We start from the raw sequence: 50,409 nt of genomic DNA on the forward strand, positions 1-50,409 counted from the left end.
TTCAGACATAGCAATTCATACCAAGCTCATTCCCTGAACTCACACGAATAAGCCCGATCCCCCGCTATCGCCAGATGGGGTCAATGCACCGCTTACGAACTTCAAGCCAGACGCCGTCGGCTAACCGCTTACGATGAAGCCAGGCACGAGGGCGATTACCGGCGAATCGAGGTGATTACCGGTAGGCGCCGGCGTCGGGATTGGAGTGACGAAGAAAAGGCGCTTATTCTGGCGGAGAGTTCGGTCTTTCATCGAACCGTTCGCCATGAATGGGCCTGATCGCTTGATCTTTATATTTATGACAGCATGACGGCTTATTCGGCGATTGCAAAAATTTTCTTTGCTATCGCCCTGCCCTCACGGATCGCGTAATTCGTCCCGCGGTCTTCTGGATAAATCTGAGCCATCGTTGATATCATCGCGTTTTCAAATGGCGTCTCGTTACCAGGCACATAATCGGAGTAGTTCCGCTCGGTGACCGGCTGCGCATATTCAGAACGCCACACTTTATAGTCGACGATCCAAGTTTCTTCCACTCCGGGAAACATTCTCTTCAGATGCTTCAAAGCGAATTGGAAATATTCCTCGTCACTAAAGGCCCAAACAGGATCCTCGACCGCAAGATATCTTGAAAGATAGGCGATGTGTGATCCCTCGTAGTTTTCCGGGCGATCAAAATTGGTGTGTTCGATGACGCCAACGAATGGGAAACCCGGATCATTTACATTCAGCCAATAGGTCTCCGAAAGGCTCTGCCTGAGGCGTAACACCAAGCACATGTTTCCAAGATATTTCACCTTTCGCAGACCAGCCAACCACATCGGATCGGCCGCATCCTCGAATATTTTTGCGATAAGCGGAAACGACGGCGTGAAAATAAATTTGTTACCGACCACATCACCCGCATCTGTTGCAAGGGCCTGGATACTCCTCTCGCTTGTCTTCACCGCTTTCACGGAGGTGCCAAACCTCACCTCGCCGCCATATTCGCGGATAGATTTCACCATGGCTTCAGCGAGCCTGCCGAAGCCACCCTTGAAATATGCAAGCTCCTCTCCACCCTTGCCGTTTCTAGTGCCGCCGCGCAAGACCAGCTTCTTCCACATCCAAACAGCATTGACCGCTTCCGCGAAAATCGAAAACTTAGCTTCGACGAGCGGCTCCCAGACAACCTTGTAAACGCTTCGGCCGCAAAGACTTTCGAGCCATTCGCGGATGCTCAGATGCTCAATGGACCTCCAATCGCGAATTCGACGCACCTGAAACACGAGGAGACCCAGCCGTACGCGATCAATGAATGAAAGTGCGTTGAATCGAAGCAAATCCAATGGAGAGGAAAGTCGCCATATGCGGCCATTGAAATACATTCCAGTCCGGGTAGGCAGAAGGAGGATGTCGCCTTCCATCCCAAGTTCCTTCACAAGATCGGGAACGTAGACGTCGTTGTTGAACCAATGATGATAGAATTTCTCGAGCTTTACGCCATCGTTGAACTCAAAGGTTCCCGCCAGCCCGCCGGGCGTGGAGTCCGACTCGAGAACAAGGACCCTCCTATTCTGTTTTGCCAGGACGTAAGCCGCTGTAAGCCCGGTGAATCCTGCTCCCACTATGACAACATCATACTGACTCATACGGCTTCACTTTTCCTTAAAACGGTTTCTTCGGAACGAGCCGCCCTGAACAAGGCCGGGCTCGTCCACATCGCAACTGCGCCAACAAGTGTAGTCGGTATCCACAGCGCGAGATGTACCAAGACGGCGTAGCTGCCAGCCAAAACTGTGCTCCCACCCGTCAGCGAGATCGCAAAGAAAGCAGCCAAATGAAATGGCCCTATATATCCCGGCGAAGAGGGCACCAGTGTCGACAGGGTTGCCAGCGCCATCACTAGAACAGCGGTTCCAATTCCTGCTTCCGCGCCAAAGCCGAGCAATACAAAATAAAACAGGCCTGCCTCCCCGACCCAGATAAGCATGGATATGAGCATCAGCTCAGCCAAAACGGCGGGACGAGACATTGCTTCAAAACTTCCAAACAGACCACCAAGGCCGGTTGAAATCTTGGAGAGCAGACCGGACCGTGCGCCTACCACTGGGCGCTGTCCGAGACGTTTGAAAAACTGCGCAAGGCTACCGCTGAAGAGAAAACCGAACGAAAGCACAAGTCCACCGGCGACGGCCAGGAGGACTGCCGTCTCGATGAGAGACGGCGGAATTGCTACGGCTGTTGCGGCAGTTAGGCCAAGCGTCAGACACAGGAGCAGTGTCATCAGATCAATGAGCCGCTCCATCACCAAGCTGCTGGCAGCCGTCGTCTTGTTCGCACCGATTGCCCTTGGAAAAACGAGTGCTCGAACAACATCGCCAAGCCGTAGAGGCAATATATTATTCAGGGTGATGGAACCAAGAAAAGGTGCGGCGCAGTTTTTAAACGATGCAGGAACAGCTGCCGCGCGAAGCATGATCGACCAGCGCAATATTCTAAGCGCATAGTCCGCTGTCAGGGAAGCGATGCCGAATATGAGATAGACCCATCGGAAATGCGCTATTGCATCCAGCACGTCCTTGGCGTTTATCTGCCGGACAATAGCAGCAATGCATATCAGCGTAATTCCGGCGCCGACGACATGGCGAACCCATGCCATTTTTTTTCCGTTCGCTGTTTTGTTCATCAATCAGTCCAGATGCGCCAAGGAGCTTTGTGCTGCGCCCAAAGGTTCTCGAGCTCTCTTTTGTCCCTCAGCGTATCGCATGGTTGCCAAAATCCGCCGTGGTGGAAAGCGCAAAGTTCACCGTCCCTCGCAAGCTTGGACAGGGGTTCGCGCTCCCAAGACATTGAGTCTCCGCTGATATAATCGATAGCGGACGGTTCGAGCACAAAGAAGCCACCATTGATCCAGCCGATTTCATCGCTTGGCTTTTCCTCGAAACTCGTAACGCGCTGAGCTTGATCAATATTGAGCACGCCGAACCTGCCGGGCGGCTGTACCGCGGCAACCGTCGCGATCTTACGGTGGTTGCGATGGAACTCAATTTCCGCACGGAGATCGATGTTGGCCACCCCATCTCCATAGGTCATACAGAAGGTCTCATCACCGAGATACGATGCAATGCGCTTCAGGCGTCCGCCCGTCATAGTTTCGGCACCCGTGTCGACCAGGGTGATATTCCAGTTTTCAGATTGGCTATTGAGTATCTTGTGATCGCCGACCCTGAGATCGATTATCATATCCGACATATGCCGGTGATAGTTGAAAAAGAACTCCTTGATCACATAGCCCTTGTAGCCGAGGCAAACAATGAAATCATTTATCCCGTGATGAGAATAAATCTTCATTATATGCCAAAGGAGCGGACGCCCACCGATCTCAACCATAGGCTTCGGCTTTGTATCCGACTCCTCGGCGATCCGAGTACCCAGACCCCCGGCCAGAATTACCGCTTTCATTGAACTTTCGCTCCTACAATTTGATTTCCGATGCCCGGAAATTCAGACTCCGCTCCACGATCGCAATCGGCTCCGCACGCAAGATGAGATATATTCTCAGAAGGTACTCGCCGATAATCCCCAACAGGAAGGCATTCAACCCAATGCCAAAAAGAACGAGGATATGGATACTAGCCAGGCCCTGCGGAAGTTCGGGATCAAGGATACGGAACACCAAATAGTAGATCGCGCCAAGCAAGCTTGCCGCCAGTATAACGCCACCAAGGAAAGAAGCGGCGCGCAAGGGTACCGTGGAATGGTTCAGAACCGCTGTCATGCCCAAGCGGATCAAGCGTGCCACGTTGAATTTGCTCTGGCCTGCGATCCGTGCGTCCCTGTCATAGGCAACACCCGTTTGGGCAAAACCAAGACCGGCGATCATTCCCCGCAGATAAGGGTTTGGCGACCTGATCTTCGCCAGTGAATCAATTACCTTCCTGTCGATCAGTCGAAAATCACCGACATCTCGAGGGATTGGATGCTCGCTCAATTTGTCAATGAACCAATAACCAAAACGCCGGAAGCTGGAGATAAAGACATTCTCCGGACGACTGCGTCGGATACCATAGACCACCTGATGGCCCTGTTGCCACATATCAAAAAAAGCTTCGAGCATCTCAGGAGGGTCCTGCAAGTCCGCGTCAATTTGCATGACTGCGTCGCCTCGAGTATGCAAGTAGTTGGCAAGTATGGAGCGCTGAAATCCGAAATTCTTAGAAAATCGTATCGCCTTGATCCGCCGGTCATCGCGAGCCAACTCGGAGAGTATCGCCCAAGTTTCGTCGCTGGAGTGGTTGTCCGAGAACACGAATTCCAGGTCGCATCTCTCCTGCATTTTAGCGGCAACAACAGCCAAGCGCGCATAGAGTGCCCGAAGATTCCCTTCTTCATTTAGAACGGGAATCGAGATCGAGACTAGCGGCTTCTCTTTTATAACTACATTTTCGGTCATCATACTTCCGGCGGACAACAGACCAGACAACTCTCTATGTATTTGACGATGGCCGGCAAAGCATCTCTAAATTTCGAATCGGCCAAGAAATCCGGTCGGCGGAACGAAGTATCATAGTTTTCCTCCGCCGGCTCCGGTCGAGCTCCGATCTTGAGCAAATTCTTTTCCCCGAAAGTGGAAAACAAGGTTGTGGCGATTTCTCGCAATGTTATCGGGCAACCATGATTTAAGTCCACGACGCCGGCGCGCCAATGTTCGACAAGGCGATATATGGCATCGGCGTCGTCGTCGAAATGATGATATTCGCGCAATTGCTTCCCGAGCGTCATCTCGAAGGGCGAGTGAGTGCGAAGTGAATGAAGTATCTGGCCCAGGAACATAAAGGAAGATGGCTGGCCCAATCCGTATAAGGTATGCAACCGAACGTGGGCAACGCTTTGGCAATTGTCGGCAATCTCCGACACATAGCGGCCCAGGGCAATTTTGCTCTGAACGTATGGATTACCTCGTGACAACAATCTTTCCATTATCGTGCCGAAAGTGACAACTCGGATTCCGAGCACGGCCGCGGCCTGAACAATGTTCTTGGGCAGGTAATAATTGACCTTTAAAATATCCTCCTCGCCTGCGTGAGGATCAAGCAACCCTGAAACCACGAATATGGTCGAATTGCCGCGCTCCCAGGGCTCGAAGTATTCGCGAATAGCGTCGGCGGCATTCGGCATCCACCAATCTTGATAGACCTCACGCCGAGGCGTGATCGTCTCGCCATCACTGTGCCGTGCGGCAATGGCGCGCGCCAGCCTTCCGGTCCCTCCAATGACGAAAATCATGATGCAATCTTTTCGCGCCAAGCGTTGATTTGCTTCAGCGTTATTTCCAAGGCATTGGCAGGATTGTCGTAATATTGCCGATACCAGGAAGCAGTCTCTTTGACGACCTGCTCTGTGCCCCAAGGTGGATTCCAGCCGAGTTGATTTCGAGCAAGCGTGCTATCCACGGCCAAGGCGCCAGCTTCCGGCAATGGATCACCCATGAAGGCGAGGTCAGGCCGCTGCCAGGCATCCGACATCAATGTCAGCACATCCCGAACGGAATACTGCTTGGCATCCTGTGGGCCCAGGTTCCAGGCCTTGGCAAAATTTGCAGGATTCGTCGAGATCAGACCCGCCATGATGAGCATATATCCATATGCTAGCGCCAGGACGTGCTGCCAGGGCCTCGTCGCTTCCGGATACCTGAGCGTGAGTCGATCATTGTTGACGACAGCGCGAACAAAGTCTGGAATAAGCCTGTCCTCAGACCAGTCGCCACCTCCGATTATGTTGCCTCCGCGGGCGGTAGCGATCGCGGGACCTTTGCCAAGACTACTCGGAAAAGATGCCGCGTAACTTTGGATTACCATTTCAGCCGCCGCCTTCGACGCGCTGTAGGGATCCTTCCCGCCAAGAGGGTCATTTTCGCGATATGGCCACGCCCATTCATTGTTTTTGTAGACTTTGTCCGTCGTGATGCAAAGAACACCTTGAACGCTCTTCACCGTCCGTGCGGCCTCGAGCACATTTGCTGTACCTTGCGCATTCACCAGAAACGTCCGAAGCGGCTCGGCATAGGAACGCCTGACCAAGGGTTGAGCAGCAAGATGAAGGATCAAATCTGGCTCAAAGCGCGAAACCGCTTCACGAAATAGACTTTGATCACAAATATCCCCGAAAGTAGTCTCTTCGGTGCTTCCGATCGCATCAAAAAGAGATGGCGACGTTTCTGGTGGCAATGAATAGCCTCTTACATCTACGCCGATTGCCTTCAGCCACAGACAAAGCCAGCCGCCTGTAAAGCCGGTATTGCCGGTGATCAGTATCCGTTTTCCGACCAACGCTTTTTCGAAAGGAGCCAGCTTGTCGGTCAGCATAGGAAATCAACCCCGAAAGTTTACTCCTCCTGGCCCTAACCCAGAACAGTCGGAGAGCAACGCCGTTTATCGCGGGTTTCTAGTGGACGACTAAGAGGATGTCGAGCGCTAAAGGGTGGAAGCCAAGCCAAACCCCACTATTTCACGCAATTCCAGGCGCGCGCCCACCGCAAGCAATGTATCTAAAAGGCGCCTTATGTCCGACGTCGACTTTGAGGTGCAAGCTGCCTGCCTCCGATGAGGTTCACCGCCTTTGATCATCCGATCGCTTCTCATCGGATCGATCCGCCGTCAAATAATCAAAGAATAGCAATATTTTGAAACGAGTCGGCCCCAGATCGGCCGTCGTCACCTCATTTTGTGGCTAACAATTCTCAACAAGCGTGAGGTGCGAATGACAGTCGAAACCTGGGCCGTCAGTATTCTGTTGTTCGCGGTTCTTGCCGGTTCCGTATTTGGGATACTTGCGGCAAGGGCCGATCGAGATCAGCAATAGCGTGCCTCTCACCCCGATCACGGCCAAGATTGTGCCTGTGGTGCGGACTGAGATAACCCAGCGAGTGCAGCCGTCTCCCAATGACGTAGGCTTCCTCATAATTCCGAACCCAACCAGGGATCAGTTGGCGTTGGGTATCGTAGCGCTTTGCTAGAACGTGAAGTGTCTCGCCTCCCAGGTATTCCGGCGCGACTTGGCGTTTGAACTCGATGCTGTAGGTGCGGTACCTCGCCATAATTCTCTTGTCGAAAACCCGATAGCTCTGGTCCATTCCCTGACGCGATCTGTCCAATCACGCGGTTGCACCCCTAGCCAGATCATTGCATCCCACACAGGTTCGAGAGGCGTATCTGCGCCCAGTTGCGCAGGAATTCTTGCGTTTGCGGGCCTGTCAATAATTCCCCCGCCTTGCCGCTGATATTAATATCCGAATCCGTTACCTTGCAGGCGCCGATATCCATTGTGACCGTCGCCACAACCTTGCCGTCCAGTGGCGATAGCTGCAGGAAGGATTCCGTGCTCGATCCGCATGTCAGAGATACGTTTGCGGTGATCGAAACGCCGTGTGGAGTCGTGCAGAAATCGACGGCGGTGACCTCAAGTCTCCTCGTGCGATTTGGTCCTGCAGGCATCTGTTCGCACAGCTTTGCAGTAGAAATTATTGAGGCTATTTGTCGCCATTCAGGGCTTTTCAAAGCTGACCAACAGCCAGCCGAAGCAGATTCAGATAAAAAAAGAAAAAAGCCTGCGGAAATACAGCATACTCCCGCAAACCTGCCAAACCGGTCTCTCATGTGACCGCTCTCTATATTTTTGTGGTGCCAAATTCTACATTGGTTTCTCGTCGCATTCAACCGTCAAAGCTTTGAAAACACTATCCTAGGTTTTCCCGCGCTATGGGGACAGATGCGGCAGCTTCCGTTAACTTTGGTCGGACGAAATCGGCCCTTCAAGCCCAAATGCTGAATCCTCCACCCATTAGATTCTGCAAACAGCCTCCTAACGTCGACTGCTATTCCGACACGGTCTTCGCTCGAGGACGCATCAGTCGAAGCATCGGACGTTCGATGACGGCGTAGCAAACCAGGGAAAGTCCCAGCGAGCCCGCAACGATGAGCAAGGGAAGCGCCAGGTGCGGTACCCCAATGCGTAACAGGATCGCGGTCACCACGACAGCGGTGAGCACATGCCAGATATAGATTGAGTAGGAGGCGTCCCCGAGGAAGCGCATGAACGCCAGCTCTGGCGAACCTCGCTCTCGTTCGGCAAAAACCGCGCCGATCACCAAAAGAGTTGCCGGCACGCCCCAGCGAAGGAGGCGCTCGAGGTCGGGCAGCAAGGCACTGATCACCAGCAAAACGACCCCGCCTATCACCAAAGCCATGGCGATATGAAAAGGAATTCTAAAATTCGATGTCCATAGGCGCCCGATTATGACGCCCGCCGCGAACTCCAGAATCATCGGCGCGGCAAAAACACGCGCATACATGAAGGGCAATTGGGAATGCACCGCAACGATAAGAACTAGAGCCATCAACAAAAAGCAAAACCGGCTGAACTCCGAAAGCAATAACGAAACCGAAAAGATGAGATAAAAGAACATCTCATAGGACAATGTCCAACCCTGCAGCACAACGGGATGCAATGCGTCGTCCTTGATAAGAGGCAGGAAAAACAGCGAGCCGATAAAATTCGTTGCACTCGGATCCGAGTCGAAAAAGAACTGTGGCTTCACCGCAACCAAGACAACCGTCACGATCGTCGCAACCCAGTAAACCGGCACTATTCTCGATATTCTCCGCGACATGAATTGCTGCGGGCTCATCAACTTTCCCTCTGTCGTAACCCACATGATGAAGCCGCTGATCACGAAAAATATGTCGACGCCGGAAGCTCCGATCTTGAATCCAAGGTCGTATGCCTCGCTGACGTGAAAGAAGACGACGGAAATCGCCGCCACAGCCCGCAGATACTGAATGCTCCTGATCTGGCCATAACTTTTCAACATTCCGCCTGAAATCCTCTTCGGTCGTCAGGCGGGACCAGAAACAACGCTCCTGTCTCGCCATAAATGAACAAACGTTCCTAAAGTGCTGACATCGAGTGGACGCCGCCAAATATGGCGGAGATCGAGCAACAGTAAGAGGGTCACTTTGGCATTTCGATGGACGCGGACAAAAATGAATAGACGAGGATACTCGAGCTGACCGACCGTGACGCCTTGAAACCAACGGCCCCAACGTCCGGACGTCGGCAATTCGTAGCGGGTGGCTATCGCCGCCGTAGTCTGCCGATTTTATGTGCGGATGCTGCGCCGCTCGATTCGACCGCGAAGCCAAGCTATGGACTAGGCGGAGCTAACCCTCTAGTCTAATATGATAATGTAATAATTCTCAGTTGCTCGAGTGGCGCCCTATTGCGGCCAGAGAGGGAGTTATAATGTTCGCGGTGAGGCGCAGGAGCGAGCCGACGCGGATTGATCCGGACTGCTGCTCCACAACAAAGGATCTAGCTGATGAGCGTTACCTGCCCCATCTGTGAGGCTGAAGCCGAAGAAAAGCTGCCGCGTGCAGGCGATCATGTCGAGATCATCTGCCCGATGTGCCTTCGTTTTGGCATGACCACGTCTGCGCTCGCCATCGTTTACCATCGGTTGCCAGAGGATCGACATGCGGCTCTTTATCAAGCCAGGGCAGTTGCCGCACAGGACAATAATACACCGCTCATCACTGCCGAAATGTTCTGAATTTTTCCCGCCGGTGGTCGAGACCAGCCCCTGCATCCGCGAGGCATGCCGGGGCCGTTGAACAGCCAGACAGGCTCGCCGACCGCTCGATGGAAGGCGCTACGCGCTTAGCGCCAATAGATCTGCGCTCACGGGCCTGCCCAGATGAAACCCTTGAACTCGGTCGATGCTGAGGCTCTGGAGGACTGACATCTGGGCCTCGGTCTCCACACCCTCTACCAGGATCCTGTTCCCGCGGTTGCGGATCAGGGCGACCATGTCCTGCAGCATGGTCAGCCCGCGCTCGTCCGAACAATCATGCAGGAAGGTCCGGTCAACCTTGACGGTGTCGAACTCGATCGCCCGGAGCCACGACAATCCGGCATAACCGGAGCCGAAATCATCCAGCCAAATTTCAACACCGAGCGCCTGGAGATCTGCGAGACACTGTAGCACCTCGGGTTGCATCTCCATATCCAAGCCTTCGGTGATTTCCAACGCGAGCCGAGACCCGCAGACGCGAGTCTCTTCAAGGATCGCTGCAACGCTCATGGCAAAACCGGGATATCTTAGCTGCATCGGAGAGACATTCACGCTGACCGTGGCCAAGCGGTCGGATGCCAAGATGTCCTGACACGCCGTCTTGATCGCCCAACGGCCCAATTCGATAATGGATCCAGTTCGCTCCGCGACCGGAATAAAGACGCCTGGCGGCACGGAGGTTCCATCGGGCATACGAAGCCGCATCAAAGCCTCGACGGCTTTCATCTGGCCGTCCCTGAGATCGAATATCGGCTGATAGACCAGCGATACCAGTCTCCGATCGATGGCGGCCGCCAGCAGCGGCACCAATTTTCCGGCATCCTCCTTCGGACGCCGCAGCGTCGGATCAAATGTTCGAACGCAGTTGCGGCCGGAGGCTTTTGCGTTATAGAGCGCAAGGTCGGCCTCACGCACGAGCCATTCCACCTTTGCCCCGGATCGTTCGCTGATGAAAGCAACGCCGACACTCACCGTTACGAACTGCGTGTCGTCTGGCCGCTCTTCGTGCCGAATTGCGAGCGCTTCAACTTGGTGCCGGATTTCCCCGGCTATGAAAGTTGCTTCATGCTGCGCTTTTAAAGGCATGACGGCGATGAATTCCTCGCCGCCATATCGGCCGATGATCCCTTGATGACGCTCCACAAGTTTCTGAAGCGTCGTGGCGATGACGGTCAGACATCGGTCACCTTCCTGATGGCCATAGCGGTCGTTGAAGCGCTTGAAGAAGTCGACGTCGATAAGGATGACAGAAAATTCGTGGCCCTCGCTTTTCCAAGCGGTCCAGCACTGATCCAGCCTTCGATCGATCGCACGTCTGTTCTCGATGCCTGTGAGGTAATCGGTGTGGGAAAGACGCAGCAAGGCCTTTCCGCGCTCCGCAGCCTCCCAATGCTGATGGCGAGCCTCCGCTGCATTCAGAAACACATTGTAACGCTCGACATTCAAACGCCAGTTCACGAATGAGGTGAATACAAAACAGGAGACGTAGAACAATCCAAAGGTGAGCTGGTAGACTGGTGTCGATGGAAAGAAACCGTAGAGCGCCACAAAAAACACGCCCAACACCGTGCCGGACGTCAGAACGGATAGGCGAAATGAGAAGCTAAAGAACAGGTTCGCGCCCATCATAAAGATCGCGCCGAAGATCATGTAGTACGACATACTCGCCGCATAGTTGGTTGTGACAGCCGGACAAAGCCAGGCGACGTAACCTAAGATCAGCGCCAAAGCGCAGGTGCCGTCCAGCCAAACGGTCTTCGCCTTCGCCAATCTCAAAATCTCAAAGGCCATCAGTACGACGGCCCCTGTAGCAAAGCGCATGGCGATCGTTAGCGGCGCGACGTCCGGAATGAGCCAAGCGTCAGGGGCGGCAAAGGCGATGTAAACGGCAACCGCCATCCACAAGCCGCGATGCGTGGCTTGCCGGCGGGCGACATCATTTTCCGCTGCATAGGCAGCCCTCATCTCCAAGAGGGAGCCACAGAGGTTTTCTATCGGGACAGCGCAGTCTGCATCCGCAAAAGAGGCCTTTGCGAGACTTCCAGATGCAATCTGTTCTGAAGACATTCCTTCATAGAACATGCGGCGACGCCCTCCGAGCATTGCTGCCGATGAACCCAGTTCACCGCTTCCAAACTTCCGTTCGTCTTATCCGCGAGTTTTTACCCGCGTTACTAGAAATACCCTCTTGACGCGCAAAATCCAATCGCGTTCTGTCATCCACATATTTGTGGTTAACGTTGCGTCAACGGAGTTCATAATGGCACAAGGCTTTAAGTTCGACGGCGAGAGTCTCATTGCACCCGGACAGATTTTTCGCCCAACCGCGCCAGACGACCTTCCATCATCAGATCAGATGGTCATCGCCAAGGCGGAACTTGCTCTGACGCTCGATTTGTCGCTTCAACAGTTCCGGTCTAACGGGGATCCCCATGCGATTGTCAGTCGACTGTCGCAGGCATTGCATCAGATCCGTCGTCGATTTCACTCAGACATTTGGACCGAAATAGCCTTCCTTGCGCAGCACCATCCCGTCACTCAATTCCTGCTTCAGGATCCGTTCACGCGATGGTCATTCGACAAGCCGCGCGGCTATTCGGGCGACGCGCATCTGCTCGACTTCATTTATGGCCATGCCGGCGTTGAGGCAGAAATCGCTGCATCCACCGAGCTTGGCAGAGCGATATACGAATACACCAAAAACGCGTCCTCATCCGTCGCGGTGAGAGAACGCCGCGATATCCTTGCTCGGCGGGTAGACGAGCACGGCAAGGATCGACCAGGCTCGGCCGAAATCCTTGCGGTGGCGTCGGGCCATCTTCGTGAAGCGGCGTTGTCGACTGCGCTCAAGGAAGAAAGGATCAAGCGCTGGATCGCGCTCGATCAAGACCCGTTGAGCGTCGGGACGGTTGCGCGCGACTTTGCGGGAACCTGCGTCGAAGCAGTCGACGGTTCGGTCAAAAGCTTGCTTTCCAACAAGCACGCTCTCGGCCGTTTCGACTACATTTATGCTGCAGGCCTCTATGACTATCTCACCTTTCCAGTTGCCGCCAGATTGACGCGCAAATGCATTGAAATGCTCAAGCCCGGCGGTTCCTTTTTGTTTGCGAACTTCTCGCAGGAAATCGAGGTAGACGCTTATATGGAAGCGTTCATGAGCTGGCCACTCCTCCTGCGCTCGGAAGGCGACATGCGCATGATTGCCGAAGCAGGCACCCGCAGCGCGGAGACAAAAACATCCGTCTGGTTTGGCGACAACCGCAACATCATTTATTGCGAAATTGCGAAGGCAGCCTAAGCATCAGATGTGACGACACGGGGCGCCAGGATTGCCGTTTGCGTCAGCGCGCTTCTCACGATCATGGGATCATTGCGGCCTCTCCCCCTCGTCCTCCGGATGTCGCGTTCATCAGGCGGCCGAGCGACGAGCTCATCTGAAAAGCTAGGTTTCGGTGTGCGGGATCAGTTGCTTGCGAAGACGGAAGACGACGCGCTGGTATGATGGTCGTCGGGAGCAGATGCTGAACCATCCCCCCCACAGCGAGCCGCCTGCGAAGCGCGCTTCTGATCGTACATCAGAATGTCCGCGCGCTTGACGACGCTTTCCATCGCCTCCCCCGGCTCGCTCGTCGCAACGCCGATCGAGACACTCAAAGGCGCGTTCGAATAAAACTGATTGTTGATCTTCAGCACTTCGTGGATGGTGTCCACCATTGCAATTGCCACTTGCCGATCCGCGCCTGGCAGCAAGATGGCAAATTCGTCGCCGCCGATGCGCGCGGCATGGTTCGGCTGCGAGACGACACCGTTCAGAACTTCGCCGAACCGGCGCAAAAGTGCGTCGCCGGCATCGTGGCCGAGTGTGTCATTTGCGTCCTTCAGGCCGTTAAGGTCCATGACGATGACCGAAACAGGCCGAAGCGTCTTTCGTTCCAGGCGATTGAGTTCATCCATGTAGAAGGCGCGATTATGAAGTTTTGTCAGCACATCGTGCTTGCCAAGATATTCAAGATACGCCTCCGCTTTCTTGCGCGCCGTAATATCGGTCAAGGCGACCTGCACACGCAACCAACTGCTCTCGTAGCCCGGGAAAACCGCGAAGTGGAGCAGGATGTGGCGAACCGTTCCATCTAGCGCGTAGTTGACCACCTCCCTGTGATGAAACAGGTTTCCGTTCCAAAGCTCCATCAGCTGCTCACGAAACGGCTTCTCCATGTCATCATGGAAAATGTCTCCGAGACGATGGAGGAGCGTTTGCCGATCAGGAGCGCAAAATAGATCCAGTGTCGCCTGGTTGACGTCAATGACCTTGATCTCGCTCATGCACTGTCGGACGAATTCGGGGTGCACATCCGTGAATGTGCGGAAGTCGGTGATCCCCTGCTCGCGCACGTCGTCGAGGAGCATCTTGACGCCACTAAAATCCTCTATCCAAAGAGAGACGGGCGAATGTTCGAAGATGCCTTCAGCATAACGTCGGTTGATTATTTCTCCACGTCGGGCGTTCTCGCGCGCCGTCACATCTTCGGTCGTCAGCAGCACTTTCCCGAGCGAATTCTCGAAACCAGGGAGCACGGAGCCGCGCAACTGGATGTCCAGCCGCTTGCCGGAAACTGTGTAGTTCACCGTGGCGCTGCTAAATTCGACCTTGCCATCCCATAGATCTGAAAGCTCGTTTACATGCGTTTCGAGCATGTCGTCGCGAAAAACATTCGAGAGGTTAGCGGTGAGATGCTCCAGGTTGTCGGCCTCGAAAAGCTCAAGGGTCTTGCGGTTGACGCTCAAAACCCTGATGCGCCGTGAACATTCGGCTACCCGGCTCAAATCGTCGCGCAAGAATGCGCCGATGTCATCGACGCCTTTAGCACGCCACTCATCGAACAGCACCTTTACATCGCTGAAATCCTCAATCCACATCGCGATGGGCGCGAGCTCAAAGATGTCGGATTCAAACGCGTCGCTCATGGGTATGTCCATCCTGTCCGTATCTGTCTTCGCGGCACGTCCGTTGCCGGTCGCCAAATACCCACGCAAATCCTGCTCGGTTCCAGCATGCCAGTTATCCTCGACCGACGAGCGAAACGCGAGTACGGAAAGGGCTTACTGTTCTTCGACGCGGCGTCAAGCCGAGTTTCCGCATTTTTTGATAGATGCGGATCACTTCCCCTATTTGCAGCACGCACAGCGGACAACGCCGCCGCTTAAGCCTTTCACATTCGTCACCGTGGCGGGCTCATGGGTCTTCGGACGTGCGACCACGATCTACGCTCTTTGACAAAAGTTTGAACATCTGACGGGGCAATGCGGAGCAAAGAATGTCGCCCAGTCGCGCCGTCCTTATGCGAGTCTATCGTTGATATTTCCGACTACGACAAACATCCTCGCCAGTAATATGCAGCCTTAGATGGCGGAACTTTAGGGCGATCCATGCGTAGACTGTCCAAGATCGCTACTATAGCTTTCTTCCGCCGCGCCCGATCAACGGAAGTATTATAGTCGGAATGTACGACCGAGTTTGGACCAAGCCCGTAAGTGTAGACCTACCCGAAATCGGCCGGGTCGCCATTTCCACCGCACGAGAGGCTGCGGACTGCTTGTTGGACCATTGGCCAGAGGATCACAGCCACGCATATGACGAGGCCTTGCGCATCTGCCTGGAGGTCTACGAAGGAAATGAGACGCCCGAGGCGGCGCGGGAGGCGTTTATCCGGGCTGCTAGGACGGTGGCCGTTCCCGTGATATTCATGGAACCGAGCCGAGGCAGCAAATAGACATTGCAGTCCGCCACCGTGCGCTCTGGGGACAGATCGGCCGAATGTGTCGAAAACCAGATTTGCGGGGGGATGACAATGACAACGGAAAGCTCTGATCTCACCATTTCCCGGTTCATCGGCGCGCCGCGCTCTGCAGTGTGGAAGGCATGGAGCGACCGCAGACATTTCGAACGATGGTGGATTCCCGCGCCTTTGCAATGCAAGGTGATCAAACTGGACCTGCACCCGGGCGGCGGCTTGGAGACACTGATGCGCGAAGGTGATAGTGAATTCGAGCCGCACGTAGAAGGCTGCTTCCTTGAGGTCGTGCCCGAGCAGCGCCTGATCTTCACGACGTCACTCACCGAAGGCTGGCGCCCCGCCGAACCGTGGCTTGCGCTTACGGCGATCATGACATTGATGCCCGAAGGCGACGGCACCCGCTACATGGCTCGCGTGCTGCACAAGAGTACGGCCGAAGGTAAGCGGCATGAAGAACTCGGTTTTTACAGCGGATGGGGCGCCACAATCGATCAATTGGCTGAGGTGGCGGAACGGATGGTCTGATTGCGGGCCGCACCCTCTGGGGCGCAGCCACCGAAAGGCCTGAGCGTCAGTACCGCGCGATTTTCCATGGGTTATTTCCTCACCAGCTCGGCATCCGTGAGCACCCATTTCTTGTCGAAGAGCGCCTTCGTTGGTGCGTAAAGACGAAACATCAGTTCGAAGTCGCGCTTGGCGTCGGTCGGTATCCAGTTCGCTTCCCTGCCCTTGGGTGCCTTAGGTCGGATGAAGATGTCGACCGAGCCGTCGGCGTTTTTCTGCAGATCGGCGATTTGTGACGAGCGGCTCGCGCGCGGCATGTTGCGGATTAGCGCATGTGTTTTACGGTCACAGGCGGTCAACGACCAATATTGTTCCACTGGGGCGTTGGGTGGCACTTTCAGGCGATATGTTTTCGAACCGTCAAACGGATGTCCGTCCTTGTCCTTGATGGCGATCAGATAGAACTGGCCCGCGCCAAGGCGTTTGATGCCGATATAGGCATAGCTGTAGGTGAGACCGCGAATGTCGACCGGATAGGCGTCCGGCTCTTCAAACGACGACTGCGCGGCCTTCACGAGCTCTGGGTCGGCGGCGAAGTTCCAGCGTCCATTCTCATAAAAGGGCTTCAGACTGGTGTCGTATTTTGCCTCCAGCCAATCGCGCGCCTCATGGATTCCGGTTTCAAGCTGCTTGCTTGTCGCCGCGTCGGGTTTGAAGGGCTCGCCTTTCTCGATGCCCAGCGACTTGAGTTGGTCGATCATGGCCCGATCGCGCGGCAGCCAGGGTTCGGTCTGGACAATCCGGTCCAGGGAGTCGAAGAAGCTTATGTCATGCTTGATCGTAGAGTCGAACAGGACGTCCTTGGCGTCGGTGAAGACAGTCTCCGGCGGGGAGGCCGCTTGTGACAGCGGATAGACCTTCAATCGCTTGCCGTAGGCGACCGACCTCTCGATGTCAGCATCGCTATGACTGGCAAGATTGGAGCGCAGGCGGCAGGACGAGATATTTTCCGCCCTTCCCCTGGTCGGCGCCCGATGGTCCGGCGTCCTCAAGCGGCATCTGCCAGACATCCACGATGTTGCCGTTGATCGACCCTCCGTCGGCCGGAGGCACCTCGATGACGACCGGCCCGACGTCCTTTGTATCGGTGAAGACCATCAGATAGATGGCATCCGGATTGGGTGCCAGGGTCTGATTATGCCAATCAAGAGGGCGCGACCAATAGACAATCTGGTTCATCTCACCGCTTGTCTTGGTGAGCATCTCCTGGAGCATCAGATCGTAGTTGACCGCCGGAATACTCCAGATGACCGCCTCCACCGCACGACGCTCGACCGTGCGCTGCTGGAGCTCGTCGGGCGAAAAGGCGACGGCAGCCGATGCCATCGCCAGCACTGTCACTATCGCCAAAATCGCTCTTCTCACACTGACCTCCCGCCGATCTCACACGGAGCTGCAGGATCGCCCAACACTGAAGGAGGCATAAGTACGTTACTGTAAATGTGTGTAAACACTTCTCGTTGTGACGCGCCGTACGAACACGTTTCGCGAGCGTCGAAAGCGGTGACACCAAGGCGATATCGGGGCTCCTCACCAACGTAATTTACCGTAAAGTACTTAACCACACGCCCATGCTGCTTATGGTGATTCGGAACGATCGACGGAGCCCCGATGCGGAAGACATTTGTTCTTGCAATTCTGCTGCTGCTATCCGGCTGCGGCCATCCGACTGGCGTGATGACGCCCGTGACGCTGACCGCAACGACGCCCAAAACCGCGCAAGTCGACATGCTCGTGGCAACGACCCGCCAGCCCTCCGGCGATCCCGCAACGCTGTTCAACGGTGAGCGCAGTCCCAAGCCCCACCTAACCGACATCGCGATCTCCATTCCGCCGAAGCGCCCGGCCGGAACGGTGCAGTGGCCGAAGAAGCTTCCTCCCAATCCCGCCACCGACTTCGCCGTCACGCACGTCAAAGAGATCGCCACGGTTCCGGAGGGCCGGGCGTGGTTCCATCAGCATACCGAAGGTGGGCACGCGATCGTCTTCATCCATGGTTACAACAACACCTATGAGGATTCGGTCTTCCGCTTCGCCCAGATCGTTCATGACAGCGACATGCATGCGACGCCGATCCTCTTTACCTGGCCTTCACGCGCCCGGGTCACCGCCTACGTGTACGACAAGGAGAGCACGAATTATTCCCGCACGGCTCTCGAACAGACGCTGCGCGTATTGGCCCAAGATCCCGAGGTGAAGGACATTACGATCCTCGCGCATTCGATGGGCACCTGGCTCGCCATGGAATCACTTAGGCAAATGGGTATTCGCGACGGGCATGTAGATCCGAAGATTCACAATGTTATCCTCGCTTCGCCGGACCTCGATATCGAAGTCTTCGCCAAGCAATTCATCGAGATGGGCGAGCCGAGGCCGAAGTTCACGCTCTTCGTTTCGCAGGACGACCGTGCACTTGCGGCGTCTAGGTTCATCTCGGGCGACGTTGGACGTCTCGGCGGGATCAATCCGACCGAAGAACCCTACCGCTCCCGTTTGGAGAAAGCCGGCATCACCGCGATCGACCTCACCAAGGTCAAGACCGGTGACAGTTCGAACCACGGCAAATTCGCCGAAAGCCCTGAGATCGTCCAGCTCATCGGCCAGCGGATTATAACGGGACAGCCGCTGACCGATTCCAACGTCACGGTCGGTGAAGGTGTAGCCGCCGTTGTCGGCGGCACCGCGAGGACAGTCGGGACCGTCGCAGGCACGGCCGTCGCCGCACCCCTGATGATTACCGAACAGCCGTCACGTCCAAAAGAGCGACCGTCAAGTCGGCAAACGGCTTCAGATGTGGATGAGACGCTGCGCTCAGATCCTCAATCAAAGCCCCTGACCCCGTGAGTACGGATTTACGTCCCCAATACATCTCGCAACCCCGCGTTTACAGCAGCATCCCTCCGCGCAGACACCGAAAATAGAAGTCTCTCCTGGTCGATGACAACGATCCAGTTCCGGCGGCGGCTAGGCCCCGCCCGATCACAAGGAGAGCGAAATGTTGAACGACCAGCGCAGGGAGAGCCGGTGATGGAAACACAGCCCTCCCGACGATTTTTCTGGGTAGCGACTGTCGCCGCCGTGACGCTGATTTCAGCACCGTTCATGTCGAGTGCGTGGGCCCAAGGCACGGCGGCCCCCTGCATCTTCAGCGCCCAGTTCTCCTGCGCCCAGTACGGATAGCGCAAGACCAAACATCCTAGTGATCTTTGGCGACGATATCGGCCAGAGCAATATCAGCGCCTATTCGTTAGGCCTAATGGGCTACAAGACGCCCATTCGACCGTATCGCCCATGAGGGCATGCTCTTCACCGACTATTATGCCGAGAATAGTTGTACGGCGGGTCGCTCGACCTTCATCACCGGTCAGGTATGCCTGCGCACCGGGCTCTGCAAGGTTGGCATTCCCGGTGCGACCGTCGGCCTGCAGCCGCGCGACATCACCATTGCCCAGGCGCTCAAGCCCCTTGGCTATGCAACGGGCCAATTCGGGAAGAACCATCTGGGTGACCGCGACGAATTCCTGCCGACCAAGCACGGCTTCGACGAATTTTTCGGCAATCTTTACCACCTGAATGCCGAGGAAGAGCCGGAGCGGCCCTATTACCCGAAGGACGATCAGGAATTCGTCAGACGAATTCGCCGCGTGGCGTCATCCATTCCTATGCGGACGGTAGGGTCGAGTACACTGGTGCCTTGACGGCGAAGCGGATGGAGACGATCGATGACGAGACGACTGCGGCGGCGATCGATTTCATGAACCGGCAGGTGAAACAGGGCAAGCCGTTTTTCACCTGGATGAACACAACCCGCATGCATCTCTTTACGCACGTCCGCGACTCGATGAAGGGCCAGAGCGGCATGCCGGGCAACGACTATGCCGACGGCATGATCGAGCACGACAATGATGTCGGCAAGCTACTGAAAGCGCTTGACGATCTGAACATCGCCAACAACACGATCGTCGTTTACACAACTGACAACGGTCCCAACCAATTCTCGTAGCCGGACGCAGCCACAACGCCGTTCCGCAGCGAGAAGGACACGAACTGGGAAGGTGCGTTCCGCGTGCCGGCGATGGTCCGCTGGCCGGGCTATGTCAAGGCAGGCGAAGTGTCAAACGAGATGATGTCGGGCCTGGATTGGTTTCCGACGCTGCTTGCCGCCGCCGGCGATACGGACGTCAAGGACCGCCTGCTGAAAGGAACATCGGTCGGTGGCAACCAATTCAAGGTCCATCTCGACGGCTACAACCAGCTCGGCTATCTGACCGGCAGGAGCCGAAGTCCGCGCGACACGACTTCTACTACTTCAATGACGACGGCCAACTCGTCGCCTACAGGTACGACAATTGGAAACTCGTGTTCTGCGAGCAACGCAAGCCCGGTGGCTTCGAAGGTTGGACGAATCCCTTCACATGCCTGCGCGTCCCGAAGGTTTTCAATCTGCGGATGGATCCTTTCGAACGGGCGGACGTCGTTTCCGATCAGTATTACGACTGGACGGCCAAGAACGCCTATCTCGTCCAATATGGCGTGTGGCGCGTCGCCCCCTTCCTGCAAACCTTCCGGGACTATCCACCGAGCCAGCGTTCGGCCAGCTTCAGCATTGACCAAATGATCGAAGCACTGATGTCGTCCCTCGAGCACAACCCCAGCGCTCAATAATTCATTGGAGAACTCGCCCGAGCTCTCGCGTCAGGTCGCCCTCCTTGCCGAAGGGCTGTTTGGAGGAAAGGCCGCTGTCGAAATCGACAGAAAGCGGCTCGCCAGCCTTGTCGGAATACTCGGTTCGTCCGCTACTTCCGCGACAAAGCTTGTCCTGCCGGACCTCAATCCGGTTTGACCCGAACGCACGCCTGCATGTGCCCTCCATTTCGTAGTTGACGCACGAATTTACAGTAACGTACTTCCCCTCGCACCTGTCAGGCGCGAAGCTACAGCCTTCGATAGTCGGAGGCTGTGATGTCATTGGCATTCGAGGACGAACCCGCGAAAGCACCGGAAGGCATGGTCTGGATTCCCGGTCGCACCTTCACGATGGGCTCGAACGACCACTACCCGGAAGAGGCTCCCGCCCATCCCGTGAAGGTCGACGGCTTCTGGATCGAGGAGACGCTCGTCACCAACCGGAAATTCATGGAATTCGTAAAGGCCACCGGATACGTCACGCTGGCCGAGAAAACCCCCGATCCGGAGGACTATCCGGGCGCATTGCCGCAGATGTTGAAGGCTGGATCCCTTCTCTTCACAATGCCAAAGACTGTCTCGGGCTCGGATATCACCCAATGGTGGTCCTTCAAATTCGGCGCTAGCTGGCGCCGGCCGCTCGGAGGTTTGAGCGATCTTCGAGGCAAGCTTGATCATCCCGTCGTCCACATTGCTTATGTCGATGCGAAAACCTACGCAAAATGGGCCGGGTTCGACCTGCCCACAGAGGCCGAATGGGAGCTGGCCGCGCGGGGTGGATTGGATGACGCCGAATTTGCATGGGGCGATGAGCTGATGCCTGGGGGCGTCGCCATGGCCAATACCTGGCAAGGTACCTTCCCGACACACTCCACCAAGCCGAAGGGCCACGAGCGCACTTCGCCCGTCCGGTCTTTCCCGCCGAACGGCTACGGCCTTTACGACATGATCGGCAATGTCTGGGAATGGACGACCGATTACTGGTCGACGCGGCATCCCGAGCCAGCAGCCAAATCTTGCTGCATCCCGACAAACCCGCGCGGCGGCGACATCGAGGCGAGCTACGATCGAACGCAGCCGCAAATACGGATACCGCGCCGTGTGCTCAAAGGTGGATCGCACCTCTGCGCGCCGAATTACTGCCGACGCTACCGACCTGCCGCCCGCCATGCCGAGCCCGAGGATACCTCGACGAGCCATGTTGGCTTCCGGTGCGTGAAGAGAGTTCTCGCTTAGGGGGAGAGTTCCGATGAGACACAGCTTGGAGGCGTCAGACGCGATCTTTGCATCGCTGCTCGTCGCACTGATCATGCTGGTCGCAGGCGCAATATCTCCGGCACTGGCGCAGGAAGCGCTGCCTTCTTGGAACGATACCGCGGCGAAAACCCGGATCATGGACTTCGTCAAAGCAACGACCACTCAGGGCGGTGAAAGTTATGTCGCGCCTGAGGACCGCATCGCCGTCTTCGACAATGACGGGACGCTCTGGGTGGAGCAGCCGTTCTACACTCAGCTCGGCTTTATGCTTGATCGGATCAAGGATTTGGCTCCGCAACACCCGGAGTGGAAAGAACAGGAGCCATTCAAATCCGTCCTAGCCGGAGATCTGAAGGGCGTCGCCAAAAGTGGCGAGAAAGGCATTGTCGAGTTAGGCATGGCGACGCATGCCGGCATGACCACCGAACAATTTTCCAAGATCGTCACCGATTGGTTCGCGGCAGCCAAGCATCCGAAGACTGGAAGACCCTATACGGAGATGACGTATCAGCCTATGCGAGAACTTCTCGACTATCTGCGCGCCAACGGCTTCAAGACCTACATCGTCTCTGGCGGCGGCGTTGAATTCATGCGTCCGATCACGGAAAAGATCTACGGCATTCCACCGGAACAGGTCGTGGGAAGCACGATCACCACGGAATTTGCCCTGGTTGACGACGTGCCCGTTCTCAGGCGGCTGCCGAAGATCAATTTCGTGGACGACGGCCCGGGCAAACCAGTCGGCATCAACCAGTTCATTGGCAGAAAACCGATTTTCGCGGCCGGCAATTCGGACGGCGACTACGAAATGCTACGCTGGGTGACAGCGGGCAAGAAACCTGGCTTCGCCATGCTGATCCACCACACCGACGCTGCGCGCGAATACGCCTACGACCGGCAATCGGCATTCGGCAAGCTGGACAAGGCGCTCGATGAAGCCGTGCGGCGGAACTGGCTGGTCGTCGACATGAAGGCTGATTGGCGCAAGATCTTCGGATGGGAATAAGCGACCGGTCAGCCGTTAAGGTTTCAGAATGCGCTCGCCAGACCTTCTGAGCTCAGGTGAGCGCCAGCCTTGCGCAGCCCCTCCTCCATGGAAGCGACCAATGTCTGCTGGTAGCGCCTGTCCGCGATCAGGTTGCGAAAGTTGGATTCGAAATCAGGATTCCGGCTGCGGAGCTGCACTAGTCGTTCTGCCGCCGCATCCGACCCGAGCTGGCCGAGCGACGCGGCTCGAAGCGCCCTGACAACGAAATCGCTGCAGTTGACCTGCTCGGCAATAAGTGAGGCTTCCGACCAATTCCCTCTTCGATAGGCGTCCAATGCAAGTACAAGCAGGGCATCGTGCGGAACGACGTCCACCGACTTTGCTGAGGCTTCCGCCATCCCGGCCGCCGCCTGCCAGTAACCGGCTGCGAACAGAACCATCGCGAGCTTGGCGGTGGCGTCGGGATTGTTGGGGTTGAGGGCCAAGGCACGGTTTCCGGCGCTTATCGCCGTCTGGATGCGTCCCGCGGCGAACTGCGCCATCATCAGGGCGATCTGCGCACGGTCCGAGGCCGGTGCAAGCGACACGGCGCGATTGGCGAGCATGAGCGAGCGAGTGACGGTCTCTTCCGGGACCACGCCCTCCACTTTCGCCAGGAGCACGCGCGACAGCGTTGCGGCAGCATCGGCATTGGACGGCTCTGCCGCCACCATCTGTTCGAGACAGCCGGACGTTCCAACGACGTCGTAGGGGCCACCGTCGTCGAGTTCGTATTCCGCTCTCAAAATGCAGGCATTTCCAAGCGCCCCGATCGCATTGTGGCGGATCTCGATGCTATTGATCACACCGCGGCTCGTGGCGAACCGTCGCGACAATTCCGCGACCAGCTCGCCGCTGACCGCCTGCGGGCTCTTCCCATCTCCGTCGACCTTTTCAAGCCCGGCTTTCAGGAGGTCGCCGGATCCGGAGTCGACGATTTGCCACCAGACGCTTCGGTCGCCATTATCGCCGTAATACTTCATGTCTATCCGGTAGGACCGCCCAGGCTGAACACGCAACGGGGGAGATGCCGATCCCGTGGCGCGGTCCTGCGATGTCACCGTCAAAGTCTGGAACTGGGTCAGCGCCGTGATCAGCATGTCATGCGTTAGGATCGCCTCCGCTTCCAGCCGGCGATCGGGCGCTGTGATGATGACCGAGACCGCCGGCCTCGTGGTAAACACCGGACGGGTATAGAGCCATCCAGCGATCGCGGCCGACAGAGCCGCGCAAAGCATCGCAGCCGATGACAGCGCAGTGATCCATTTCTTGGGTTGCGTGACCCGGCCCACTTGGGATGTCACCGTATTCACCGGCGTCGCGCAATATGCCTGCTCCGATTCCTGCTCGCCGCTTTCCACAACCTCCCCGCTCTGCGCAGGCTCATCCGCCGCCGTCTTCGAGAACACGACCACGTACTTTCCCTTTGGCAGGTCGATCGAAACGCAATCTGGTTGTCGGAAAGCTTCGTAATAATTGGCAACCGCAGACCGTAGGCGGCTGACTTCGATGCGCACGATAGGGTCGAGGGAAGGTTCAAAGCTGCTTGATCTGCCAAGCACGTCTATTGCGATCGAGTAGGCCTTGACGCCATCGTCATGTCCGCCAAAATGCCGCTCGGCGAGATAGCGCAATATGGCGCGCTGGCGCTCCGTTGCATGGAACCTGATGTCGGAAAGAAGCCGCTCGACTTCAGCGCGCGCCTCGCCCTCCGTGACTTCGCAGTCCCTTGTGCCATGTTCCTCAGCGTGCATTCGAGCCCCCGCTACGCTTGGTCCAAGTCCATGAGAACAGACGAATATATTGCGCAGATGAGGAATGGTTGCAAGGTAATACGCCAACAAAACCGAAACGTGATCTTTTTCGGGCGTTCCTGCCTATACCGTCGGGTCGGGGCTGTGCCCGCGGCAATATTCGATCACTTCGTTTTCGACCTCGCTGCAGATCGTCTCATATTCGCGGATCATTTGAGGGGCGGCGCCGTCCGGCTCCCTGAGCAGGCGCTCGAGGGTCACGCTTGCGTCCTCATAGGCTTCGAAGAGGTCCTGGAGCGCGGAAGACTTGGCGCCAAGAATTTGGAGGCGTCCGCGCATCGCCGGCAGCCTCAACATGAGCCTCCAAAGTCCCCGCCGGGCGACGCCCTCCTGCAGGTTCGTGCTGCCCATAGACCGCTCTGCCTCCCATCCGAGTTCAAGCAACACATCCTATGCAGTTTCGCGATTTCCGTAAGTACGTTACTGTAAACGCCCGTGTCGTGCCGGATCGGCCGAATGTTACGCACGCATTTACCGTTGCGTACTCGCGTCACGGAAGTATTCATGATCTCGTTTCCGCCAGAAACAGCGGAGAGGGGGACGGAACATGAGATGGGTGGCAGCGGTCCTTTTCGTTCTTCTTTGCTCGACAACGGTGCATGCGCAGACCGCACCCGCCGCTCAACCGAAAATCGATGATCTGGTGCGCCTCCTACAGGATCCGGATGTCAGGGCATGGCTGGAAAGCCAAAAGCCAAAGAGCGTAACAACGTCCGCGTCCCCGTCCGCGTCCGCCGCGCCGGCCTCGGATCTGGAGGACTGGGACAACCAGACGCGTAGCCGCATTCATACCGTCATATCGGCGATCCCGCGTATACCCACTGAAATTGCCGCCGCATCCGCCCGAACCAGGGCGGATGCCATATCCCACGGTTACGCGCCGGTGATGGCCATCTTCGCGGTTCTGGTCGCAATCGGTGCCGCGGCGGAGCAGCTATTCCTGCGGATCCGCGCTGTCCGGTTTGCCAAGGCGCCCGGCGCCTTCGCTGCCGCCGGAGCCAAACTCCTTCCGGTGGTTGTCTTTGCTTTTGTCATCGGGGTGATTTTCTTTGCCTTCGATTGGCCCCCGCAGGCACGCATCACGCTGCTCGCCTACCTGATCGCCTTCGTCGCCTATCGCTTTCTAGCCGTACTTGCGGTGTTCTGCGTCGACAGCGATCGACTGCTCCGACGTGTGCGTCTTTTCATGGGCATTCTCATACTCGAGCTCGCCACCAGGAGCCTAGGCGCGCCGCTGGGCGTCGATCCCACCGTTACGATCGCCATCTCCTACTGCGTTTCCATAGTGCTCCTGCTGATAGCGGTGGAAGCCATTTGGCGGACATCCGCCAAATCTCGCGTCGTCAAAGGCGCCCTCAGCCTCTTTGCCGTCGCCATCTGGGTGCTGTGGTGTCTTAACCTCAAAGGTCTGGTTTGGATTGGAATCTATGCACTCACTTTGCCCGGCATCTTGAAAGCCGTCGGGCGATCGATCGAAGGGGCGCTTTCATCTGAAGACGGCTCCCGAAAGAACCGCGTTCGAACCATTTTCCTCGTCCGCGGCAGTCGTGCGGTCGTCATCGCAATGGCAGTGGGATGGCTGGCGGTTGTCTGGCAGTTCAATCCTGACTCTTTTGCGCATCAGAACCCCACAATAACTGCCATCCTCTACGGCCTTCTGAAGAGCGTCGTCGTTCTCCTGGTCGCCGATCTCATTTGGCATATCACCAGGGCCTTCATAGACGATAAGCTCCAGACATTTTCCGCCGACCCCTCGGCTCATGGCGGCGAAGCTGCGAGCCAGCATCGTATTGCCACTCTCCTGCCGATCTTCAAAAATGCGCTTGCGGTTTTCGTGCTAGCGGCAACGGTACTGACGGTCCTTGCCCAATTGGGAGTTCAGATCGGACCGCTGATTGCCGGAGCGGGTATATTCGGCGTGGCCCTGGGTTTTGGATCACAGACGCTGGTCAAGGACGTCATAAGTGGCATCTTCTACATGTTGGACGACGCTTTCCGGGTCGGCGAATACATTCAGAGCGGTAGCTATAAAGGTACTGTCGAATCCTTCAGCCTGCGTTCGGTCAGATTGCGTCATCATCGCGGCCCGATCTTCACTGTCCCCTTCGGCTCTCTCGGCGCTGTCCAGAACATGAGCAGAGACTGGGTCATCGACAAGTTCATGCTCCGTGTCCCCTTCAACACGGATGTCGCCAAAGTAAAGAAGCTGGTGAAGGGGGTCGGCGCCGAATTGCTGGAGGACGAGGAACTCGGACCATTCATCATTGAGACGGTGAAGATGAAGGGGGTCGAACAGATCGGCGATTTCGGGATCGAGCTGAGCTTCGCATTCACCACGGTTCCCGGACAGCAGTCCATGATCCGCCGCCGCGCCTACACGATGATCCGCGACATATTCATGCAAAACGGTATCGAATTCGCGCAGCCGACCGTTCAGGTCGGTGGCGAAGAGAAGGCCGCTGCCGCTGCTGCGGCCTCAGCCACTGTCACCGCGGCCAAGGCCGAGCAGGCGAAGGCCGCCGCCTCGGAGGGCTGACATGGCGACCGGCGACACCGGCCCGGTTCTCGTTCCGGCGCCCCCTCCGACGCGGCTAGCGGTCGCGTCCAGTCCATCCTACTCACAGCTCGAGCCGATCTTTAAGTGGTTGCTGCTTCTCTAGCCTATGGAGGTCGCCATGTGGTTCCCCATTCTCGCCCGCCTGCCCTTTGCAATAGCTGGCGTTATTGCCGGCTGGTTCGTCGCCGAAGGCACGTTGCGCTACGACGTCGTGCAGCTCGGCATCGCGCTTGTGATGCTGGCGAGCTTTATCGCTGCGACGATCTACGGACCGACGGTGTGGCGGTGGTTCGGGAGCCGGCGCGGACCGGACCATCGTCCGTAGGTCTCGGTATGGGTCGCCGTAAGGGTCGAGGTGCCGGTCCGAACGGAAATCAAGGAGGCTGCGGGCGTCCGAATTTGATGGAGTGCCTCGGGCGACACGGTGCGCTCTCAGATTCAGGCGGGAGCCCGCCACTAGAAATATCGCGCTCACGGACAGAGAAATACTCAAATCGGTCCTGAAAAATTAGAGAAACTCCACTAATTACAGTAACCTCTCCCGTACCTAATGAATTAATCAAGCCTAGCCAAATATTTCTCTATTAAAATATTTGCTGAAACGGTAACATAATCATGCGTTAAGAAGCCCCCTAGCAATATAACGCACAATGGAGCCGATGCTCCCTGCCCTCCGTCTCACCCCGGACGGAGGGCAATTTTATGATGGCTGGAGATTGCAGATGCTGCCGAACGGCATGCAAAATCCGCCCGCCAGCGTCCAGCGTGTGCCAATGAGCTCAGTCAGCTTTCCATTAGGGCCGAGTCCACTTCCGTCAGCATATCTCACCCGCCTGTTGGCGATACCCGCTCGTAGCAATTCCAAAGACGGACTGGGCCACGCTATCCAATTAGGATATCCTTATATACACGGGAGATTCCAGCGGGGGCGAATCATGGCTATCTTCATGGATCGGCACGATCTTGCGGGAACCACGGCGGCCGACGTTGCCGAAGCACATCGCAAGGACCTCGACATTCAAGATCGCTACGGAGTGAAATTCCTTACATATTGGTTCGATCAGCGACGCGGAACTGCATTTTGTCTCATGGACGCGCCCGACATGGAAACGGCGCAATGCGTGCACCGCGAGGCGCATGGCTTCGTCGCTGGCGAAGTTGTCGAGGTTTCGTTGTCGGCTGTCGAGGCGTTTCTTGGCCGAATTCACGACCCCGAGACGCTGCCCGGGCAATCCTCGGCCGAAATGGATGCTGGCCACAGGGCGATCCTTTTCACCGACATTGTCGGCTCGACGGAAATGACATCGCGCCTCGGCGACCGCATGGCCATTGAGCTCGTCAGAGCACATGACGCCGTAGTGCGCAGATGCCTCAGCCAAGCTTCGGGCCGCGAGGTGAAGCACACTGGCGACGGCATAATGGCGACGTTTACCTCGATCACCGCTGCCGTCGATTGCGCCATCGCGATCCAGAAGGAGTTCGAGCGTTACAACCAAGGCAATCCCGAGCCCATTCATATACGCATCGGACTGGATTGCGGCGAGCCGGTCGAAGATAGCAACGACCTATTTGGCTCAACCGTTCAACTTGCAGCGCGCCTGTGCGCCGCGGCCTCTACCGATCAGGTCCTTGTATCAGAGAGTATTTTTCGGGAATACGGCGCTGCCGATCTCTTCACACGTGCGACCCGTCGGCGCCTGAAGGGTTTTGCGAAGCCCGTCCTGATCTTCCAATGTGACTGGACCAAAGCGGGAGCACAACAATCGAGTTCGCACACCGCATAATCATATGGTCGTGCCCATGGAGGCACGGATCTCCCGGATGGGGCGTCGCGTCATCGTTTGAGAAAGTTGTGATGGCAGCCGGCCGCTCTGGCATCGAGCCGGTTCGGTGCTGTATAGACCCTCCCGCCGAGGCCAAATTTGCGCCGGCATCCAAGGAGAAGAACGATGGACGACCTTTTTCCCGCGACCTCGATGCCGGACCGGAATTGGTGGGCCGCACTTTGGCCTCGACCGACGGACGTCCTTGAGCAGCTTGGCATCCGGCCTGGCATGACCGTGCTCGATCTCTGCTGTGGCGATGGCTATTTCACCGCGCCGCTCGCCAAGCTCGTCGATGGCCGCATCTATGCCCTCGATCTTGATCTTTCGATGATCGAACGGGCAAAAGTCGAGGTTGCGCGCCTCGCAGCGACTGTCCGCCAATGGATCAACGCCGATGCGCGCGAGATCGCATCGCTGCTTGACGAACCGATCGACTACGTGCTGATGGCCAACACCTTTCATGGAGTTCCCGACCAGCCTGGCCTCGCGCGGGCGGTTTGGCATGTTTTGCGGCCCGGTGGATTGTTCGCGATCGTCAACTGGCATCCCCTGCCCAGGGAAGAGACCGTCGTACTCGGCAAGCCTCGCGGGCCGAGGACGGATATGCGCATGTCGCACGACGCCGTAAGCAAGGTGGTCGAACCTGTAGGATTTCGGACTGTCCGTGTCGAGGAACTACCGCCCTATCATTACGGCGTCATACTGGAGCGCATGGGGTGAAACACGTCTGCCCCAAGATCGCCCTCTCTCAGTTGCTCAGCCGCAGCGACGCAGGCACCAGATCGTATTGCTCGCGCATGGCGTCGGCTGACTGACGAACGATTTCAGAAATCTCGAGGAACTGTTTGGCCAAGGGGCTTGTCCTGCGCCAGATCATGCCAATTGTTCGCGAGGGCTGGGGGGTGTTGAAGCGAGCGACAGACACCGACGCCGAGCGCGTTTCCACCGATACGGCCATTTCTGGAATCAACGTGACGCCAATACCGGCGCTGACCATCTGGACCAAAGTAGACAAAGAGCTGCCGTCCAAGAGCTCGCGCGGCAACATCGAACGCATGTTGCAAAAAGACAAAGCTTGATCGCGAAAACAATGTCCTTCTTCCAAAAGAAGCAGCCTCATCTCGCGGAGTGCTTCGCGATTGGGTACCGGCTTGCCCTCGTCCTCGCTCGGCCGGACCAACACGAAATTTTCTGAAAACAGCGCAACCTCTGTCAGCGAGGGCTCCGACACCGGCAACGCAACAATGGCCGCGTCAAGCCGGCCGTCTGCCAGCTCCTGCACTAGCTTGGAGGTCAGCGTCTCCCGTATGTGGATGTCGAGCCCATCATGCATGCGGGTGAGATCGCCGATGATCTGAGGCAGAAAATAGGGTGCGATCGTCGGGATGACGCCTAATCGCAGCCGCCCCACGAGCCGATCCTGCGAGGCACGCGCCAGATCTCCAAGTTCATCGACGGAGCGCAGGATGTCGCGCACGCGCAGTGCAAAGGCTTCTCCGAAACTGGTTAGCCGCACTTGGCGCGTGCCTCTTTCGAAGAGCTCCGTGCCCAGCGATTCTTCCAATTCCTTGATCTGCATCGACAAAGCGGGTTGAGAGATCGAACAGACATCCGCCGCGCGTCCGAAGTGACCATGCCGTGCTAAAGCCTCGAAATAGCGAAGCTGCTTGAGTGTCAAATTTGCCATAACCCCACCTTATCGCCGCGATCAGTAAATCCAACTTAAATTAATGAAGCAGCTTGGGTATGATACATTGGCTGAAATGAGGTCTTGTCACATTTGGTCCATACAATGGCCGCCGGCAATGTGCCGCTCATTGACGCCCACACTATCCGGAACGCCGGCACCCCAGGCTGCTTCAGGACAGCCAGCATCGACGAAGGCCCGAAACAACGAGGATATTCCATGTATCTGGCATTTCGTCATCGCGCTGGCCATGAAACCGGTCGTTTTCCAGAGGATACGCAATGACGTTCCTGTGGACGGCTCAATTCAAGTAACTACGAGGGAGAGAAATATGGATACGAAAGCCGAAACTGCCGGCAAATGTCCGGTCGCGCACACACATACGGCCCACGGCGGGAGATCGAATCGGGACTGGTGGCCAAACCAGTTGAACCTCAAGATCCTCCATCAGAACTCCTCCCTGTCCAGTCCGATGGGCAAGGCCTTCAATTATGCCGAGGAGTTCAAGAAGCTCGACCTGAACGCCCTCAAGCAGGACCTTCATGCGTTGATGACGGATTCGCAGGATTGGTGGCCGGCCGACTTCGGCCATTACGGTCCGCTTTTCATCCGCATGGCATGGCATAGCGCCGGCACCTACCGCACCGGCGATGGCCGCGGTGGCGCAGGAGCCGGTCAGCAGCGTTTTGCACCACTCAACAGTTGGCCGGATAACGTCAATCTCGACAAGGCGCGCCGGCTGCTCTGGCCGATCAAGCAGAAATACGGCAACAGAATTTCCTGGGCCGACCTGATGATCCTTACCGGTAACGTCGCTCTGGAATCCATGGGCTTCAAGACCTTCGGCTTTGCCGGCGGCCGCCCGGATGTGTGGGAACCGGAAGAAGACGTCTATTGGGGTGCCGAAGATACCTGGCTTGCCGACAAGCGTTATTCTGGTGAACGAGACCTCGAAAATCCCCTCGCCGCCGTGCAGATGGGTCTGATCTACGTCAACCCGGAAGGCCCGAACGGCAATCCTGATCCGCTTGCTGCCGCGATCGACATCCGTGAGACCTTCGCGCGCATGGCGATGAACGACGAAGAGACCGTGGCTCTCATTGCCGGCGGCCATACATTCGGCAAGACCCACGGCGCAGGCGACGCTGCCCATGTCGGTGTTGAACCCGAGGGCGCCGGCATCGAAGAGCAGGGCCTCGGCTGGAAAAGCAGCTTTGGCACCGGCAAAGGCGGCGACACGATCGGCAGCGGCCTGGAAGTCACCTGGACGACGACGCCGACCAAGTGGAGCAATAACTTCTTCTGGAACCTGTTCGGCTACGAATGGGAACTGACGAAGAGCCCGGCGGGCGCCCATCAGTGGACGCCGAAACATGGTGCCGGCGCCGGCACCGTGCCAGATGCACACGACAAGTCGAAGCGTCATGCGCCGTCCATGCTGACCACGGACCTCGCCTTGCGCTTTGACCCCGCCTACGAAAAGATCTCCCGGCGCTTCTTCGAAAATCCGGATCAGTTCGCGGATGCCTTTGCTCGGGCTTGGTTCAAGCTCACTCACCGCGACATGGGCCCGCGCGCGCGTTATCTCGGCCCGGAGGTTCCGGCAGAGGAACTGATCTGGCAGGATCCCCTTCCTGCCGTTGACCACCCGCTGATCGACGCCCATGACATCGCCGATCTCAAGGACAAGATCCTCGCATCGGGACTGCCCGTCTCCTTGCTGGTCTCGACCGCCTGGGCCTCGGCCGCAACCTTCCGCGGTTCCGACAAGCGCGGGGGGGCCAACGGCGCGCGCATCCGTCTTGCTCCGCAAAAGGATTGGGAGGTCAACCAGCCGGCTCAGCTTGCGAGTGTGCTCGAGACGCTTGAGGGCATCCGCAAGGCGTTCAACAACGCCCAGTCCGGCGGCAAGAAGGTGTCGCTGGCAGATCTGATCGTGCTCGCTGGCTCGGCTGCGGTCGAAAAGGCGGCCAAGAACGCCGGCCACGATATCGCGGTTCCGTTCGCGCCCGGCCGCACCGACGCGACGCAGGAACAGACCGATGTGGACTCCTTTGCCGTTCTGGAACCGATCGCCGACGGGTTCCGCAACTACCAGAAGGGCGAATATTCCATTTCGCCCGAAGAGTTGCTGATCGACAAAGCACAGCTTCTGACGCTGACGGCGCCGGAAATGACGGTCCTGGTCGGTGGCATGCGCGCCTTGAACGCCAATGTCGGACAGTCCCAGCACGGCGTTTTCACTAAGCGCCCCGAAACGCTTACCAACGACTTCTTCGTCAAACTGCTCGACATGGGAACGGTGTGGAAAGCCTCTTCGGACTCCAAGTACGTGTTCGAAGGACGCGACCGCAACACGGATGACGCCAAGTGGACAGCCACTCGCGTCGATCTCGTCTTCGGTTCGAACTCGCAGCTGCGGGCACTTGCCGAAGTCTACGGTCAGAGCGACTCGCAAGAGAAGTTCGTGCATGACTTCGTAGCGGCCTGGACCAAGGTGATGAACGCGGATCGCTTCGATCTCGTCTGATCCACATAGACAAAATACTCGGGCGCGGCTGGGCTCCAGCCGCGCCCGATTGTTATGTCAGAAAAGATTGTCAGCCCCTCAGCTGGCCGGCGTTGCCTGGACCGTGCCTGCGGCGAGTGCGTCCTGGAGCCTTTTCTCCTGTTCGGGCGACAGCGACGAGCGCAGGATGCGGGCATGCTCGCCCCTGAACTCCTCGAGCACCTTTTCCGGCTGGACCTTGCGCACCAAGAGGAAAAGCGCGGAGCTGTTGGCCGGGATAGTCTCCGCCAGCCGCTTGATCAGATCGTCGTTGATACCGTAGTCGGTGATCGATCCAGCGAGCGCTCCAGAGCCGGCTCCGAAGGCACCGCCAAGCACCATCCCGGCCAGCGGATTGAGAAATAATAAGCCCACCAGCGCCCCCCACAAGGCACCGGAAAGACCACCACGCGTCGCGCCCGCAGCGGCCAAGTTCACGCTCTGCTTGAGGCGAACCTTGCCTGCGCCGTCGCGTACGGCGACCACCGCATCCTCGAGGTCGATGAGGTATTCTTTTTCGAGCTGTGACAGTCTGTTGAGGATCGTATCGGCCTTGTTTGCGTCATCGAAGCCGAGCACTACAAGTTCTGACATGGAAATTCCTCCGTGTTGAGATCGCGATCTGAACCTTGCGCTGCAAACCGGTTCGTCCCAGGTTCGTCCCAGGTTCGTCGATGAAACGACCTGCAGCTACACCTGCTTCCTGCTGTTACCACAAGCATGTGAGAGGTCGATGAAATTGCCCGACCTGAAGAAATAACACTACACCTGCGGATGCTACACCCCTCGCCGTTACACCTCCAGATGTTTCATCGCATTGTTGGGTTGCCCTAGGAGAGATAGCAGCGCTATTCTTTCGGCAAGTACAGCCGCGGTAACCTTGGTGTCGAAAAATCGTGTCGCCGATGTCTTTTCGCTTCATAAGAGTGGTCGCTAATGCACACCCGCGACTTGGCCGGTTGGGATGGCCGCTGCTCCTTATCCAGACGGCGGCTGGCAGCTTCCCGGCTCAACCCTTGTGCCGCCAACAAAGGCCTTGCTCGTCAGATGCGGGCATGGATGATGACAGACCAACCGTTCGGAGATCGGCATGCCCAAAGGATCGGAACTTCTTGTCGCCGCATTGGAAAATGAAGGCGTCGAACGTATATTTGGCATTCCCGGAGAAGAAAACCTCGACGTCGTCGAGGCGATCCGGACGTCCTCGATCGAGCTTGTGCTGACCAGGCACGAGCAGGCTGCCGCCTTTATGGCCGCGACGTACGGCCGACTGACCGGAAAGCCTGGTGTGTGCATTTCGACCCTCGGCCCGGGCGCGCTCAATCTTTCGACAGGTGCAGCCTACGCTCTCTTGGGAGCAATGCCGATGATCATGATCACCGGGCAAAAGGGCGTTTTATCTTCACGCCAGGCGCGCTTCCAGGTCGTCGACGTTGTCGCCAGCATGAAGCCGCTGACCAAGCTTTCCCGCCAGATCGTTTCACTGTCAATCATACCGACGCTGGTACGCGAAGCGTTCAGGATTGCGCAGGAGGAACGGCCAGGCCCCGTCCATCTCGAGCTGCCAGAGGATATCGCCGCCGAGGAAAGCTCTGCGGTGCCAATGGTGCCGTCTCATCCCGTAGAACTGCCCGTTGCCAACGCTGAGGCGTTGGATAGGGCGGCCGAATTGATCCGGCATGCGAAACGGCCGCTCATCATGCTCGGCGCTGCCGCCTCCCGGCCGCGTTCGACATCGGATCTGGCCAATTTCGTCATCAGGACCGGGATCCCTTATTTCACCACACAAATGGGCAAGGGCACGGTCCCCGGCGGCACCGAACTCTATATTGGCACGGCAGCGCTCTCTGAACGCGACTACGTCCACGAAGCGATCGAGCGGGCGGATCTCATTGTGACGATCGGCCACGACACCATCGAAAAACCACCGTTCATCATGGGAAAAACCGGCCCCCGGGTCGTCCATGTTGGATATCAGCCGGCGACGGTCGAGCAGGTCTATTTCCCGCAGACAGAGGTCATCGGCGATATTGGTCCCTCGCTGAAGCTGCTTGCCGACAGGCTTGAAGGACAGCTTCCAGACGCGAAAGCTCTTCTGCCGCTGCGCGCAGGGATCTTAGCAAGGGTCGCCGCGCGCGCGGAGGAAGACCGTTTCACACCGCAGCGGATCGTCCATGATGTGCGCACCGTCATACCGCCCGACGGCATCGTCGCACTCGACAACGGCATGTATAAAATCTGGTTTGCCCGCAACTACAGGACGCAAGTGGCCAATACGCTGCTGCTCGACAATGCGCTCGCCACCATGGGTGCGGGCCTTCCGTCCGCAATGACCGCCTCACTCCTCTATCCTCATCGCCGGGTGCTGGCGGTCTGTGGGGATGGAGGCTTCATGATGAACAGCCAAGAACTCGAGACGGCCGTTCGCTTGAAGCTCAACCTTGTCATTCTGGTGCTGGAAGACAAGGCATACGGGATGATCCGCTGGAAGCAGGCCGTCGACGAGTTCCCTGATTACGGCATGACTTTCGGCAACCCCGACTTCGTAACCTATGCCGAAGCCTATGGGGCCAAGGGCCATCGCGTGGAACGCATCGACCACTTCGCTCCGACACTGGAGCAGGCATTCCAAGAAGGCGGGGTCCATCTCGTCGTGGTCCCAGTCGATTATTCCGAGAACAAGCGCGTCCTCGTTGACGAGCTTAGCAAGAGACTTCCCGTTTTGCCGGAGCAGACAGCATGAGCACTTTGACAGTATTCCAAGCATTCGACCGTTCGCCCGTGCGCGAGATACCGATGGACGATGGGCCGGCGCTAGCGACCAAGATTGCGGCCGCCGCCGCCGCGTTCAAGGATCGGGATGGCTGGCTCAAGACATATGAGCGTGTCGCCATCCTCCGGAAGGTCGCCGACCTTCTAAACACGCGGGCAGAAACCTTCGCCAAGCAGATCGCGCTCGAAGGAGGCAAACCCTATCCGGATGCAGCCGTCGAGGTTGCCAGAGCTGCCGACGGTCTGCGCAACGCCGCCGACGAGCTCAGGAACTTCGCCGGCAAGGAGATCCCGATGGGCCTGACGCCTGCAAGCGAAGGCAGATGGGCTTTTACGACGAAAGAGCCCATCGGCGTCGTGGCCGCTATTTCCGCATTCAACCATCCCCTGAATTTGATCGTCCATCAACTCGCTCCCGCCATAGCGGTCGGATGCCCTGTCATCATCAAACCGGCGGCTGCAACACCCTTGAGCTGCCTCGCTCTCGTCGCGCTATTTCGCGAGGCCGGACTGGAAGAACGCTGGTGCCAGACCCTCATCACCGACGACAACCTGTTGGCGGAGACACTAGCGACCGATCCGCGTGTGAGGTTCCTCAGTTTTATCGGATCGGCGAAAGTCGGATGGTATCTCCGGAGCAAGCTTCCTCCCGGCACGCGATGTGCATTGGAACACGGAGGGGCAGCTCCGGTGTTGATCCATGGCAGTGCGGATATCGGGACGATCATCGAGCCGATCACGAAGGGTGCGTACTATCACGCCGGCCAGGTGTGCGTTTCCACCCAACGCATTTTTGTCGACCGTGCGCGTTTCGATGACTTTGTCGACCTCCTCTCGGCGCGTGTGGCCACACTTCGGGTTGGCGATCCGCTGCTTGCCCATACCGAAGTCGGACCGCTGATCCATCCGCGTGAAGCCAATAGGGTCACCGAATGGATCGACGAGGCGATTTTTGCCGGGGCGGCCAGGATCGGCGGCGGACATCTCTCGGATACGACGCTGAAGCCGTCCATCCTGCTGAACCCGCCGCCCGAGGCGAAAGTCTCGCAGCTCGAGGTGTTCGGGCCGGTGGTCTGCGTCTATGCCTACGACGACTTCGGTGCCGCCATCGACACGGCGAACGGCGTGAGATGGTCCTTCCAGGCAAGCGTTTTTGCTCAGGATATTGGACCTGCCCTGACGGCCGCGCAAAGATTGGAAGCCTCCGCCGTTATGATCAACGACCATACGGCGTTCAGGACAGACTGGATGCCATTCGCCGGCCGCAAAGAGTCGGGGTATGGCGTGGGAGGTATTCCCTGGACCATGAAGGATATGTCCGAGGAAAAGATGATCGTTCTGAGGCGATAAATGCGCGGGGCGCGCGCGCGCTTGGCAACGATCCTCTGTGGCCGTGTTCAGTGCAATACCAAGCAGCAAGGTGCGCGCGGGCAAACCGTCACAAATCTCCGCGCCGGATGACGAATTGCACGCGTTCTCCGGCATACCGGGTCTCATGATAGACTATTGGATGTCCCTCCAGGTCAACGTCGACGCTCTCCACGAACGGGACCGGTAACGCCTCCGACTGCCTCAGATGCTTAACGTCCTCCGGCGAAGGCATCCTGGCGATACAACGCGTCACGTCGCGTTCGTAGTCGAACACACCGTAATACGCCGACGAGCCCGCCTTTGAGCAATTCATTCAGGAAGTGAGGCGGTTCGTTACCGAAACGGCGGAGCCGTAGGTTAGCGTCCCTTGACCTATCGGCTGCGCTCTTTCAACGATTGGATCGACATTTTCAACGACTGCTCCCACGCTCGTTCTCACGCGCGCAAAATAGCATGCCGACTGCATTATTGACGCCACAGGGAGGCACGACGATGAGGATTCACACTGTAACCGGCGGTGCGGGATTGCGACTGCACGTTCGAGAGTGGGGAAAAGAAGGCGCGGCAACGATCTTCTTCATCCACGGCTGGTCGCAGAACCATCTGTGCTGGAAAAACCAATATGAAAGTGCGCTCGGGGATAATTTTCGCCTGGTTGCAATGGACCTGCGTGGTCACGGCATGTCGGACGCCCCGCTTGACGCAGCGCATTATACTGAACGGCAGCTCTGGGCGGACGATATCGCCGCCGTCATAGATCAACTCAACCTTGCAAGTCCGGTTCTCGTGGGCTGGTCCTACGCCGGCTATATCATCTGCGACTATCTCCGCGCCCATGGATCTGGCCGTCTTGCGGGCATCACCTTCGTTGGCGCGGCGACCACCATGAACAAGGCAGCGCTCGGCACCCTGATTGGCCCGGGCTTTCTCGACCATGTCCGTGGTGCCACAAGCGATGACTTGCCGAGCAACATCGAAGCAATCCGCAATTTCATGCGCGCCTGCACTTATTCAAAGCTGCCTTCCGAGCTGTTCGAGACGGCAATTTGCTGGAACATGGCCGTACCGGCGAAGATCCGGGCCGCTCTGCTTGCCCGCGAGATCGATTCCGACGATGTGCTGGCCGAACTCGCAATACCTGTCCTCATGACCCAAGGCCAGGAGGATACGGTAATCCTGCCGGCAATGGGGCGACACATTCTGACATGCTGCCCCAAGGCGACGGCATCCTGGTATTCGGCAACAGGACATGCACCTTTTCTGGAGAACCCCAGTAGGTTCAACGAGGAGCTAAATCAGTTTGCTCGTGACGCCGTCTCTCTGTGCTCGGACGCCTAATGCCTTAAAAGAATAGCGCCGCAGGCTCGGGCCTTCTTGCAACATTTCTTTGCAAATCACCCCTGAGCCGCCATTTTTTGGCGAACAGCCCGCCGTATTTGAGGCGCATCAATGCCATCCGTGAGATGTAACGCCCTAGGGAGCGCTGGATGGAGACGAGGCGGATTGAATGGAGAAATGCTCGAGAAGGCTCCTATTTGCATGCGGTGTTAGCACTGTCTGCTTGCGCCGCCGTCGTTGGGCTGTTTTATGCGGCGACACCAATCGAGAGCCTCGGCCCCGTTGCTTTCGACAATAGCAAACTCGACGGGCCGCCTGCTATCAACAGCTTGCAGGCAGCTATCGATACAAGTCCGGCCACGCCGTTACTGGCGATCGCGAATGTGGCTGTCCCAATTCCGGCGGAAAGATCGACGAGCCCGGCGAAGCTCGCCATAGCCCGGATCCACGTGCAAAAGGCGAAGGCGCCCCTTCCCGCTTCGCCAGATGTGCGCCGGTTCGACGAGTGCCTGCCACAATGCGAGACCCGGGATCCCATGATCGCCGGATACCCTGTCGGCAACGGCTATGCCGAAAGTCGGCGATTACAGGCGAGCGACAATCGCAAGGACGAACCCGGCTTCTCACCATTGAAAGATGCGACCTATGTTGTCGCTCGGGTGGCGGACGCTTCCGGGGCAGCCCTCAAGGGCGGACGCAAGATGCTGGATCACGTCATTCCCACCGATTGGTGAGGTTAAGACCCATGTCCAGGCGGGCTGACATCAACGGATCGCGAGGAAATTCACAATCATACGAGAGCCCCGCCGCTGGCGCTCATCATGACAAGCCTCCAAACGATATCTCACTGTTTTACCTGCCTGCAGACAGCAAAGCTGTCGCGCCCACTCGCAACAAAATCGAACAATCCGAAAAAGCCGCGAGACGCGCAACGGCTATTCTTCTTTTTTATACTGGAGAATTGTCATGGTCTCGGACCTAACGAAGGGTGCCCAAAAGCGCATTTTGATATTTTTGCCGAAGGGCGCCGCTCATGTCATCGCGACGAAATTGGCCGAGAACGGGTATGAAGCGACAGTGGCGTTGTCGGTGCCGGAAGTATTCGATGCGCTGCGTTCGGATCGATACGGTCTTGCGGTAACCACACGGCCCGACATTGATATCGTCCGTAATATGCGCTCCATCCCGGTGGTGAATCTCGAGGTGTTTTTTCACGCTGTTCCGTCCGAGAGCGGGCTGGTCACCTCATCGAAGCAATTTGACGACACCGGTTTCCTGCAACGGATCAAGGCGCTCATCGAACCAAGGCCCGGCAGGACCGAACCTACCCAGCCTGAAACGGCGCCAATTGCGGCGACCGGTGCCAGCGCCGAATGGCCCTTTCGATGGCTGGCATCCGTAAGATCTCTAATTATTAGCTATCTCGCGACAAACCCAAAGAGCTGAGACATGGTTGCTCGTAGCTCAGTTCGAGGCGAATTCGGCTCGACGCGCGATCGAAATCCACGTCCCTTTGGATTTTCTGTCCGACATCTGCAAGCCGCCGTGCCCAAAAAGGAGCTGCTGTTTTACGTGGCAAGCATGACAGTGGCCTGGATAATAGGGGCGGCAGCGTCAAGCGGCTACATCTTATCAGCGCTGTTTGTGATCGTAGCCGTGTGGCGGTTCTTCAAAAACACCGCGAACAACTTCATAGAGGAGATGCCGAAGCGCTCAGCGCTCAGGCACTACACGCTCGGTGTAGTCTCGCTGGTGCTGTTTTTCCTGCTCACCGCTCGCGCCTGCTATATCGCGACGGTCGTCGTCGATACCGCATTTCGCAGCGATTTGTTCGAAAAGATCGCGTTCAAGAGCTTCACTTGAGATCCCTGATGACCGCCCCTCTGGTATCCCATCGCCAAAGGATGCGGCTTTGGCCAATAATCTTGTAATAAATATTTGCTGAAAGCGTCACAGCAAACTTCGTTCGCAACATTCCCGCGCGAAGAAATACTCGGAAATATAAAGACGCATCCGGTTTATATGCTTCGGATAGCTTCGCATCAATGAATTGAACCGAGTTCAAAGGCCTTGATCATGAAGCATCTGCGTTTCGCTGCCACTTTATTGTTAACAGCTGTTGGCGGCGTGAATATTCCGGCACTTGCTGAGGAGCCTTCAATCCCGGTCGCCGAGCAGAAACCTGTTGGTGCCGAGACAATGCAATTTGCGCCGGAATGGATGGGGCCGAAAAGAGGGCAATGCCCCGGCCTTTTCCGCGATCCTCGGTTGGATAGCCCTATTATGGCATTGAGGAACGACATGCCCGCCCCGCCGGCGCCCGAGCCGCCTGCCGGTTTGCTTCACGACCCGGATTGCAAGTTGGAGCTTGCAAGCAGACTATCGGCCATCGAGACGTTGATCGGTATCCGTGTCGCTCAGCTTGATGCCTGGCGGGGCTACACCGCCGCGTTGACGGACTTTCTCGATTTTCCGGGCCATATGCCGCCGAGCTCGTTTCCAGGAGCAGGAACAGCACCATCAGGTCCTGACATTGGAGACAAGAAACCGTCCGGACTGTTCGGGGAAAAGATCGCCGATCGCATGCTGGACCAGGCAATCAAGGCTCGTATGCTGAAAGATAGGGCAGCCGCACTTCGCGCCGTTCTGACGGCTGACCAGCTCGAGAAGCTCAAGGATGCCGAACGATCGCTCGACCCAGGGCCTCGCAGATTCCACTAGCCATCGGTCTGCACCTTGATGGGCAAGCTATTCATCTCCTTCTCCATCCGACGGGGATACCCCCGAACGCAAGTTGCCTGATCTCCGTCAGTTGGAAGGAGCGGCCCGTAAAAGGGCTGCGAGGTCCGGGGCTTGCCCCGCCCGGCATCCCCGGACCAATCACTAAGCGGATGCGCTGATCCGCACTTGACCATAGTTAGATAATTCCATGCTGTACTCCGAAGGCCGGCTAACGGCGCAAACCGAACTGAGACAAACTGACCGAGCCGTGCCACGTGCGCGACCATTGGGCACTTCCCGAAAGATCCGGCTCCGGCGGCCAGGATTGGCTTTTGCCGGGCTCGCTCTTCTTGTCGTCGCCGGCGCATTGCCGTTTCGCACAAACATCTTCCGAGAGGAAAGCTCATCCGCCATCACCGCGGCGGCGGGGCGGGGCGACGTCGAAGAAGCGGTGCTTGCCTCTGGCACTTTCAAACCGATCAAGCTTGTCGCCGTCGGCGCTCAGGTTTCGGGACGGATCACAGCGCTAAATGTCAAACTCGGCGAGGCGGTCAAGAAGGATGCGCTGATCGCCGAAATCGACTCCACGACGCAAAGCAATGATCTGAGGACTGCCGAGGCCTCCCTTGCCAATGTCAAAGCGCAGCGCGAAGAAAGCGAAGCCGACCTCGTCAATGCGCAACAGACACTGGCACGACAGCAGACCGTCTTTCGCAATCAAGCCGGCTCCAAGGCCGATCTGGACAGCGCGGAGGCCAGCGTCAAGAAGACCACCGCGCAAATCGCTGCGCTCGATGCACAGATCATTGCGGCGGAGGTTGCGGTGGAAACGGCGCAGGCCAATCTATCCTACACCCGCATTACCGCGCCGATGGACGGGACCGTGCTCGCCATCGTCAATCAGCAAGGCCAGACCGTCAATGCTGCCCAGTCGGCTCCGACGATCGTCATTCTCGGCCAACTCGACACGATGATCGTTCGCACCGAGATATCGGAGGCCGACGTCGTCAAGGTCAAGGTGGGCCAGCCGGTCTATTTCACCATCCTCGGCGATCCCGTCACCCGTTATGATGCGGTGCTGCAATCGATCGAGCCGGCTCCGGAATCGATCACCAGCGACAGCAGCGTCACATCTTCCAGCACCACCGCATCGAGCAGCGCGACGACCTCGTCGTCTTCGTCTTCGGCGATTTATTACAATGGCATCTTCGCCGTATCGAACCGGGACAACCGCTTTCGAACCTATATGTCGGCTGAAGTCCATATCGTGCTCGGCGCGGCCAAGGACGCACTGGTCATCCCATCTTCGGCGCTTGGAGTGAAAGCTGCTGACGGATCCTACAATGTGCACGTCGTCGCGGCCGACGGACAACTGACCTCCAGAAAAGTCGCCATCGGCCTCAACAACAATGTCATCGCCGAGGTGCGATCGGGCCTTTTGGAAGGCGAGCGCGTTGTCATCGGTCAAGCAAGTACGAGCACGACGACCAGCAGCAGCGCCGGCGGGCCGCCGCCGCCGATGGGATTTTGAGCAATGGCTGCCGCGCTTGTAGAACTCAAAGGCATCAGCCGGGAATACCAGTCCGGCGAGCGAACCATTGCGGTGCTGAAGGACGTCCATCTGTCGATCACCGAAGGAGAGATGGTCGCCATCGTCGGCCCCTCCGGTTCCGGCAAATCCACGTTGATGAACATCATCGGCCTGCTCGATCGTCCCTCCGCCGGCACCTATGCGATCGCCGGATCCGAGACACATCGGCTCGACAGCGATGCGCTTTCAAAGCTGAGGCGAGAGCATTTCGGCTTTATCTTCCAGCGCTATCATCTGCTTTCCGAGCTAAGCGCGCTTGGCAATGTCGAAATCCCGGCGATCTATGCGGACCAACCCAATGAGGCACGGCATACCCGCGCCACCGCTCTTCTTGATCGTCTTGGCGTGGGTGATAGGACCGGGCACAAGCCGGGTCAGCTTTCCGGTGGCCAGCAGCAGCGAGTCTCCATCGCGCGTGCCTTGATGAACAACGCCAATGTCATCCTCGCCGATGAGCCGACCGGTGCGCTCGATCAAAAAAGCGGCGAGGAAGTGCTTGCCATCCTCTCCGAGCTGCATGCCGAAGGCCATACCGTGGTGATCGTCACCCATGACATGAAGGTCGCCGCGCGCGCGCAGCGTGTCATCGAGATCTCGGATGGCCGTATCGTCGCCGACGGGCGCTCGCACGACGAAAATAACCGAAATTCCCACAAGCATGGCTCCGTACCCGAGATGGAGCGCGGGAGCGCCAGCTGGCGTGACCTGGGCAACCGGCTGCGCGAGGCCTTTCTCATGGCGACCCTTGCGTTGAATGCGCATCGGTTGCGCACGTTCCTCACCATGCTCGGCATTATCATCGGCATAGCCTCGGTCGTTAACGTCGTTGCGCTCGGAGAAGGTTCGCAGCGCAAGGTGTTGGCCAATATCAATAGTCTCGGCACCAACACGCTGGAAATTTTTCCTGGCAAGAGCTTTGGCGATACCCGTTCAGGTCGTATAAAGACCCTGGTGGTCGCCGATGCCGATGCCTTGACCAAACTGACCTATGTCAGTGCAGTCACGCCGACCGTTTCGACCAGCAAGACGATCCGGTTCGGTCCGACGGAGGCCAATGCCCTCATCAATGGCGTGGGCAACGCTTATTTCTCGGTCAAGGGCTCGAAACTCGTCGCCGGTCGACTGTTCGACGCAGACGACGTGCGTCGCATGGTGCAGGATGGCGTCATCGATCAGAATACGGCGACAACGCTCTTTGCGGCCAAGGGCCTAGATCCCACCGGGCAGGTGATATTCGTCGGCAAGGTGCCCGTCCGTGTCATCGGCGTCATCGCCTCGCAGCAAGGTGGTTTCGGGTCCAGCGACAATCTCTCGGTCTATCTTCCCTATACCAGCGTGCAGGCGCGTTTCCTCGGCGATATGTCGCTGCGCAGCATCACCCTGCGCATCAATGACGATACCGGAAGCGCGCTCGCAGTGAGCGCGGTGACGCAATTTCTGGAAAGCCGGCACGGCACCAGAGATTTTTTCATTCTCAACACCGACGACATCCGTCAGACGATAGCAAGCACGACGCGGACGATGACCCTGCTTGTTTCCGCAATCGCCGTCATCTCGTTGCTTGTCGGAGGCATCGGCGTCATGAACATCATGCTCGTCTCGGTGTCCGAGCGCATCGCCGAGATCGGGGTTCGCATGGCTGTCGGCGCCCGTCGCCAGGATATATTGCAGCAATTCCTGATCGAGGCGGTGCTGGTCTGCCTGTTGGGAGGCGCGCTTGGGATTGGGCTTGCGCTCAGCTTCGGTCTCGCCTTCAACCGGTTGGGATCGAACTTCTCCCTGGTCTATTCAGGAAGTACCATTGCGCTCGCATTTACCTGTTCATGCGTGATCGGGCTGACCTTCGGCTACCTGCCGGCGCGCAACGCGTCCAGGCTCGATCCGGTGGCGGCCCTTTCAAGAGATTGATCGTCTACTGCCAAAACCTTGGGATCAATGGACCGCCAACCCCTTTTACAAGGAGGGAGAAATCCGGCTCCACCATTCATGTTGGGGGCGTCTGGCGGAGCCGGCATGCGGGTGATCAGAGCACTCGAAGAGCTCCGGACCGCATATGAATTTACAGCAACCATCCTTGGAAATATTTCCAAACATTGCCGAAACAAGGTTTTTTTAGGATATTTCTTGTCCAAACGTTTCTAACATAGCTGAGTTATTCTGGGTTTATCCATTACATCTTTCGATGAATTTATATATCACTCGGGTTTTATTTGGCATATCGTTGGTACGTCCTTTGCGCGTGGCAAATTATAGTCGATACCGCCCGTTGCCTATTTGCTTTCTCTGCTCCACTTCTTTGAACAGCAAGCAGCAATCGTCGCTTCGAGGGTGGATGATCGAATAGGATCGACGAATTTCAACCGGGGAATTGAGTTTGGCGGCAGCAAAAGTTTGGCAATCGGCGCCCGCTGTTAGAAAGAGGCATGTGTCAACCAGCAGCGAGTCCATCGCCGCGGCTCCTGAATGCAACCACCTGTTCCAGACCCCTCGGCTGGCGATTGCGCACGGTGATCTCTCCTTCGAACCTGGAAACGATTTCCTTGGCAATAGCCATACCGAGGCCTGCTCCGGGGAAGGACCGCTGTCGTGCGATATCGATCCGAAAAAAGGGCTCGAACACTTGGCTGAGGCGCTCTTCGGGAATTCCCGGCCCGGTGTCGACAATCCTGACGACGGCCTTGTCGCCAGCGTGAGTGACGGTGACGATCGCTGAACCACCGTGCGTTGCCGCGTTGATCAAAAGGTTGCGCAGCGCCCTTGTCACCGCCAGAGAGCCTGCGCAAATCATCGCAGGCTCCAGCTCGCCGGCTTCGATCGCCATGCCCATCGTCGTCAGCTCCGTCACGATGTTTGCGACGATCGTATCGAGCCTTACACGCTGCATGCTGTCCGTGGAAATTTCCTCGCGCACCAATCCGATGGCGCTATCGGCAATCGTGTCGAGCTCTTGAAGGTCGGCGAGCCATTTCAGCCGATCTTCATCATCCCTGATGAATTCGGCACGCAATCGCATGCGCGTCATGGGGGTTCTAAGATCGTGTCCTGCGGCTGCGACCAGCCGCATCCGGCTCTCCGTTGCGGCTTTCACCCTTGTCGATAGTTCATTGAGTGCCCGCGCGGTCACGCGAATTTCAGCCGGACCGGTTTCTGGAACGTGCGGGAGCGTCCCGTCCGGCCCAATCTCGGCCGAGGCCCGCTCAAGCAGGCGAAGCGGCTTCATGATCTTCGATGCGGCAAATATGGAAATCAGCACACTTCCGGTAATGATGAGGCCAAGCCATCCTGTGAGTATCTTCCATCCCCCAGGGGGCGGCCCCATTTCCGGCATCGGCATCACCATCCAATTGCCGTCGGGGAGGTAGAGGGAGGCGGTTGTGGTACCGGTCGATTGGCGCGATACGGTCGCAACCCGAATATCGCCGGTTCGGCGCAGGCTTTCCATCAGAAATCCGGAAAGCGGTTCATCGGGGGCTCCATCTGCAGGAACAGCGGCTATGACTACGCCAGCAGAGATCGCCGCAGCCCGGTCTTTTTCCGCAAGCTTCGCGAGTATGGAGAGCTGGCGCGCCATCGGCTCCATGGTCGTTTCCGGCCGCGGCCCCCGCATCACAAGGCTCGCCGCAAAAGATGAGGTGATAACCACCAGAACAATGGCCGTCAGCAAGAGAAGCGCCAGCCGGGCGCCCAGAGACTTCATGGATCACCCTTAACAGCCGTAACCGGAACAACGAGCTGATATCCGCTGTTTCGGATCGTTCTGAACACTGGTTCGTCGGCAGTCTCTCCGAGCTTGCGACGCAATCTGCTCATCAGCACGTCGATCGAACGATCGGCCGGATCGCGATCACGCCCCTGCGTCAAGTCGAGCAGTTGATCACGGGACAACAAGCGGCCGGCTCGTTCGAGAAAGGCCTTCAGCAGATCAAATTCGGCACCGGTCAACGAGACAACCTCGCCATTGTCCCTGGTGACGCGACGAAGCTGCGGATCGAGAGTCATCTCGGCAAAATGAAACCGGCGCTGATCCGGTTCGGGAGACGGTTCCTCATTTGTCCGGCGCAGGACCGCCCGAATACGCGCGGCCAGCTCTCGCGGATTGAACGGCTTGCCGAGATAGTCGTCGGCGCCGATCTCAAGCCCCAGGATCCGATCGATATCCTCCTTCAGTGCGGTCAGAAGAATGACCGGGATGCGCGGACGGCGGTTTCTGAGATCTCGGCAAAGATCAAGGCCCGATCCATCGGGCAGCATCACATCCAAGACGAGGAGATCCGGAGTGCGCCGATTGAGGGCGTCATTGCAGCCGCGAAGGTTGCTTGCCGTCGAGACGCGAAAGCCCTGCTCCTCGAGATATCGGCTCAGAAGCGTGCGAATTTCATGGTCGTCATCGACAATCAAGACATCTGACGCAGCGGTCACAGTCATAGGCACATCCCATTTCTTCAGATTTTTATACCACTCCTTTCCAAAAGAAGGTTTTTCGCAGGCGAAACCAGCAAAAACTCCTGTCAGAAACATTGGTTTACAAAAATCTCGATGGTGGAAATGCTGAGCAACAAAATAAGTACGCCGCTTCGGCGCTCTTTTGCGAACTATCAATATCGAGGCCACCCAGATCGGAAACCGAAGCAGTCGACCACCACGGACAATCACGATAGAACCGCCAAACGGCAATAAAGGTACTTGGAAATGGCTTCACCCAAATCAGTTTATCGTTTCAACTCCGCCATCGTTCGTGAACCATCACGCTCGGTCGTCGACGGCCTGCGTGCCGGCGGGCACGCCGGCCCGACCTATGAGGGCGTGAAAGCAGAACATGACGGTTACATCGAAGCGATGCGCGAAGCCGGGGTTGGGGTGACCGTCCTGCCCCCGCTCGAGGCCTTTCCGGACTCCATCTTCGTCGAGGATCCGGCACTCGTGTTCACCGAAGGTGCGATCCTGCTTCGTCCGGGCGCGGCAAGCCGCATTGGCGAAGCAGCGGCAATCGCACCCGTCTTGCGCAACATGTTCGACACAGTCCTCGATCTCCCAGGTCATGGATACGTGGACGGCGGCGATGTTCTGACCACGCCGAACAGCGTTATGATCGGTCTTTCAGCACGAACCGACAGGGCAGGCGCCGAGGCTCTCGCCGGCTTAATCGAGAAACTCGGCCGCAAAGCCAAGCTGGTTGCAACGCCGGAAGGCGTGCTTCATTTCAAGACCGACTGCTCGTTATTGGACGAAGAAACCGTGCTGTCGACCGCCCGTCTTGCAAGCACCGGTGTCTTTGAGGATTTCAAGCAGATCATCATTCCGAATGGCGAAGAGCCGGCCGCGAATGCGTTGCGTGTCAATGATGTCCTCATGGTGCCTTCTGATCACCCGCGGACGCTCGAGATGCTCGACAAGCTTGATTACCGGATCGTCCCGATGAAGACTGCTGAAATCGGCAGGATCGATGCAGGTCTCTCCTGCCTGTCGCTGCGCTGGTATCGCGACGACCAATAGCCTTGCCGGGAAACAAAAGGTCCTCATCCGGCAATCGGTTCCTCAGGGCACCAACACGATCTTTCCGGGACGGTGCGGTCTTCGAACGCTTGATGCGCCCGCCAGGCCTCATGAAGCGGATATTAAAGAGAAAGTGGATTAAATTTAGCCGCGTACCTGTCATCGACAGGGAAGCTGGATAAAAAACATCCGGCGGTGCCGCCGCGTCGACCGTCGAACTACCCCGAACGGCTGAACAAGATTGCACACGATGCAGTTTGCAATCCCGTCGTGAACGCTGGTATAGTCAACGACATCAATCCGGCGACCGCGTAAGTTTCAGCTATCCATCGGCGGACCTGATTGCTCTCGACATGTCAGTAATCATGCGCTCGCCATACCGCGAGCAATAAGACGAATGGATTGCCCGACGTCTGGCTATCGGTAAGGCGCGGGTTATTGGCATCGGCGAAGACCGAGCCGTCTTGGCGTCCGAACGGGAGTAGACAATTGGGCCCCCTTTTGAAAGAGATTCGCCACAACCCCATGCTATGGTTGTTGGTCGCGGTGCCGGTGGTTTTCGTTGCCGCGGCAGTTGCCCCTGAGGCCCACACGGCACTTTTTGTCCTGTCGGTGCTTGCGATTGTGCCGCTCGCCGGGTTGTTAAGTCACGCGACCGAATCCGTTGCCGCCAAAACTGGCGACGCCGCTGGCGGGCTGCTCAACGCCACCCTGGGAAATCTTACCGAACTGGTCATCGCGCTGGCTGCCCTAGGCGCCGGGCAATACACGTTGGTCAAGGCATCGATCGCCGGCGCGATCGTCACCAACACGCTGTTCATGCTGGGCGCTTCGTTTTTGCTTGGCGGCCTCAAACATCACCTGCAGGAGTTCAACCGGGCCAGCGCGCGCCTTCAAGCGGGCCTGCTGTTTCTGGCCACAGTCGCGCTGCTGATGCCGTCGGCGATTGCTGAAATGGAGTCGACATCAGCGGCAGCAGCCACCCAAAAGCTGAGCCTTAGCCTCGCCGTTCTGCTCATCATCGGATATGGACTGGGGCTGTTGTTCTCGCTGAAGACGCATCGTGAGGTCTTCTCCGGAGCAGAGCATGCCGAAGCAGATGAAGCACCGTGGCCGATCGGTCTGGCTCTGGCCACCCTTGCCGGTGTCACCGTACTCGTGGCGCTTGTGAGCGAGATCTTCGTCGAATCCGTGCAAAAGGCAGCCGAAGCTTTCGGAATGACCGCTGCCTTTGTCGGCTTCATCGTTGTCGCATTGGTTGGCGGCGCCGCTGAAATGGCTTCGGCATTTTCCGGCGCACGCAAGAACCGGCTCGATCTCAGCGTCGGTATCGCGTTGGGGAGCGCTTCCCAGATCGCGTTGTTCGTCGCACCCGTCCTGGTGCTGGTGAGTTATCTGATCGGCCCTTCGCCGATGGATCTGCAGTTCTGGCCAGGTGCCGTGGTGATGGTGCTCCTTGCAACCATCACCGCGATGTTCGTCACCAACAGCGGACGGTCGGCATGGTTCGTCGGCGTATTGGTGCTGATGGTATATATGATCTTTGCCATGACGCTTTATATCTTGCCTCCGGCAGTGAAGTGACGTCGCCCTGCGATAGCGTTTCGCGCGCTCCGGCAAGGGCCATTGCCTGAAGCAAGTGGAGGATGGGCGAGCTAGACCGTATGTTCCTGGGATGAAGGTGGCCCGCCCCCGCGGTAAGCTGAATTCGGGGGTTGCTCTGGATAGGCCGGAGCCGAGCCCCACGCTTAA

The 50,409-nt window shown here is 57.5% G+C and carries 42 protein-coding genes and 1 pseudogene; 24 read left to right on the forward strand and 19 right to left on the reverse strand.

The window, feature by feature from the left end:
- Positions 1-314: 314 nt before the first annotated feature.
- From PY650_RS27905 to PY650_RS27945, 8 genes are all read right to left on the reverse strand, one after another.
- Positions 315-1,631 (reverse strand): NAD(P)/FAD-dependent oxidoreductase, encoded by a 1,317-nt coding sequence (locus PY650_RS27905; RefSeq protein WP_285882921.1) that lies wholly within the window; start codon positions 1,629-1,631, stop codon positions 315-317.
- Entirely contained in the window at positions 1,628-2,668 is a 1,041-nt protein-coding gene (locus PY650_RS27910) for a lysylphosphatidylglycerol synthase transmembrane domain-containing protein (protein ID WP_285882923.1), read from the reverse strand. Before PY650_RS27910 ends, PY650_RS27905 begins: the two co-directional genes overlap by 4 nt.
- Positions 2,668-3,444 carry a glucose-1-phosphate cytidylyltransferase gene (rfbF, locus tag PY650_RS27915; protein ID WP_285882924.1) on the reverse strand — a complete coding sequence of 259 codons (777 nt, stop codon included), beginning with the start codon at positions 3,442-3,444 and terminating at the stop codon, positions 2,668-2,670. The genes PY650_RS27910 and rfbF overlap by 1 nt, the downstream gene beginning before the upstream one ends.
- Positions 3,445-3,457: 13 nt before the next feature.
- Complete coding sequence (locus PY650_RS27920) at positions 3,458-4,435, reverse strand: glycosyltransferase family 2 protein (RefSeq protein ID WP_285882925.1); 978 nt, start codon at positions 4,433-4,435, stop codon at positions 3,458-3,460.
- Entirely contained in the window at positions 4,435-5,268 is an 834-nt protein-coding gene (locus PY650_RS27925; RefSeq protein WP_285882926.1) for an NAD-dependent epimerase/dehydratase family protein, read from the reverse strand. The genes PY650_RS27920 and PY650_RS27925 overlap by 1 nt, the downstream gene beginning before the upstream one ends.
- Complete coding sequence (gene rfbG, locus PY650_RS27930) at positions 5,265-6,347, reverse strand: CDP-glucose 4,6-dehydratase (RefSeq protein WP_285882927.1); 1,083 nt, start codon at positions 6,345-6,347, stop codon at positions 5,265-5,267. Before rfbG ends, PY650_RS27925 begins: the two co-directional genes overlap by 4 nt.
- Positions 6,348-7,160: 813 nt before the next feature.
- On the reverse strand, positions 7,161-7,637 hold the full coding sequence (locus PY650_RS37700) for a hypothetical protein (protein ID WP_490390933.1): 477 nt from the start codon (positions 7,635-7,637) through the stop codon (positions 7,161-7,163).
- Between the two features lie 218 nt (positions 7,638-7,855).
- Complete coding sequence (locus tag PY650_RS27945) at positions 7,856-8,851, reverse strand: acyltransferase family protein (protein WP_285882930.1); 996 nt, start codon at positions 8,849-8,851, stop codon at positions 7,856-7,858.
- A gap of 507 nt (positions 8,852-9,358) precedes the next feature.
- Between PY650_RS27945 and PY650_RS27950 the strand changes: the two genes are divergently transcribed.
- Positions 9,359-9,589, forward strand: a complete 231-nt coding sequence (locus tag PY650_RS27950) for a hypothetical protein (protein WP_285882931.1) — start codon at positions 9,359-9,361, stop codon at positions 9,587-9,589.
- Positions 9,590-9,688: 99 nt separating this feature from the next.
- On the opposite strand, the gene PY650_RS27955 is transcribed toward PY650_RS27950, so the two are convergent.
- Positions 9,689-11,575 carry a putative bifunctional diguanylate cyclase/phosphodiesterase gene (locus PY650_RS27955; protein WP_349644519.1) on the reverse strand — a complete coding sequence of 629 codons (1,887 nt, stop codon included), beginning with the start codon at positions 11,573-11,575 and terminating at the stop codon, positions 9,689-9,691.
- A 295-nt stretch (positions 11,576-11,870) separates the two neighbouring features.
- Between PY650_RS27955 and PY650_RS27960 the strand changes: the two genes are divergently transcribed.
- Positions 11,871-12,908: a class I SAM-dependent methyltransferase gene (locus PY650_RS27960; protein WP_285882932.1), complete on the forward strand. Its 1,038-nt coding sequence runs from the start codon at positions 11,871-11,873 to the stop codon at positions 12,906-12,908.
- Positions 12,909-13,072: 164 nt separating this feature from the next.
- Here the strand turns inward: PY650_RS27960 and PY650_RS27965 are convergent, their stop codons facing one another.
- The gene (locus PY650_RS27965; RefSeq protein WP_285882934.1) at positions 13,073-14,575 is read right to left on the reverse strand and encodes a sensor domain-containing diguanylate cyclase; all 1,503 of its coding nucleotides are present in this window, start codon (positions 14,573-14,575) and stop codon (positions 13,073-13,075) included.
- A gap of 536 nt (positions 14,576-15,111) precedes the next feature.
- On the opposite strand from PY650_RS27965, the gene PY650_RS27970 reads away from it, so the two are divergent.
- Both PY650_RS27970 and PY650_RS27975 read left to right on the forward strand, forming a co-directional pair.
- On the forward strand, positions 15,112-15,381 hold the full coding sequence (locus PY650_RS27970; RefSeq protein WP_285882935.1) for a DUF982 domain-containing protein: 270 nt from the start codon (positions 15,112-15,114) through the stop codon (positions 15,379-15,381).
- A 78-nt stretch (positions 15,382-15,459) separates the two neighbouring features.
- Positions 15,460-15,930 carry an SRPBCC family protein gene (locus PY650_RS27975; protein ID WP_285882936.1) on the forward strand — a complete coding sequence of 157 codons (471 nt, stop codon included), beginning with the start codon at positions 15,460-15,462 and terminating at the stop codon, positions 15,928-15,930.
- A 71-nt stretch (positions 15,931-16,001) separates the two neighbouring features.
- Here the strand turns inward: PY650_RS27975 and PY650_RS27980 are convergent, their stop codons facing one another.
- Together PY650_RS27980 and PY650_RS37190 are read right to left on the reverse strand one after the other, a co-directional pair.
- On the reverse strand, positions 16,002-16,961 hold the full coding sequence (locus PY650_RS27980; protein WP_349644520.1) for a DUF1214 domain-containing protein: 960 nt from the start codon (positions 16,959-16,961) through the stop codon (positions 16,002-16,004).
- Positions 16,873-17,310: a DUF1254 domain-containing protein gene (locus PY650_RS37190; RefSeq protein ID WP_349644521.1), complete on the reverse strand. Its 438-nt coding sequence runs from the start codon at positions 17,308-17,310 to the stop codon at positions 16,873-16,875. The genes PY650_RS27980 and PY650_RS37190 overlap by 89 nt, the downstream gene beginning before the upstream one ends.
- Before the next feature lie 270 nt (positions 17,311-17,580).
- Here PY650_RS37190 and PY650_RS27985 point away from each other — a divergent pair, with 270 nt between their 5' ends.
- The 4 genes and pseudogenes from PY650_RS27985 to PY650_RS28000 all read left to right on the forward strand — a co-directional run bounded on the left by PY650_RS27985 (position 17,581) and on the right by PY650_RS28000 (position 22,918).
- Complete coding sequence (locus PY650_RS27985; protein ID WP_285882938.1) at positions 17,581-18,813, forward strand: alpha/beta hydrolase; 1,233 nt, start codon at positions 17,581-17,583, stop codon at positions 18,811-18,813.
- 258 nt (positions 18,814-19,071) lie between these two features.
- Positions 19,072-20,634, forward strand: a pseudogene (locus tag PY650_RS27990) (arylsulfatase).
- Between the two features lie 297 nt (positions 20,635-20,931).
- Positions 20,932-21,891, forward strand: coding sequence for a formylglycine-generating enzyme family protein (locus PY650_RS27995; RefSeq protein WP_285882939.1), 960 nt, complete (start codon positions 20,932-20,934; stop codon positions 21,889-21,891).
- 13 nt (positions 21,892-21,904) lie between these two features.
- A complete protein-coding gene (locus PY650_RS28000; protein WP_285882940.1) occupies positions 21,905-22,918 on the forward strand; it encodes an HAD family hydrolase in 1,014 nt (337 codons plus the stop codon).
- A gap of 23 nt (positions 22,919-22,941) precedes the next feature.
- Here PY650_RS28000 and PY650_RS28005 read toward each other — a convergent pair whose 3' ends face one another.
- Together PY650_RS28005 and PY650_RS28010 are read right to left on the reverse strand one after the other, a co-directional pair.
- A complete protein-coding gene (locus tag PY650_RS28005) occupies positions 22,942-24,693 on the reverse strand; it encodes a tetratricopeptide repeat protein (RefSeq protein ID WP_285882941.1) in 1,752 nt (583 codons plus the stop codon).
- A 123-nt stretch (positions 24,694-24,816) separates the two neighbouring features.
- Positions 24,817-25,104, reverse strand: coding sequence for a hypothetical protein (locus PY650_RS28010; RefSeq protein WP_285882942.1), 288 nt, complete (start codon positions 25,102-25,104; stop codon positions 24,817-24,819).
- A gap of 196 nt (positions 25,105-25,300) precedes the next feature.
- On the opposite strand from PY650_RS28010, the gene PY650_RS28015 reads away from it, so the two are divergent.
- From PY650_RS28015 to PY650_RS28030, 4 genes are all read left to right on the forward strand, one after another.
- Positions 25,301-27,289, forward strand: a complete 1,989-nt coding sequence (locus PY650_RS28015) for a mechanosensitive ion channel family protein (protein ID WP_285882943.1) — start codon at positions 25,301-25,303, stop codon at positions 27,287-27,289.
- A 139-nt stretch (positions 27,290-27,428) separates the two neighbouring features.
- On the forward strand, positions 27,429-27,635 hold the full coding sequence (locus tag PY650_RS28020; RefSeq protein ID WP_285882944.1) for a hypothetical protein: 207 nt from the start codon (positions 27,429-27,431) through the stop codon (positions 27,633-27,635).
- Positions 27,636-28,245: 610 nt separating this feature from the next.
- The gene (locus PY650_RS28025; RefSeq protein WP_285882945.1) at positions 28,246-29,094 is read left to right on the forward strand and encodes a nickel-binding protein; all 849 of its coding nucleotides are present in this window, start codon (positions 28,246-28,248) and stop codon (positions 29,092-29,094) included.
- 165 nt (positions 29,095-29,259) lie between these two features.
- On the forward strand, positions 29,260-29,856 hold the full coding sequence (locus tag PY650_RS28030; protein ID WP_285882947.1) for a class I SAM-dependent methyltransferase: 597 nt from the start codon (positions 29,260-29,262) through the stop codon (positions 29,854-29,856).
- Between the two features lie 28 nt (positions 29,857-29,884).
- Here the strand turns inward: PY650_RS28030 and PY650_RS28035 are convergent, their stop codons facing one another.
- Entirely contained in the window at positions 29,885-30,823 is a 939-nt protein-coding gene (locus PY650_RS28035; protein ID WP_285882948.1) for a hydrogen peroxide-inducible genes activator, read from the reverse strand.
- Between the two features lie 331 nt (positions 30,824-31,154).
- Here PY650_RS28035 and katG point away from each other — a divergent pair, with 331 nt between their 5' ends.
- Entirely contained in the window at positions 31,155-33,353 is a 2,199-nt protein-coding gene (gene katG / locus PY650_RS28040) for a catalase/peroxidase HPI (RefSeq protein WP_285882949.1), read from the forward strand.
- A gap of 78 nt (positions 33,354-33,431) precedes the next feature.
- Here the strand turns inward: katG and PY650_RS28045 are convergent, their stop codons facing one another.
- Entirely contained in the window at positions 33,432-33,965 is a 534-nt protein-coding gene (locus PY650_RS28045) for a DUF1269 domain-containing protein (protein WP_285882950.1), read from the reverse strand.
- Positions 33,966-34,461: 496 nt separating this feature from the next.
- On the opposite strand from PY650_RS28045, the gene PY650_RS28050 reads away from it, so the two are divergent.
- Complete coding sequence (locus PY650_RS28050; RefSeq protein WP_285882951.1) at positions 34,462-36,114, forward strand: acetolactate synthase large subunit; 1,653 nt, start codon at positions 34,462-34,464, stop codon at positions 36,112-36,114.
- A complete protein-coding gene (locus PY650_RS28055) occupies positions 36,111-37,493 on the forward strand; it encodes an aldehyde dehydrogenase family protein (protein WP_285882952.1) in 1,383 nt (460 codons plus the stop codon). Before PY650_RS28050 ends, PY650_RS28055 begins: the two co-directional genes overlap by 4 nt.
- An 88-nt stretch (positions 37,494-37,581) precedes the next feature.
- On the opposite strand, the gene PY650_RS37485 is transcribed toward PY650_RS28055, so the two are convergent.
- Positions 37,582-37,827: a UTRA domain-containing protein gene (locus tag PY650_RS37485; protein ID WP_432761594.1), complete on the reverse strand. Its 246-nt coding sequence runs from the start codon at positions 37,825-37,827 to the stop codon at positions 37,582-37,584.
- A 179-nt stretch (positions 37,828-38,006) separates the two neighbouring features.
- Between PY650_RS37485 and PY650_RS28060 the strand changes: the two genes are divergently transcribed.
- From PY650_RS28060 to PY650_RS28090, 7 genes are all read left to right on the forward strand, one after another.
- Positions 38,007-38,852 carry an alpha/beta fold hydrolase gene (locus PY650_RS28060; RefSeq protein ID WP_285882953.1) on the forward strand — a complete coding sequence of 282 codons (846 nt, stop codon included), beginning with the start codon at positions 38,007-38,009 and terminating at the stop codon, positions 38,850-38,852.
- Positions 38,853-39,049: 197 nt separating this feature from the next.
- Positions 39,050-39,586, forward strand: a complete 537-nt coding sequence (locus PY650_RS28065) for a hypothetical protein (protein WP_285882954.1) — start codon at positions 39,050-39,052, stop codon at positions 39,584-39,586.
- A gap of 232 nt (positions 39,587-39,818) precedes the next feature.
- Positions 39,819-40,298 (forward strand): hypothetical protein, encoded by a 480-nt coding sequence (locus PY650_RS28070; protein WP_285882955.1) that lies wholly within the window; start codon positions 39,819-39,821, stop codon positions 40,296-40,298.
- Positions 40,299-40,433: 135 nt separating this feature from the next.
- Positions 40,434-40,715: a hypothetical protein gene (locus PY650_RS28075; RefSeq protein ID WP_285882964.1), complete on the forward strand. Its 282-nt coding sequence runs from the start codon at positions 40,434-40,436 to the stop codon at positions 40,713-40,715.
- A 420-nt stretch (positions 40,716-41,135) separates the two neighbouring features.
- Positions 41,136-41,573: a hypothetical protein gene (locus PY650_RS28080; protein WP_285882956.1), complete on the forward strand. Its 438-nt coding sequence runs from the start codon at positions 41,136-41,138 to the stop codon at positions 41,571-41,573.
- 208 nt (positions 41,574-41,781) lie between these two features.
- Entirely contained in the window at positions 41,782-43,104 is a 1,323-nt protein-coding gene (locus tag PY650_RS28085) for an efflux RND transporter periplasmic adaptor subunit (RefSeq protein WP_285882958.1), read from the forward strand.
- Between the two features lie 3 nt (positions 43,105-43,107).
- Positions 43,108-45,072 (forward strand): MacB family efflux pump subunit, encoded by a 1,965-nt coding sequence (locus PY650_RS28090; RefSeq protein WP_285882959.1) that lies wholly within the window; start codon positions 43,108-43,110, stop codon positions 45,070-45,072.
- A gap of 520 nt (positions 45,073-45,592) precedes the next feature.
- Here the strand turns inward: PY650_RS28090 and PY650_RS28095 are convergent.
- Positions 45,593-46,861, reverse strand: coding sequence for an ATP-binding protein (locus PY650_RS28095; protein ID WP_285882960.1), 1,269 nt, complete (start codon positions 46,859-46,861; stop codon positions 45,593-45,595).
- Positions 46,858-47,589 carry a response regulator gene (locus PY650_RS28100; protein WP_285882961.1) on the reverse strand — a complete coding sequence of 244 codons (732 nt, stop codon included), beginning with the start codon at positions 47,587-47,589 and terminating at the stop codon, positions 46,858-46,860. Before PY650_RS28100 ends, PY650_RS28095 begins: the two co-directional genes overlap by 4 nt.
- Before the next feature lie 264 nt (positions 47,590-47,853).
- Here PY650_RS28100 and PY650_RS28105 point away from each other — a divergent pair, with 264 nt between their 5' ends.
- Complete coding sequence (locus PY650_RS28105; protein ID WP_285882962.1) at positions 47,854-48,657, forward strand: arginine deiminase family protein; 804 nt, start codon at positions 47,854-47,856, stop codon at positions 48,655-48,657.
- Positions 48,658-49,146: 489 nt separating this feature from the next.
- Complete coding sequence (gene cax / locus PY650_RS28110; RefSeq protein WP_285882965.1) at positions 49,147-50,241, forward strand: calcium/proton exchanger; 1,095 nt, start codon at positions 49,147-49,149, stop codon at positions 50,239-50,241.
- Positions 50,242-50,409: the final 168 nt, after the last annotated feature.

The sequence above is a fragment of the Martinezella calliandrae genome, from assembly GCF_030272695.1.
GTDB lineage: Bacteria > Pseudomonadota > Alphaproteobacteria > Rhizobiales > Rhizobiaceae > Rhizobium > Rhizobium calliandrae.

Bases quoted from the DNA above. Each gene is read 5' to 3' on its own strand.
- PY650_RS28105 (WP_285882962.1), top strand. From the start codon at position 47,854: ATGGCTTCACCCAAATCAGTTTATCGTTTCAACTCCGCCATCGTTCGT.
- PY650_RS28005 (WP_285882941.1), bottom strand. From the start codon at position 24,693: ATGCACGCTGAGGAACATGGCACAAGGGACTGCGAAGTCACGGAGGGC.
- katG (WP_285882949.1), top strand. From the start codon at position 31,155: ATGGATACGAAAGCCGAAACTGCCGGCAAATGTCCGGTCGCGCACACA.
- PY650_RS28075 (WP_285882964.1), top strand. From the start codon at position 40,434: ATGACAGTGGCCTGGATAATAGGGGCGGCAGCGTCAAGCGGCTACATC.
- PY650_RS27965 (WP_285882934.1), bottom strand. From the start codon at position 14,575: ATGAGCGACGCGTTTGAATCCGACATCTTTGAGCTCGCGCCCATCGCG.
- PY650_RS27975 (WP_285882936.1), top strand. From the start codon at position 15,460: ATGACAACGGAAAGCTCTGATCTCACCATTTCCCGGTTCATCGGCGCG.
- PY650_RS28035 (WP_285882948.1), bottom strand. From the start codon at position 30,823: ATGGCAAATTTGACACTCAAGCAGCTTCGCTATTTCGAGGCTTTAGCA.
- PY650_RS28060 (WP_285882953.1), top strand. From the start codon at position 38,007: ATGAGGATTCACACTGTAACCGGCGGTGCGGGATTGCGACTGCACGTT.
- PY650_RS27925 (WP_285882926.1), bottom strand. From the start codon at position 5,268: ATGATTTTCGTCATTGGAGGGACCGGAAGGCTGGCGCGCGCCATTGCC.
- PY650_RS27985 (WP_285882938.1), top strand. From the start codon at position 17,581: ATGCGGAAGACATTTGTTCTTGCAATTCTGCTGCTGCTATCCGGCTGC.
- PY650_RS27910 (WP_285882923.1), bottom strand. From the start codon at position 2,668: ATGAACAAAACAGCGAACGGAAAAAAAATGGCATGGGTTCGCCATGTC.
- PY650_RS28090 (WP_285882959.1), top strand. From the start codon at position 43,108: ATGGCTGCCGCGCTTGTAGAACTCAAAGGCATCAGCCGGGAATACCAG.
- PY650_RS28080 (WP_285882956.1), top strand. From the start codon at position 41,136: ATGGCATTGAGGAACGACATGCCCGCCCCGCCGGCGCCCGAGCCGCCT.
- PY650_RS27920 (WP_285882925.1), bottom strand. From the start codon at position 4,435: ATGACCGAAAATGTAGTTATAAAAGAGAAGCCGCTAGTCTCGATCTCG.
- rfbF (WP_285882924.1), bottom strand. From the start codon at position 3,444: ATGAAAGCGGTAATTCTGGCCGGGGGTCTGGGTACTCGGATCGCCGAG.
- PY650_RS28100 (WP_285882961.1), bottom strand. From the start codon at position 47,589: ATGACTGTGACCGCTGCGTCAGATGTCTTGATTGTCGATGACGACCAT.
- PY650_RS27960 (WP_285882932.1), top strand. From the start codon at position 11,871: ATGGCACAAGGCTTTAAGTTCGACGGCGAGAGTCTCATTGCACCCGGA.
- PY650_RS28045 (WP_285882950.1), bottom strand. From the start codon at position 33,965: ATGTCAGAACTTGTAGTGCTCGGCTTCGATGACGCAAACAAGGCCGAT.
- PY650_RS28095 (WP_285882960.1), bottom strand. From the start codon at position 46,861: ATGAAGTCTCTGGGCGCCCGGCTGGCGCTTCTCTTGCTGACGGCCATT.
- PY650_RS28000 (WP_285882940.1), top strand. From the start codon at position 21,905: ATGAGACACAGCTTGGAGGCGTCAGACGCGATCTTTGCATCGCTGCTC.
- PY650_RS27995 (WP_285882939.1), top strand. From the start codon at position 20,932: ATGTCATTGGCATTCGAGGACGAACCCGCGAAAGCACCGGAAGGCATG.
- PY650_RS28010 (WP_285882942.1), bottom strand. From the start codon at position 25,104: ATGGGCAGCACGAACCTGCAGGAGGGCGTCGCCCGGCGGGGACTTTGG.
- PY650_RS28055 (WP_285882952.1), top strand. From the start codon at position 36,111: ATGAGCACTTTGACAGTATTCCAAGCATTCGACCGTTCGCCCGTGCGC.
- PY650_RS27950 (WP_285882931.1), top strand. From the start codon at position 9,359: ATGAGCGTTACCTGCCCCATCTGTGAGGCTGAAGCCGAAGAAAAGCTG.
- PY650_RS28025 (WP_285882945.1), top strand. From the start codon at position 28,246: ATGGCTATCTTCATGGATCGGCACGATCTTGCGGGAACCACGGCGGCC.
- PY650_RS37485 (WP_432761594.1), bottom strand. From the start codon at position 37,827: ATGAATTGCTCAAAGGCGGGCTCGTCGGCGTATTACGGTGTGTTCGAC.
- PY650_RS28020 (WP_285882944.1), top strand. From the start codon at position 27,429: ATGTGGTTCCCCATTCTCGCCCGCCTGCCCTTTGCAATAGCTGGCGTT.
- PY650_RS27955 (WP_349644519.1), bottom strand. From the start codon at position 11,575: ATGAGGGCTGCCTATGCAGCGGAAAATGATGTCGCCCGCCGGCAAGCC.
- PY650_RS28085 (WP_285882958.1), top strand. From the start codon at position 41,782: ATGCTGTACTCCGAAGGCCGGCTAACGGCGCAAACCGAACTGAGACAA.
- PY650_RS27970 (WP_285882935.1), top strand. From the start codon at position 15,112: ATGTACGACCGAGTTTGGACCAAGCCCGTAAGTGTAGACCTACCCGAA.
- PY650_RS28070 (WP_285882955.1), top strand. From the start codon at position 39,819: ATGGTCTCGGACCTAACGAAGGGTGCCCAAAAGCGCATTTTGATATTT.
- PY650_RS28015 (WP_285882943.1), top strand. From the start codon at position 25,301: ATGAGATGGGTGGCAGCGGTCCTTTTCGTTCTTCTTTGCTCGACAACG.
- PY650_RS27945 (WP_285882930.1), bottom strand. From the start codon at position 8,851: ATGTTGAAAAGTTATGGCCAGATCAGGAGCATTCAGTATCTGCGGGCT.
- rfbG (WP_285882927.1), bottom strand. From the start codon at position 6,347: ATGCTGACCGACAAGCTGGCTCCTTTCGAAAAAGCGTTGGTCGGAAAA.
- PY650_RS28030 (WP_285882947.1), top strand. From the start codon at position 29,260: ATGGACGACCTTTTTCCCGCGACCTCGATGCCGGACCGGAATTGGTGG.
- PY650_RS37700 (WP_490390933.1), bottom strand. From the start codon at position 7,637: ATGAGAGACCGGTTTGGCAGGTTTGCGGGAGTATGCTGTATTTCCGCA.
- PY650_RS27905 (WP_285882921.1), bottom strand. From the start codon at position 1,631: ATGAGTCAGTATGATGTTGTCATAGTGGGAGCAGGATTCACCGGGCTT.
- PY650_RS28050 (WP_285882951.1), top strand. From the start codon at position 34,462: ATGCCCAAAGGATCGGAACTTCTTGTCGCCGCATTGGAAAATGAAGGC.